The organism is Limnohabitans simekii (SeqCode) (genome assembly GCF_965234735.1).
GTDB lineage: Bacteria > Pseudomonadota > Gammaproteobacteria > Burkholderiales > Burkholderiaceae_C > Limnohabitans > Limnohabitans simekii.
The window spans coordinates 56,615-107,432 of the sequence record NZ_OZ248546.1; the positions used below are offsets into that span (position 1 = coordinate 56,615).

General features: G+C 54.4%; 53 protein-coding genes, 1 tRNA gene, 1 pseudogene and 1 riboswitch (1 of these 56 only partly in view). Of the genes and pseudogenes, 36 read left to right on the forward strand and 19 right to left on the reverse strand.

The window, feature by feature from the left end; genetic code table 11:
• Positions 1-2,348: the 5' portion of an ATP-dependent RNA helicase HrpA gene (gene hrpA, locus AC8GFP_RS13105; RefSeq protein ID WP_506614006.1), read on the reverse strand. It extends 1,951 nt beyond the left edge of the window; the window shows 2,348 of its 4,299 coding nt (coding positions 1-2,348); its start codon is at positions 2,346-2,348; its stop codon lies off the left edge, out of view.
• 134 nt (positions 2,349-2,482) lie between these two features.
• Here hrpA and argA point away from each other — a divergent pair, with 134 nt between their 5' ends.
• A complete protein-coding gene (gene argA / locus AC8GFP_RS13110; RefSeq protein ID WP_506613903.1) occupies positions 2,483-3,832 on the forward strand; it encodes an amino-acid N-acetyltransferase in 1,350 nt (449 codons plus the stop codon).
• 72 nt (positions 3,833-3,904) lie between these two features.
• Here argA and AC8GFP_RS13115 read toward each other — a convergent pair whose 3' ends face one another.
• Positions 3,905-4,438 carry a disulfide bond formation protein B gene (locus AC8GFP_RS13115; protein WP_506613905.1) on the reverse strand — a complete coding sequence of 178 codons (534 nt, stop codon included), beginning with the start codon at positions 4,436-4,438 and terminating at the stop codon, positions 3,905-3,907.
• A gap of 137 nt (positions 4,439-4,575) precedes the next feature.
• On the opposite strand from AC8GFP_RS13115, the gene AC8GFP_RS13120 reads away from it, so the two are divergent.
• Both AC8GFP_RS13120 and mnmC1 read left to right on the forward strand, forming a co-directional pair.
• On the forward strand, positions 4,576-4,848 hold the full coding sequence (locus AC8GFP_RS13120; protein WP_506613907.1) for an oxidative damage protection protein: 273 nt from the start codon (positions 4,576-4,578) through the stop codon (positions 4,846-4,848).
• Positions 4,849-4,857: 9 nt separating this feature from the next.
• Positions 4,858-6,042, forward strand: coding sequence for an FAD-dependent 5-carboxymethylaminomethyl-2-thiouridine(34) oxidoreductase MnmC1 (gene mnmC1 / locus AC8GFP_RS13125; protein WP_506613909.1), 1,185 nt, complete (start codon positions 4,858-4,860; stop codon positions 6,040-6,042).
• 6 nt (positions 6,043-6,048) lie between these two features.
• Here the strand turns inward: mnmC1 and AC8GFP_RS13130 are convergent, their stop codons facing one another.
• Positions 6,049-7,323 carry an O-acetylhomoserine aminocarboxypropyltransferase/cysteine synthase family protein gene (locus tag AC8GFP_RS13130; protein WP_506613911.1) on the reverse strand — a complete coding sequence of 425 codons (1,275 nt, stop codon included), beginning with the start codon at positions 7,321-7,323 and terminating at the stop codon, positions 6,049-6,051.
• Between the two features lie 169 nt (positions 7,324-7,492).
• Between AC8GFP_RS13130 and AC8GFP_RS13135 the strand changes: the two genes are divergently transcribed.
• The 9 genes from AC8GFP_RS13135 to AC8GFP_RS13175 all read left to right on the forward strand — a co-directional run bounded on the left by AC8GFP_RS13135 (position 7,493) and on the right by AC8GFP_RS13175 (position 16,506).
• A complete protein-coding gene (locus AC8GFP_RS13135; RefSeq protein WP_506613913.1) occupies positions 7,493-8,287 on the forward strand; it encodes a sulfite exporter TauE/SafE family protein in 795 nt (264 codons plus the stop codon).
• A 7-nt stretch (positions 8,288-8,294) separates the two neighbouring features.
• A complete protein-coding gene (locus AC8GFP_RS13140) occupies positions 8,295-10,097 on the forward strand; it encodes a nitrite/sulfite reductase (protein ID WP_506613915.1) in 1,803 nt (600 codons plus the stop codon).
• 9 nt (positions 10,098-10,106) lie between these two features.
• Positions 10,107-10,469 carry a DUF934 domain-containing protein gene (locus tag AC8GFP_RS13145; protein WP_506613917.1) on the forward strand — a complete coding sequence of 121 codons (363 nt, stop codon included), beginning with the start codon at positions 10,107-10,109 and terminating at the stop codon, positions 10,467-10,469.
• Positions 10,466-11,197: a phosphoadenylyl-sulfate reductase gene (locus AC8GFP_RS13150; RefSeq protein ID WP_506613919.1), complete on the forward strand. Its 732-nt coding sequence runs from the start codon at positions 10,466-10,468 to the stop codon at positions 11,195-11,197. The genes AC8GFP_RS13145 and AC8GFP_RS13150 overlap by 4 nt, the downstream gene beginning before the upstream one ends.
• Before the next feature lie 120 nt (positions 11,198-11,317).
• Positions 11,318-12,247, forward strand: coding sequence for a sulfate adenylyltransferase subunit CysD (cysD, locus tag AC8GFP_RS13155; protein ID WP_506613921.1), 930 nt, complete (start codon positions 11,318-11,320; stop codon positions 12,245-12,247).
• Positions 12,247-13,521, forward strand: a complete 1,275-nt coding sequence (locus AC8GFP_RS13160; RefSeq protein WP_506613922.1) for a sulfate adenylyltransferase subunit 1 — start codon at positions 12,247-12,249, stop codon at positions 13,519-13,521. Before cysD ends, AC8GFP_RS13160 begins: the two co-directional genes overlap by 1 nt.
• Positions 13,522-13,592: 71 nt before the next feature.
• Entirely contained in the window at positions 13,593-13,919 is a 327-nt protein-coding gene (fdxA, locus tag AC8GFP_RS13165; protein WP_506613924.1) for a ferredoxin FdxA, read from the forward strand.
• 27 nt (positions 13,920-13,946) lie between these two features.
• Positions 13,947-14,984 carry an NAD(P)/FAD-dependent oxidoreductase gene (locus AC8GFP_RS13170; RefSeq protein WP_506613926.1) on the forward strand — a complete coding sequence of 346 codons (1,038 nt, stop codon included), beginning with the start codon at positions 13,947-13,949 and terminating at the stop codon, positions 14,982-14,984.
• 101 nt (positions 14,985-15,085) lie between these two features.
• Positions 15,086-15,186, forward strand: a riboswitch (TPP riboswitch).
• A 57-nt stretch (positions 15,187-15,243) separates the two neighbouring features.
• Entirely contained in the window at positions 15,244-16,506 is a 1,263-nt protein-coding gene (locus AC8GFP_RS13175; RefSeq protein ID WP_506613928.1) for a purine-cytosine permease family protein, read from the forward strand.
• Here the strand turns inward: AC8GFP_RS13175 and thiD are convergent.
• Positions 16,469-17,326: a bifunctional hydroxymethylpyrimidine kinase/phosphomethylpyrimidine kinase gene (thiD, locus tag AC8GFP_RS13180; protein WP_506613930.1), complete on the reverse strand. Its 858-nt coding sequence runs from the start codon at positions 17,324-17,326 to the stop codon at positions 16,469-16,471. The genes AC8GFP_RS13175 and thiD overlap by 38 nt on opposite strands.
• 26 nt (positions 17,327-17,352) lie before the next feature.
• On the opposite strand from thiD, the gene AC8GFP_RS13185 reads away from it, so the two are divergent.
• Genes AC8GFP_RS13185 through AC8GFP_RS13200 form a run of 4 tightly spaced genes read left to right on the forward strand, consistent with a single transcriptional unit; the run spans position 17,353 to position 20,345 of the window.
• Positions 17,353-18,447 (forward strand): FAD-dependent oxidoreductase, encoded by a 1,095-nt coding sequence (locus tag AC8GFP_RS13185; RefSeq protein ID WP_506613932.1) that lies wholly within the window; start codon positions 17,353-17,355, stop codon positions 18,445-18,447.
• Positions 18,444-18,653: a sulfur carrier protein ThiS gene (gene thiS / locus AC8GFP_RS13190; RefSeq protein ID WP_506613934.1), complete on the forward strand. Its 210-nt coding sequence runs from the start codon at positions 18,444-18,446 to the stop codon at positions 18,651-18,653. Before AC8GFP_RS13185 ends, thiS begins: the two co-directional genes overlap by 4 nt.
• A gap of 4 nt (positions 18,654-18,657) precedes the next feature.
• Entirely contained in the window at positions 18,658-19,452 is a 795-nt protein-coding gene (locus AC8GFP_RS13195; protein ID WP_506613936.1) for a thiazole synthase, read from the forward strand.
• A complete protein-coding gene (locus AC8GFP_RS13200; RefSeq protein ID WP_506613938.1) occupies positions 19,449-20,345 on the forward strand; it encodes a thiamine phosphate synthase in 897 nt (298 codons plus the stop codon). Before AC8GFP_RS13195 ends, AC8GFP_RS13200 begins: the two co-directional genes overlap by 4 nt.
• Positions 20,346-20,391: 46 nt before the next feature.
• Here AC8GFP_RS13200 and AC8GFP_RS13205 read toward each other — a convergent pair whose 3' ends face one another.
• Positions 20,392-22,002 carry a long-chain-fatty-acid--CoA ligase gene (locus tag AC8GFP_RS13205; RefSeq protein ID WP_506613940.1) on the reverse strand — a complete coding sequence of 537 codons (1,611 nt, stop codon included), beginning with the start codon at positions 22,000-22,002 and terminating at the stop codon, positions 20,392-20,394.
• A 141-nt stretch (positions 22,003-22,143) separates the two neighbouring features.
• Here AC8GFP_RS13205 and mobA point away from each other — a divergent pair, with 141 nt between their 5' ends.
• Positions 22,144-22,761 (forward strand): molybdenum cofactor guanylyltransferase MobA, encoded by a 618-nt coding sequence (gene mobA, locus AC8GFP_RS13210; protein WP_506613942.1) that lies wholly within the window; start codon positions 22,144-22,146, stop codon positions 22,759-22,761.
• A 33-nt stretch (positions 22,762-22,794) separates the two neighbouring features.
• On the opposite strand, the gene arsH is transcribed toward mobA, so the two are convergent.
• Genes arsH through AC8GFP_RS13230 form a run of 4 tightly spaced genes read right to left on the reverse strand, consistent with a single transcriptional unit; the run spans position 22,795 to position 25,038 of the window.
• On the reverse strand, positions 22,795-23,511 hold the full coding sequence (arsH, locus tag AC8GFP_RS13215; RefSeq protein ID WP_506613944.1) for an arsenical resistance protein ArsH: 717 nt from the start codon (positions 23,509-23,511) through the stop codon (positions 22,795-22,797).
• Between the two features lie 22 nt (positions 23,512-23,533).
• Positions 23,534-24,196, reverse strand: a complete 663-nt coding sequence (locus AC8GFP_RS13220) for an aquaporin (RefSeq protein ID WP_506613946.1) — start codon at positions 24,194-24,196, stop codon at positions 23,534-23,536.
• Positions 24,193-24,696 carry an arsenate reductase ArsC gene (locus tag AC8GFP_RS13225; RefSeq protein ID WP_506613948.1) on the reverse strand — a complete coding sequence of 168 codons (504 nt, stop codon included), beginning with the start codon at positions 24,694-24,696 and terminating at the stop codon, positions 24,193-24,195. Before AC8GFP_RS13225 ends, AC8GFP_RS13220 begins: the two co-directional genes overlap by 4 nt.
• 15 nt (positions 24,697-24,711) lie before the next feature.
• Positions 24,712-25,038 (reverse strand): ArsR/SmtB family transcription factor, encoded by a 327-nt coding sequence (locus AC8GFP_RS13230; RefSeq protein ID WP_506613950.1) that lies wholly within the window; start codon positions 25,036-25,038, stop codon positions 24,712-24,714.
• Positions 25,039-25,217: 179 nt separating this feature from the next.
• On the opposite strand from AC8GFP_RS13230, the gene AC8GFP_RS13235 reads away from it, so the two are divergent.
• The 7 genes from AC8GFP_RS13235 to AC8GFP_RS13265 all read left to right on the forward strand — a co-directional run bounded on the left by AC8GFP_RS13235 (position 25,218) and on the right by AC8GFP_RS13265 (position 33,430).
• The gene (locus AC8GFP_RS13235; RefSeq protein WP_506613952.1) at positions 25,218-25,442 is read left to right on the forward strand and encodes a transporter suffix domain-containing protein; all 225 of its coding nucleotides are present in this window, start codon (positions 25,218-25,220) and stop codon (positions 25,440-25,442) included.
• Positions 25,443-26,308: 866 nt separating this feature from the next.
• A complete protein-coding gene (locus tag AC8GFP_RS13240; RefSeq protein WP_506613954.1) occupies positions 26,309-27,577 on the forward strand; it encodes a TolC family protein in 1,269 nt (422 codons plus the stop codon).
• Between the two features lie 32 nt (positions 27,578-27,609).
• Positions 27,610-28,146: a hypothetical protein gene (locus AC8GFP_RS13245; protein ID WP_506613956.1), complete on the forward strand. Its 537-nt coding sequence runs from the start codon at positions 27,610-27,612 to the stop codon at positions 28,144-28,146.
• 54 nt (positions 28,147-28,200) lie between these two features.
• Positions 28,201-29,289 carry an efflux RND transporter periplasmic adaptor subunit gene (locus tag AC8GFP_RS13250; protein ID WP_506613958.1) on the forward strand — a complete coding sequence of 363 codons (1,089 nt, stop codon included), beginning with the start codon at positions 28,201-28,203 and terminating at the stop codon, positions 29,287-29,289.
• A gap of 12 nt (positions 29,290-29,301) precedes the next feature.
• Complete coding sequence (locus AC8GFP_RS13255) at positions 29,302-32,421, forward strand: efflux RND transporter permease subunit (protein WP_506613960.1); 3,120 nt, start codon at positions 29,302-29,304, stop codon at positions 32,419-32,421.
• 49 nt (positions 32,422-32,470) lie between these two features.
• Entirely contained in the window at positions 32,471-32,845 is a 375-nt protein-coding gene (locus tag AC8GFP_RS13260; RefSeq protein ID WP_506613962.1) for a hypothetical protein, read from the forward strand.
• Positions 32,846-32,902: 57 nt separating this feature from the next.
• Positions 32,903-33,430: a hypothetical protein gene (locus tag AC8GFP_RS13265; RefSeq protein WP_506613964.1), complete on the forward strand. Its 528-nt coding sequence runs from the start codon at positions 32,903-32,905 to the stop codon at positions 33,428-33,430.
• A gap of 243 nt (positions 33,431-33,673) precedes the next feature.
• On the opposite strand, the gene AC8GFP_RS13270 is transcribed toward AC8GFP_RS13265, so the two are convergent.
• A complete protein-coding gene (locus tag AC8GFP_RS13270) occupies positions 33,674-34,012 on the reverse strand; it encodes a YnfA family protein (protein ID WP_506613965.1) in 339 nt (112 codons plus the stop codon).
• Positions 34,013-34,793: 781 nt separating this feature from the next.
• On the opposite strand from AC8GFP_RS13270, the gene AC8GFP_RS13275 reads away from it, so the two are divergent.
• The 5 genes from AC8GFP_RS13275 to AC8GFP_RS13295 all read left to right on the forward strand — a co-directional run bounded on the left by AC8GFP_RS13275 (position 34,794) and on the right by AC8GFP_RS13295 (position 38,877).
• Entirely contained in the window at positions 34,794-35,822 is a 1,029-nt protein-coding gene (locus tag AC8GFP_RS13275) for a tyrosine-type recombinase/integrase (protein ID WP_506613967.1), read from the forward strand.
• 261 nt (positions 35,823-36,083) lie between these two features.
• Positions 36,084-36,159: transfer RNA gene (locus AC8GFP_RS13280), tRNA-Asn, on the forward strand.
• A gap of 126 nt (positions 36,160-36,285) precedes the next feature.
• Positions 36,286-37,671: a tyrosine-type recombinase/integrase gene (locus tag AC8GFP_RS13285; RefSeq protein ID WP_506613969.1), complete on the forward strand. Its 1,386-nt coding sequence runs from the start codon at positions 36,286-36,288 to the stop codon at positions 37,669-37,671.
• A gap of 75 nt (positions 37,672-37,746) precedes the next feature.
• Positions 37,747-38,388, forward strand: a complete 642-nt coding sequence (locus AC8GFP_RS13290) for a hypothetical protein (RefSeq protein ID WP_506613971.1) — start codon at positions 37,747-37,749, stop codon at positions 38,386-38,388.
• A 9-nt stretch (positions 38,389-38,397) separates the two neighbouring features.
• Positions 38,398-38,877: a hypothetical protein gene (locus AC8GFP_RS13295; protein WP_506613973.1), complete on the forward strand. Its 480-nt coding sequence runs from the start codon at positions 38,398-38,400 to the stop codon at positions 38,875-38,877.
• On the opposite strand, the gene AC8GFP_RS13300 is transcribed toward AC8GFP_RS13295, so the two are convergent.
• The 3 genes from AC8GFP_RS13300 to AC8GFP_RS13310 all read right to left on the reverse strand — a co-directional run bounded on the left by AC8GFP_RS13300 (position 38,867) and on the right by AC8GFP_RS13310 (position 41,009).
• On the reverse strand, positions 38,867-39,325 hold the full coding sequence (locus AC8GFP_RS13300) for a hypothetical protein (RefSeq protein WP_506613975.1): 459 nt from the start codon (positions 39,323-39,325) through the stop codon (positions 38,867-38,869). The genes AC8GFP_RS13295 and AC8GFP_RS13300 overlap by 11 nt on opposite strands.
• 56 nt (positions 39,326-39,381) lie before the next feature.
• Positions 39,382-39,924, reverse strand: a complete 543-nt coding sequence (locus AC8GFP_RS13305; protein ID WP_506613977.1) for a hypothetical protein — start codon at positions 39,922-39,924, stop codon at positions 39,382-39,384.
• A 68-nt stretch (positions 39,925-39,992) separates the two neighbouring features.
• Positions 39,993-41,009, reverse strand: a complete 1,017-nt coding sequence (locus AC8GFP_RS13310; RefSeq protein WP_506613979.1) for a hypothetical protein — start codon at positions 41,007-41,009, stop codon at positions 39,993-39,995.
• Between the two features lie 160 nt (positions 41,010-41,169).
• Here AC8GFP_RS13310 and AC8GFP_RS13315 point away from each other — a divergent pair, with 160 nt between their 5' ends.
• The gene (locus AC8GFP_RS13315; RefSeq protein ID WP_506613981.1) at positions 41,170-42,138 is read left to right on the forward strand and encodes a hypothetical protein; all 969 of its coding nucleotides are present in this window, start codon (positions 41,170-41,172) and stop codon (positions 42,136-42,138) included.
• Between the two features lie 13 nt (positions 42,139-42,151).
• On the opposite strand, the gene AC8GFP_RS13320 is transcribed toward AC8GFP_RS13315, so the two are convergent.
• On the reverse strand, positions 42,152-42,475 hold the full coding sequence (locus AC8GFP_RS13320; RefSeq protein WP_506613983.1) for an integration host factor subunit alpha: 324 nt from the start codon (positions 42,473-42,475) through the stop codon (positions 42,152-42,154).
• A 797-nt stretch (positions 42,476-43,272) separates the two neighbouring features.
• On the opposite strand from AC8GFP_RS13320, the gene AC8GFP_RS13325 reads away from it, so the two are divergent.
• Both AC8GFP_RS13325 and AC8GFP_RS13330 read left to right on the forward strand, forming a co-directional pair.
• On the forward strand, positions 43,273-43,476 hold the full coding sequence (locus AC8GFP_RS13325) for a cysteine-rich CWC family protein (RefSeq protein ID WP_506613985.1): 204 nt from the start codon (positions 43,273-43,275) through the stop codon (positions 43,474-43,476).
• 120 nt (positions 43,477-43,596) lie between these two features.
• Positions 43,597-44,478: a DUF2306 domain-containing protein gene (locus tag AC8GFP_RS13330; RefSeq protein WP_506613986.1), complete on the forward strand. Its 882-nt coding sequence runs from the start codon at positions 43,597-43,599 to the stop codon at positions 44,476-44,478.
• Positions 44,479-44,529: 51 nt separating this feature from the next.
• On the opposite strand, the gene AC8GFP_RS13335 is transcribed toward AC8GFP_RS13330, so the two are convergent.
• Together AC8GFP_RS13335 and AC8GFP_RS13340 are read right to left on the reverse strand one after the other, a co-directional pair.
• Positions 44,530-45,021, reverse strand: coding sequence for a DUF6641 family protein (locus AC8GFP_RS13335; RefSeq protein ID WP_506613988.1), 492 nt, complete (start codon positions 45,019-45,021; stop codon positions 44,530-44,532).
• 130 nt (positions 45,022-45,151) lie between these two features.
• Positions 45,152-46,726 carry a hypothetical protein gene (locus AC8GFP_RS13340; RefSeq protein ID WP_506613990.1) on the reverse strand — a complete coding sequence of 525 codons (1,575 nt, stop codon included), beginning with the start codon at positions 46,724-46,726 and terminating at the stop codon, positions 45,152-45,154.
• A gap of 285 nt (positions 46,727-47,011) precedes the next feature.
• Between AC8GFP_RS13340 and AC8GFP_RS13345 the strand changes: the two genes are divergently transcribed.
• From AC8GFP_RS13345 to AC8GFP_RS13355, 3 genes are read left to right on the forward strand one after another with little or no spacing between them, the layout of a single operon-like run.
• On the forward strand, positions 47,012-47,527 hold the full coding sequence (locus AC8GFP_RS13345; protein ID WP_506614008.1) for an ATPase: 516 nt from the start codon (positions 47,012-47,014) through the stop codon (positions 47,525-47,527).
• The gene (locus tag AC8GFP_RS13350; RefSeq protein ID WP_506613992.1) at positions 47,524-47,724 is read left to right on the forward strand and encodes a hypothetical protein; all 201 of its coding nucleotides are present in this window, start codon (positions 47,524-47,526) and stop codon (positions 47,722-47,724) included. Before AC8GFP_RS13345 ends, AC8GFP_RS13350 begins: the two co-directional genes overlap by 4 nt.
• Positions 47,725-47,762: 38 nt before the next feature.
• Positions 47,763-48,209: a hypothetical protein gene (locus AC8GFP_RS13355; RefSeq protein ID WP_506613994.1), complete on the forward strand. Its 447-nt coding sequence runs from the start codon at positions 47,763-47,765 to the stop codon at positions 48,207-48,209.
• A 653-nt stretch (positions 48,210-48,862) separates the two neighbouring features.
• On the opposite strand, the gene AC8GFP_RS13360 is transcribed toward AC8GFP_RS13355, so the two are convergent.
• Together AC8GFP_RS13360 and AC8GFP_RS13365 are read right to left on the reverse strand one after the other, a co-directional pair.
• Entirely contained in the window at positions 48,863-49,090 is a 228-nt protein-coding gene (locus AC8GFP_RS13360; RefSeq protein WP_506613996.1) for a hypothetical protein, read from the reverse strand.
• 22 nt (positions 49,091-49,112) lie between these two features.
• Positions 49,113-49,493 (reverse strand): DUF6876 family protein, encoded by a 381-nt coding sequence (locus AC8GFP_RS13365; RefSeq protein WP_506613998.1) that lies wholly within the window; start codon positions 49,491-49,493, stop codon positions 49,113-49,115.
• 565 nt (positions 49,494-50,058) lie between these two features.
• On the opposite strand from AC8GFP_RS13365, the gene AC8GFP_RS13370 reads away from it, so the two are divergent.
• A complete protein-coding gene (locus tag AC8GFP_RS13370) occupies positions 50,059-50,670 on the forward strand; it encodes a tyrosine-type recombinase/integrase (protein WP_506614000.1) in 612 nt (203 codons plus the stop codon).
• 12 nt (positions 50,671-50,682) lie between these two features.
• Here the strand turns inward: AC8GFP_RS13370 and AC8GFP_RS13375 are convergent.
• Positions 50,683-50,818 (reverse strand): annotated as a pseudogene (locus AC8GFP_RS13375) (IS30 family transposase); the annotation flags it as partial.

A 50,818-nucleotide genomic window follows, 5' to 3' on the forward strand; every position in this document is an offset into this window, starting at 1 on the left:
TTGGCATAGGGCACGCGGCGCCCGCTGTACACCACCAGGCCATACAGGGTAGCGCGTTCAAAGGCCACCACGTCGCCGTGCCGCGCTTCCCAGTGCGGGTCCAGCAGTTGTTTTTTCAAGAGGTGCGCACCCACCTGCTCCAGCCATGTCGGCTCGATGTTGGCAATGCCCCGCCCAAACAAGCGCGTGGTTTCCACCAGCTCGGCGCACACCAACCACTTGCCGGGTTTCTTGCGCAAATGCACGCCGGGATGGCGGTGGAACTTGATGCCACGTGCGCCCAAGTAAATGTCTTCTTCGTCTTGCTTCCAACCGATGTTGCCCAGCAAGCCGCTCAACATGCTCAGGTGCAGTTGCTCGTAGCTGGCGGGCTTGTCGTTGAGGGTCCAGCGCTGCTCTTTCACCACCGTCAGCAGCTGGCTGTGCACATCACGCCACTCGCGCCAACGGCGGATGTTGATGAAGTTTTGGCGCAGCAGGTTGTCGTGTTGGCGGTTTGACAGTTTGTGCGTGGCACCGGTGGCGCTGGCAGGTGCCATGCCTTTTTTCGCTGGGCCTGCACCCGCTTCTGGCTGAGCCGCAGCACTCTCCCCGCCACGCGAACCTTGCAGCCAATCCCACAAACGCAAATAGCCGCTGAACTCGCTCTTGTCGTCCTTGAACTTGGCATGCGCTTGGTCGGCCTGGGTTTGCGCTTGCAAGGGGCGGTCGCGCACGTCTTGCACACTCAGCGCCGAGGCAATGATCAGCACCTCGTGCAGGCTTTGTTGCTCGCGGGCCGCCAAGATCATGCGCCCCACGCGCGGGTCCAGGGGCAGCTTGGACAGCTCATGGCCAATGGGCGTCAGGCTGTGGTCTTCGGTCACCGCGCCCAGCTCGTTGAGCAGTTGAAAACCATCCGAAATCGCTTTGGGCCGAGGCGCTTCCAAAAACGGAAAGTCGGCCACATCGCCCAAGCGCAAAGACATCATCCGCAAAATCACGCCGGCCAAAGAGCTGCGCAAAATTTCGGGCTCGGTGAAGCGCGGGCGGCCGTTGAAATCTTTCTCGTCGTAGAGGCGAATGCAGATGCCATCGGCCACCCGGCCACAGCGGCCAGCACGTTGGTTGGCGGCGGCTTGGCTGATCGGCTCCACCAACAGTTGCTCCACTTTGCTTCTGAAGCTGTAGCGCTTCACACGGGCCATGCCTGCATCCACCACATAGCGGATGCCGGGCACAGTGAGCGATGTTTCGGCCACGTTGGTGGCCAGCACGATGCGCGGTGCGCCGCCGGTTTCAAACACCCGCTCTTGTTCGGCCTGCGACAGCCGTGCAAACAGCGGCAGCACCTCAACATGACGGGTGTAGGCGTTGTGCGCCAAGTGGCCGCGCAGGTGGTCGGCGGCATCGCGAATCTCGCGCTCGCCCGGCAAAAACACCAAAATGTCGCCACGTGGTGCGCCGGTCCACAGCTCGTCCACCGCGTCTGCAATGGCATTGCCCAGATCGTGCTCGCGGCTTTCTTCCCAGGGGCGGTAGCGCATCTCCACCGGGAAGGTGCGGCCCGACACCATCAGCACAGGCGCGGGGCCTTTGGCCGAGGCGAAGTGCTGGGCAAATCGGTCGGCGTCGATGGTGGCCGAGGTGACGATGATTTTCAGATCGGGGCGGCGCGGCAAGATTTGGCGCAAATAGCCCAGCAAAAAATCGATGTTCAAACTGCGCTCGTGCGCCTCGTCAATGATGAGCGTGTCGTAGGCCAGCAGCAGCGGATCGGTTTGCGTCTCGGCCAACAAAATACCGTCGGTCATCAGCTTCACCGAGGCGTCGCGCGACAGCTTGTCTTGAAAGCGCACCTTGTAGCCCACCACCTCACCCAGCGGGGTTTTCAGCTCGTCGGCAATCCGCTTGGCCACCGAGGTGGCGGCAATCCGGCGAGGCTGCGTGTGGCCAATGATTTGGCGACGTTTTGGTTTGCCGGCGTCGGGGGCAGCGCCTTTGCTTTGACGGGCAACGAAATCGGGGGCAGCGCCTTTGCTTTGACGGGCACCGATATCGGGGTCAGAGCCCGAGTTTTGCTCCGCAAAATCGGTGTCTGACCCCGATTTCGAGTCGGTACTTTTGAGATCAGCGTCCGATGAGCATTTGGGGTCGGATCCCGATTTTGCGGAGCAAAACTCGGGCTCTGACCCCAATTGAGATGGCGAGTTGGCTGAAGTTAAATGGGGGTCTGACCCCCATTGTTTTGGCCCGTTGACCCAACTGCCTCGCCCAAGCGCCAAGGCCATTTTGGGCAGCTGCGTGGTTTTGCCCGAGCCGGTTTCACCACAGACGATGATGACCTGGTGCGCCTGCATGGCGGCCATGATGTCTTCACGCCGCTCGCTGACGGGCAGGTTCTCGGGGAAGTCAATCTTCAATTCAGGCTTGAGGTTCAAAACGAAAGGTACTTGAGTGACAATGGGCCGCACTGGCTCACAACCCCCGATTATCTGCGCCCATGTCCACTGTCTTCAATTTCACCTTCGTCCCTTGGTTCCGTTCGGTGGCGCCCTACATCCACATGCACCGTGGCAAAACCTTTGTCGTGGCCATTTCGGGCGAAGCCATTGCGGCGGGCAAGTTGCCCAGCTTGGTGCAAGACCTGGCCATGATCCAAAGCATGGGCGTCAAAGTGGTGTTGGTGCACGGCTTTCGCCCGCAGGTGAACGAACAACTCGCGGCCAAAGGTCATGTGCCGCAGTACTCGCACGGCATGCGCATCACCGACAGCGTGGCCCTGGATTGCGCCCAAGAAGCCGCAGGCCAACTGCGCTATGAAATTGAAGCAGCCTTCAGTCAAGGCCTGCCCAACACGCCGATGGCTGGTGCCACGGTGCGCGTCATCTCGGGCAATTTCATCACCGCCAAACCGGTGGGCATCGTCGATGGCGTGGACTTCCAACACTCGGGCATGGTGCGCAAAGTCGACGTGTCCGGCATCAGCCAAATTCTGAACCTCGACGCCATGGTGTTGATCTCGCCGTTTGGCTTCTCACCCACGGGCGAAGCTTTCAACCTGACCATGGAAGAAGTGGCCACCTCGGTGGCCATCGCCTTGCACGCCGACAAACTCATCTTTGTCGCCGAAGTGCCCGGCATTCGTGTGCGTCCCCACGAGCCCGAGAGCGAAGACAACCCCATCGACACGGAAATGCCCTTGGATGTGGCCGAGGCCTTGCTGGCCAAAGAGCCCTCGGCCACGCAACCCACCGACATTGGTTTTTATTTGCAGCATTGCGTGAAAGCCTGCAAAGCGGGTGTGGAACGCAGCCACATCCTGCCGTTCGCGGTGGACGGCGTGTTGCTGCTGGAAATTTATGTGCACGACGGCATTGGCACCATGGTGGTGGACGAGCGTTTGGAAAGCCTGCGTGAAGCCACCTCGGACGACTTGGGCGGCGTGTTGCAACTCATCGAACCGTTCGAGCAAGACGGCACCTTGGTGCGGCGCGAACGCACCGAGATGGAACGCGACATTGGCAACTACAGCGTCATCGAGCACGATGGCGTCATCTTCGGTTGCGCCGCGCTCTATGCCTACCCCGAAAAGCGCACCGGTGAAATGGCGGCCCTCACGGTGTCACCGTCTTCGCAAGGCCAAGGCGACGGCGAAAAAATCTTGCGCCGCATCGAGCAACGCGCCCGTGCCCAAGGCTTGGACAGTATTTTTGTATTGACCACGCGCACCATGCACTGGTTTTTGAAGCGCGGATTTGTGCAGTCGCCTATCGAATGGTTGCCCGAAGCGCGGCAACGCAAATACAACGTGGACCGCAAGAGCGTGGTGTTGGTGAAAAAACTGGTCTAAGGCGATTGGCGCTTTGAGGCTTACCAGCTGGGGGGTTTGTGGCTAGCTGGAACACAGCTCACACCAAAAAGCTCAATGCGCGTCATCATTCGCCACATTCACCGTGCGCAGTTTGGTCAATAAAACCAAAAGCATCCAGACTGCCATGGCGACAAAGGCCACGAAACTCCAGTTGGCAATCGAGCCGCCTAAAAACGTCCAATCCACTTTGCTGCAATCGCCACTGCCCCGAAAGATGAGCGGGATGGCACGTTGCAAGGGGAAGGATTCGATCATCCCGTAGAAGTCGCGCCCGCAGCTGGCCACCTCGGGCGGGTACCACTGCAACCAGGTTTGTCGTGCCGCCACGAATGCACCACCAGCCGCCAGCAACACGGCCAGCAGGGCCAACACGCGGCCACCCAAGACAGAGCGCCACACCAAACCCAGCAAGGCCACCACACCAATGAGCGTCATCGCGTAGCGTTGCACGATGCACATGGGGCAAGGCTCCAGGCCCACCACATGCTGCAAATACATGCCAAACCCCAGCAAGCCTGTGCAGCCCAGGGCCAACAAGGCGAAGGCTTGGGTGATGCTCAGGGTGTTCCAAAGTTGCTTGATCATGTCGACAAAAGTATGAAGTGATGACCGAGTTTAGCGGCCACATGCTGCCCTTGGTTGGGGACAGGTCATGCGCTGATGAAAAAGTCTTTTCAAAGCTTGCTACAGTCACGCCTCGTCTATAGCGCACAAGGAAATTCATGGCACGCACTGTCCACTGCATCAAGCTTGAAAAAGAGGCCGAAGGCCTGGACTTCCCACCCTACCCCGGTGACCTGGGCAAACGCATTTGGGAAAACGTCAGCAAGGACGCATGGGCTGCTTGGTTGAAACACCAAACCATGTTGGTGAATGAGAACCGCCTGAACCTGGCCGACTTGCGTGCCCGTCAATATTTGGCGCGTCAAATGGAAAACCATTTCTTTGGCGATGGTGCCGATGCCGCGCAAGGCTATGTGCCGCCTGCAGCCTGATTCGGCTGTATGAACCCTGAGCACAAACAAGCCATCGTCGTTGGCGCGGGCTTGGCGGGTGCCGCCGCTGCCCGGGCGTTGGCCGAACGCGGCTGGCAGATCAATGTCTTGGAAATGGCCGAAGCGCCAGGCCACGGCGGTTCGGGTGTGCCGGTCGGCGTGATGTCGTGTCATGTGTCGGTGGACGACAACCCCTTGTCGCAACTCACCCGCCAAGGCATGCAACGGACCCGCCGCTTTGCCCAAGCGCATTTGGAAGAAGGTGTGGATTGGTTGGGCAGCGGCGTTTTAGAGCGTCGCTTGTCACCCGATGGCGCTGACAAAAAACCTTGGCAAGAACCAGCATCTGACAATGTGTGGGATGGCCATGTGCAACTGGCCACCGATGAACAGATAGCGCAAGCAGGTTTGACCGCTTTAACCACGCAAGCCCTGTGGCAAGCGCAAGGCGCTTGGATCAAACCGCAAGCCTTGGTGCAAGCCCTGTTGAAGCACGACAACATCTTGGTGGTGACGCGAGCCGAGGTGGAAAGCATGCAGCGCCACGCATCAGGCGAATGGCACTTGCGTGTGAAAAACCACATCAGCATTCCCAACATGGGCAGCTCACACACCTACAGCACCGAAACTGCACCGCATGTGGTGTTGGCCTTGGGTGCGCACACGCCTGATTTTTTGAACCAAGTGCTGTACCTGGACCACATGGGTTTGCACCCGATTGCAGGCATGGTGTCTTGGGGCTTGCAACAAGATGTCACGCCTTTGCCACCGTTTGCGGTGAACGGCCATGGCAGTTTTGTGAGCGGCGTGCCCACGCCAGATGGCCCTGCTTGGTACACCGGGGCCACCTTCGAGCGCAACGCCATGAAAGCGGCCAGCGATGAAGCCGCGCACAACGACAACCAACAACGCTTGGCTGAACTCTTGCCTGTGGTTGAAGCCCAATTGCAAACGCAGTTTGCAGATGCTGCACATTTGAAAAGCTGGGGCGGAGTGCGCTGCGCCTCGGTCAACCGCATGCCCAAAGTCGGGCCCCTGGACGAAGCGCAATTCCCCGGCTTGCACCTGCTCACCGCCATGGGCTCCAGAGGCCTCACGCTGTCACTGCTGTGCGCCGATGTGTTGGCCGCGCAAATGGAAAAGAGCAAGCCCCCGGTGTCGGAGAGCTTGCTCAAAGCGATGCGCTGTGACTGATGCTGCTTAAACAGCGGCCAAGGACTGGTCCAGGTCTGCACGCAAGTCATCGATGTGCTCGATGCCCACGCACAAGCGCACGGTGTCCTCTGTCACGCCCGACTTGGCCAACTCTTCGGGGTTGAGTTGGCGGTGCGTGGTGGATGCAGGGTGCGTGGCCAAAGAGCGCACATCCCCAATGTTGACCAAGCGGGTGAAGAGTTGCAGCGCATCGAGGAAACGCGCCCCACCTTCGCGGCCACCGTCCACGCCAAAGGTGAGCAGGCCCGAGGCTTTGCCATCGCGCAAATACTTTTTCACCAAAGCATGGTCGGGGTGGTCTGGCAGACCCGCGTAGTTGACCCATTTCACCTTGGGGTGTTTCTTCAAATGCTGCGCCACAGCCAATGCGTTGTCGCTGATGCGGTCCATGCGCAGTGCCAGGGTTTCAATGCCTTGCAGGATGAGGAAGGCATTGAACGGTGAAATGGCCGCACCGGTGTTGCGCAAGGGCACGACACGAGCACGGCCAATGAAAGCGGCTGGCCCCAAGGCTTCGGTGTAGACCACACCGTGGTAGCTCACATCGGGTTCGTTCAAGCGTTTGAAGCGTGCTTTGTGCTCGGCCCAAGGGAACTTGCCCGAGTCGATGATGGCGCCACCAATGCTGTTGCCGTGTCCACCCAAATACTTGGTGAGCGACTGCACCACGATGTCCGCACCGTGCTCGATGGGACGCCACAGATAGGGGCTGGGCACGGTGTTGTCCACGATGAGCGGCACACCATGCTTGTGGGCCACGGCGGCAATGGCCGCGATGTCGGTGATATTGCCTTGCGGGTTGCCCAAAGATTCCACATAGATGGCTTTGGTTTTGGCATCAATCAGCGGCTCGAAGCTGGCGGGGTTTTTATAGTCGGCAAAACGGGTTTCTATGCCGAACTGCGGAAAGGTGTGGGCAAACAGGTTGTAAGTGCCACCATACAAAGCGCTGGACGACACGATGTTGTCACCGGCTTCTGCAATGGTTTGAATTGCATAGGTGATGGCCGCTTGGCCCGAGGCCAAGGCCAGTGCAGCGATGCCGCCTTCAAGCGCTGCCACCCGCTCTTCCAACACCGATTGCGTGGGGTTCATGATGCGGGTGTAAATGTTGCCCGCCACTTTCAGGTCGAACAAATCAGCACCGTGCTGTGCACTGTCAAACGCATAAGCCACGGTTTGGTAAATGGGCGGCACCACCGCCTTGGTGACGGGGTCGGGTTTGTAGCCTGCATGCACGGCAATGGTTTCGATCTTCATAAAGTCTCCTTTTTACAAATAGTGAAGTGATTGTTCATCAGGCTTGATCAGTCTCCAACAACTTATTCGTTCTATACACATAACGAATCCGTCTTATACATTTATGGCATATGCGTACAACTTAAAAATAGTTGGTAACCCTGATACCCAACTCTATAGTCGCGCCCTTATGGAAAATTTAGCATTCATTTTGGCGGGTTTGGTGGTGGGCTTCATCGTGGGCCTGACTGGTGTTGGCGGCGGCTCCCTCATGACGCCCTTGTTGATATTTGGCTTTGGCATCAAGCCTGCCCTGGCCGTGGGCACCGATTTGCTCTTTGCAGCGGGCACCAAGTTTGGTGGCATGTTGAACTTTGCACGACAGCGCATCATTCCTTGGCGGGTGGTGTTCAGCCTGAGCCTGGGCAGTGTGCCTGCTGCCTTGCTCACGCTTTGGGTCTTGCACGACTTGGGCACGTCCAATCCCGAAGTTCAACACGCGATCACCTTCACCCTGGGTATCGCCCTCATGCTCACCGCCGCAGCCACCTTGTACAAAGCGATCCGCGGTCCTCGTCGTTTGGAAATGACAGATCCATCAGATGCTTCACTTGCGCCCGATCAAACCAAACACCTCTTTTGGGCCGTGTTGTTTGGCGCCCTCATTGGCGTGATGGTCACGCTCACCTCGGTGGGTGCGGGTGCCATTGGCGTCACCGTATTGATGCTGCTTTACCCGCAGTTGCCGCTGTACCGCATCGTTGCTGCGGACATTGCTTACGCCGTGCCGCTCACCTTGGTGGCCGGTTTGGGCCATGCCTCCTTGGGCACGGTGGACTGGGAACTGCTGGGCCTGTTGCTGTGCGGTTCTTTGCCAGGCATTTGGCTGGGCTCGCACTTTGTCACCCGCGTGTCCGAGCGCGTCATCCGTTCCGCCCTGTCCGTGTTGCTGGCTTGGGCTGGCAGCAAACTCGTTTTCATCTGAGCGTTATATGTACCAATACACCGACTTTGACCGCCGCTTTGTGCAAGAGCGTGCCGCCCAATACCGCGACCAACTGACCCGCCGTCTGAATGGCCAACTCAGCGAGGAAGAATTCCGCCCGCTGCGTTTGCAAAACGGCTGGTATCTGCAGCGCTATGCGCCCATGCTGCGCGTGGCTGTGCCGTATGGCGAACTCAACAGCGCCCAACTGCGTGTCTTGGCCCGCATTGCCCGTGAATTTGACCGTCCGGATGAAGCCCTGTTTAAAGCAGCACAAACCAAACAAGACGCGATTGGCGGCATTCCCGCACCAGCGCTGAGCTATGGCTATGCCCACTTCACCACGCGGCAAAACCTGCAATACAACTGGATCCCGCTGGAGAAAAGCGCGGATGTGATGGACCTGTTGGCCTCGGTGAACATGCACGGCATTCAAACCAGTGGCAATTGCATCCGCAACATCACCGCCGATGAACGCGCGGGTGTGGCGGTGGATGAAATCGTCGATCCGCGTGCCTTTGCTGAAATCTTGCGTCAGTGGAGCACCTTGCACCCCGAGTTCGCTTTCCTGCCGCGCAAATTCAAAATCGCCATCAGCGGCGCTGAAGAAGACCGCGCCGCCACGGCCTGGCACGACGTGGGTTTGCAAGTGCACCGCAACGCTGCGGGCGACGTGGGCTTTCGCGTCATGGTGGGCGGCGGCATGGGCCGCACACCCATCATCGGCACCGTCATCCGTGAGTTTTTGCCTTGGGATCAAATCCTGAATTTTTTGGAAGCCGTGATTCGGGTCTACAACCTGTTTGGTCGCCGTGACAACAAGTACAAAGCCCGTATCAAAATTTTGGTGAAGGCCGAAGGTCAAAACTACATTGACCAAGTCGAAGCCGAGTACCAGCGCATCGTCACGCAAGACGGTGCGCCGCACACCATCACCCAGGCCGAGTTGAACCGCGTGACTGCGAGTTTTGTGCCACCCAGTTTGGCGGACAAAACCCATTTGTCCGCCGAGGAGGTGTTGACGCAACTGAACCAAGCCGCGGACGCCGATAAAAACTTTGCACGTTGGTTGCAACAAAACGTGGCACCCCACCGCAACCCGCATTTACGCGTGGTCACCTTGTCCTTCAAGCGCTTGGGACAAGCGCCTGGCGACGCCACAGCCGATCAACTTGACGCATCGGCGCAATTGGCAGACCAGTTTTCAGCCGGTGAAGCCCGTGTCAGCCACGATCAAAATTTGGTGTTGCCTTGGGTGGCGGCCGACCAATTGCCAGCGCTCTACCAAGCCGCGAAAGCCTTGGGCTTGGCCAAACCCAATATCCGCATGTTGACCGACATGATCGCCTGCCCCGGTGGCGACTATTGCGATTTGGCGAATGCGCGTTCCTTGCCCCTGGCCGCTGCCATCACCGAGCGCTACCAAGACCTCGACGAATTGTTCGACCTGGGCGAAATAGATTTGCACATCAGCGGCTGCATCAACTCGTGCGGCCACCACCACAGCGGCCACATCGGCATCTTGGGCGTGGATAAAGACGGCAAAGAGTGGTACCAGGTGACCTTGGGTGGCTCGGATGGTTCTGCCTTGAGTGGCACACCCAAGCCCGGGAAAGTGGTGGGGCCGTCGTTCTCGTCGGCTGAAGTGGTGGATGTGATTGATGCGGTGTTGCAGGTGTATTCCGAGCAGCGCCAGCATGGCGAGACTTTCATTGACGCGGTACAGCGCTTGGGGTTTGACACCTTCAAAACCGCAGCCAATGCGGCACGCCATCCGTCGGACGACGAAGCCTTGAGCCCTGCCGCCTGAAAGAACACCATGCAATTGCTTTCTCACACAGACCAACTTCAGGCTGCCGATTTGCAACTGGGCAATGACGCGGATGCCTTGTCGCAAAACCTGCAAGGCGTGCAAATCATTGAGCTGCACTTCCCCAGCTTCACCGATGGCCGCGCTTTCAGCCAAGCCCTGATGCTGCGCCGCCGCTGCGGCTTCAAAGGCGATATTCGCGCCACCGGCGATGTGCTGGTAGACCAATTGCAGCAAATGCAACGCTGCGGCTTTTCAAGCGCCGTGCTTCGCGCCGACCAGAGCCTGGCCAAGGGGCGAGAATTGCTGTCCCACTTCAGCGCTTTCTACCAAGGCGATGTGGCCCAACCCCAACCTCTGTTTGCACGATGAAACCCCTCACCCCCGCCACACAACTGCACGCCAAACCCAGCGCCCAATTCGCAGAGAAGCTGGCCGCCACACAAGCGCAATTGAAAAGCGCAGCCGCTGAACTGCAGCCTTTGAAACAGGCCTCCAGCTTGGGCGCTGAAGACGTGGTCATCACCCATATTCTGAACAGTTTGCAACTCGACATTCCCGTGTTTGTGCTGGAAACCGGCGCTCTGCATGCAGATACCTTGGCATTGTTGGAGCGCTTGCAAGCCCATTCACGCGCACCCATTCAGGTGTTCAAGCCCCAGCACGAAGCCGTGTTGGCTTTTGTGAAGAGTCCTGGTCAACAAGGCATTTTCGACAGCATCGCCAACCGCAAAGCCTGCTGTGGTGTGCGCAAACTCGAACCCTTGGGCCGTGCCTTGCAAGGTCAAAAAGCCTGGATCACCGGTTTGCGCCGTGAACAATCTCAAGCCCGCGCCGAAGTGGCCGCCCAAGAGGCCGATGTCACCAACGGTGTGCCCATCCTCAAGCTCAACCCACTGGTGGACTGGACCTGGGGCGACGTGTGGCACTACATCGCCACGCACCAGGTGGACTACAACCCGCTGCACGACCAGTTTTTTCCCAGCATCGGCTGCGCCCCGTGCACCCGCGCCATCAGCTTGGGCGAGGATTTCCGCGCTGGCCGCTGGTGGTGGGAGGACGAGAACGCCAAGGAGTGCGGTTTGCATGTCAAGGCTTGATGGCCTGTGCGTTGTGTGTTGCGACAGGTTCCTCATGAGCCGCTTCGCGCCACAAATCGTCACCTGCCGCAACCCACAATGCACTGAAACGAATCTGTACAACATTTGAACGAGAAGAACATGAACGCCATCACCCACACCGAGTTGCCTCACCTCAGCAACGCCCACCTGGATGCACTGGAAGAAGAAACCATCTTCATCCTGCGCGAAGTGGCGGCTGCGTTCGAGCGCCCCACCCTGCTGTTTTCAGGCGGCAAAGATTCTTTGGTCATGCTCAAGTGCGCAGAAAAAGCTTTTGGTGCTGGCCGCATCCCCTATCCCCTCTTGATGATCGACACCGGCCACAACTTCCCCGAAGTGACCGACTTCCGCGATTTCCGCGCCAAAGAATTGGGTGCTGAACTCATCGTGCGCAGTGTCGAAGACTCGATGAAACGCGGCACCGTGCGTTTGGCGCACCCGGGCGAAAGCCGCAATGTGCACCAGTCGGTCACCTTGCTTGAAGCCATTGAAGAATTTCGCTTTGACGCCTTGATTGGCGGGGCACGCCGCGACGAAGAAAAAGCCCGCGCCAAAGAACGCATCTTCAGCCACCGTGACAGCTTTGGCCAGTGGCAACCCAAGTCGCAACGCCCCGAGTTGTGGAACCTGTTCAACACCCGCTTGCACCCGGGCGAGCATTTCCGTGTTTTCCCCATCTCGAATTGGACCGAGCTCGATGTGTGGCAATACATCTCGCGGGAACACATCGCGCTGCCCTCGCTGTATTACAGCCACACCCGCGATGTGATCGAACGCCGGGGACTGTTGGTGCCGGTCACCCACATGACACCACCGAAAGACGGCGAAACTGTGCAGCAACGCCAAGTGCGTTTTCGCACCGTGGGCGACATCACTTGCACCTGCCCAGTGGAAAGCACCGCGGCCAACCCCGAAGCCATCGTGCTTGAAACCCTGGCCGCCGACGTGAGTGAACGCGGCGCCACCCGCATGGACGACCAAACCTCGGACGCCTCCATGGAAAAACGCAAAAAAGAAGGCTATTTCTGATGACGACCAACCTCGCCACCCGCCCTGCCCTGAAGTTCATCACCTGCGGTTCTGTGGATGACGGCAAGTCCACGCTCATTGGTCGTTTGCTGGTTGATTCCAAATCCGTGTTGCAAGACCACTTGGCCGGTGTGCAACGCCAAGGTGAAACCGATCTGGCGCTGCTGACCGATGGTTTATCGGCCGAGCGCGAGCAAGGCATCACCATTGACGTGGCCTACCGCTACTTCAGCACCGAAACCCGCAAGTTCATCATTGGCGACGCCCCCGGCCACGAGCAGTACACCCGCAACATGGTGACCGCCGCTTCCAGCGCCGACGCCGCCGTGGTGTTGGTGGACGCCACCAAGGTGGACTGGGCCCAGCCCGGCTTGAGCCTGCTGCCACAAACCCGCCGCCACAGCCTGTTGCTCAAACTGCTGCGCGTGCCCTCGGTCATCTTCGCCATCAACAAGCTCGACGCCGTGGCCGACGCCAGCAGCGCGTTCGTCAACATCGCCCAAGCCTTGCAACAGTTCGCGGACGACGCTGGTATGGACGTGAACGCCATCGTGCCCATCTCGGCTTTGAAAGGCTGGAACGTGGTGAGCGCCCAAGCCGATTGGTGCAACTACAGCGGCCCCAGCCTGCTCGAACTGCTCGAGCGGCTGCCGGTGACCCCGGCTGACGAAGAAGGTGCCTTGGCCTTTGCGGTGCAATGGGTCGAAAAATTCCATGACAGCGCCGACACCTCCAAAGGCCGCCGGGTCTATTGGGGCCGGGTCGGCAACGGTGTGGCCCGTGTGGGCGACAGCGTCAAGGTGTTCCCCAGCGGTCAAAGCGCGGTGATCAAGGAAGTGTTGTCAGCCGTTCGGCAAACCGGTGACGTGGCGGCCGGGCACAGCGCCGGTGTGGTGCTGGACCATGAAGTCGACGTGTCGCGTGGCGACTGGCTGCTGGCCGAGGGCAGCTCGGTCCAAGCCGAAACCCAGCTGAATGTCACCTTGGCTTGGCTGGACGATGAGCCGCTGGTGGCCGGTCGGGTTTACTGGGCGCTGCATGGCCACCGCTGGGTCAAGGCCAAAGTCAGCCGCATCCTGCACCGCTTGGACATCAACACCTTGCAAGAGCACGACGCCACCGAACTGCCCTCCAACGCCATTGGCCATGTGCAACTGGCGTTTCAGCAGCCCTTGGTCAGCCTGCCTTTCGAGCAGTCGCGCATCCTGGGTTCTTTGGTCTTGGTGGACACCGCCAGCCACAAAACCTCGGCGGCAGCGCTGGTTCAAGCCTGATTTTTGAGCCGCTTTGGCCCTGCCCCTAAAATCCACCCTTTTGTTGATTTCCCTCGTTTGAAGATCCCACCATGACCCACGTTGTCACCGAAGCCTGTATCCGCTGCAAATACACCGACTGTGTGGACGTTTGTCCCGTCGATTGCTTTCGCGAAGGCCCGAATTTCCTGACCATCGACCCTGATGAGTGCATCGATTGCGCGGTTTGCATCCCCGAGTGCCCGGTCAACGCCATCTACGCCGAAGAGGATGTGCCCTCTGATCAGCAGCACATGACCGCCATGAACGCCGAGTTGTCGCGCATCGGCTGGCCCAGCATCACCAAGCGCAAAACGCCCTTGCCAGACGCCGATGACTGGAAAGACAAAACCGGCAAGCTGTCTGAACTGCAACGCTAAAGCCTGCTGGGCTTGGCCAAACTGCCCATGACTGCCCACACCCCCCCCATCCGCACCGACGCCTTGGTCATAGGCGCTGGGCCGGTGGGTTTGTTTCAGGTGTTTCAACTCGGCCTGCAAGACATCCACGCCCAGGTGGTGGATGCCCTCCCCATGGTGGGCGGCCAGTGCATGGCGCTCTACCCCGACAAACCCATTTACGACATCCCTGGCCTGCCGGTTTGCACAGGCCGCGAACTGGTGGATCGCTTGCAGCAGCAAGCCGTACCCTTCAAACCACAATTCCATTTGAACCAGCAAGTCTCAGCTTTGTCCGCACACCCAGATGGCGGCTGGTTGCTCAGCACCTCGGCGGGTCAGCAGTTCATCAGCCGCATGGTGTTCATTGCGGCGGGTGTTGGGGCCTTCTTACCGCGCAAATTAGCGCTGCCAGAACTGCAGGCCTTTGAAGGCACGCAGGTGTTTCACCACATGCCCGACAACTTGGCACTGCAAGGCCAACACCTGGTGGTGGTGGGCAGTGACGATGCAGCGGTGCAAGCCGTGTTGGACAGCCAAAACCACGGCCCCGCCAGCGTCACCTTGGTGCACCGCCGCGCCAGCTTGGATGCTTCAGCGCACTTGCAAACCGCCTTCAAACAAGCCTGCGACAGCAGCCAAGTGCGGCTGCAAGTGGGCCAGGTGCAAGGTCTTGATGCCTCAGCCGGTCGTTTGTCTTCGCTGCACATCGCTACGCCCGAAGGCGCCAGCCTGCCACTGCCCTGTGATCAACTTTGGGTGCTGCTGGGCTTGACACCCCAGTTGGGGCCCTTGGCTGATTGGGGCTTGGAAATGGCGAAAAAACAGCTGAACGTGAACACGGAAAACTTTGCCACCAGCGCACCAGGCATTTTTGCGGTGGGCGACATCAACCACTACCCGGGCAAACGCAAGCTCATCCTGAGCGGTTTTCACGAAGCCACCTTGGCCGCCTTTGGCGCAGCGGCCTACCTCAACCCCGGCCAAAAAATCCCGCTCGAATACACCACGGCCTCGCCCAGACTGCACAAGCTCCTGGGCGTTTGAACCTTAAAGGGCTTGGGGCAGCTGCACTTTGAATCGGATGGCGCAGTGACCAAGCTCCCTCCAACGCTGGCCTACAATGACCCAGTCACCCAAGCTTGGGGGACATCCGCTAGGGGTGCTGAGGTTGAACAACCAAGGCTGAGAAAGTCCCTTTGAACCTGATTGAGGTAATCCTCGCGCAGGGAAGCATGGCCTCCATTGCTGCTCTCTTCAGCCTTTGCAGGCCTCGCCGAACTGCCATTCTTTTTGAAAGAACAAGATGGCAAACACATCACACAACGAATCCTTGGCGCCCGTCGGTGCCGATCAACGCGTCTTCGGCTGGTACAGCCACGCCTCCCTTTGGTTCTCCTTGGGCGTGGGCTTGCTGGTGATTCAACTGGGCGCTTACCTGGTGCCCGCCGTCGGCACCCAAGATGCTTTGCTGGCCATCGTGCTCGGCTCGGTGCTGGGCGCAGGCTTGCTGGGTTGGGTGGCCAAGATCGCCTGCGACACCGGTTTGTCCAGCGCGGGATTGATGCACCAGGTGTATGGCAGCTCCTTCGCCCGCTTGCCAGTGCTGCTCAACATCCTGCAATTGGTGGGTTGGACCACGTTTGAATTGGTGGTGATGCGCGACGGCACCCTGGCCATGTTTGGCGACAGTTGGTGGGGCGCAGCACTGACCGCCACCCTGCTGTGGGGCACCGTGCTCACCCTGCTGACCACCGGCTCCATGCTGGGCTTGGTGCGCAGTTTTGTCAGCCGCTTCGGCTTGCCCTTGGTGGTGTTGTCGCTGCTGTGGCTGAGCTACCAGTTTGTCGGCTTGTTGCAGGCCCAAGGCTGGGCGGCGTTTTGGAACCGCCCCGGCACCGGCGAGAAAAGCATGTTGTCGGCCATGGACTTGGTGATCGCCATGCCCGTGTCTTGGTTGCCGCTGATTGCCGACTATGCACGCCACGGCAACAACAGCAAAACCGCCTTGAGCGGCAGCTGGATCGGCTACGCCATCGCCAACATGTGGTGCTACGCCTTGGGTGTGATGGTCATCAGCGTGTCGGCCCCCGACGCGAATTTGGTCAACACCTTGTTGCTGGCGCAAGCCGGTTTGTTGGCGCTGGGTTTGATCTTGCTCGACGAGTTGGACAACGCGTATGGCGATGTCTACTCGGCTTCGGTGAACAGCCACAGCCTGTGGTCGCGCCTGAGTGTGAAGCATTGGGGTTTGGCCATCGCCGTGCTTTGCACCGGTTTGGCGGTGGTGTTGCCAATGCACGACCTGGAGCCGTTTTTGCTGCTGCTCAGTTCGGTGTTCGTACCGCTCTACGGCGTCATCTTGGGCCGCTTGGGCACAGGCACCGTGGCCTCGGACAAGGTACCAGTGAAATGGGGTGCGGCGCTGATTTGGCTCGCTGGTATCTGCGTCTATCATGCCGCCGCCAACTGGGCACCGCAATACGGCGCGGCTTTGCCCACCTTGGCCTTCAGCTTCGCGCTGGCTTGGTTCAGCCGCCCGGTGTCGTCTGCGGTTTCACATGCATGACCACGGGTTTGAAGCCATGGTTCAAAGGTCCATGACCGTGACCGGTGCGCACTTGGGCACCGGTGGCGATGGCTTGCAAGATGTACTGCCGCGCATGCGCCACCGCCGAAGACAGGGTGTGCCCCAGCGCCAAGTGCGCGGCGATGGCCGACGACAAACTGCAACCGGTGCCGTGCACATTCGGGCTGTGAATCCGCGCCGAGGTGAACACCTCGGGCGCATGGCCGGTTTGATGCAGCACATCCACCACCTCGTTGCCCTCCAAGTGACCGCCTTTGAGCAACACAGCTGTCGCACCCAAAGCCTGCAAATCGCTGGCGGCTGCTTGCAATTGCGGCACTTGGCGCAAGGGGCGTCCCAGCAGCAAGGCAGCCTCGTCCAAATTCGGTGTCAACAGTTGCACCCGAGGAAACAATTCACGCACCAAGACCGAAACGGTTTCCTCGGCAATCAGGCGGTCGCCACTGGTGGCCACCATCACCGGGTCCAGCACCACTTGTTTCAGTTGGTAGTGGTCGATGGCCCAGGCCACCACCTCCACCATGTCGGGGGTGTGCAGCATGCCAATCTTCACCGCGTCCACACCGATGTCGTCCAGCACCGATTGCAGCTGCGCCTTCAAAAACGAAGCTGGAATGCCTTGAATGGCTTGCACGCCCTGGGTGTTTTGCGCGGTCAGCGCGGTCAAGGCGGTCATGCCGTAGCAGCCCAGCGCAGAGAAGGTTTTCAAATCGGCTTGGATGCCTGCGCCGCCGCCGCTGTCCGAACCGGCAATCGTCAGCACGCGAAGGTACTGGCCGGTGAATTCATGTGTGTTCATGGCCCTGATTATGTCGGGGTGGCCGCATGAGCCCCCAGCATTGCGTGGTGTTAGGAGCCGGACTCATGGGCCGCTTGCTGGCCTGGGGTTTGGTGCAAGCAGGTCATCGGGTGCAGGTGTTTGAAGCCCAGGGACCAGATGCGCAAGGCGCGGCAGCGCTGGTGGCGGCGTCCATGTTGGCCCCATTGGCTGAATCGGCCATCACCGAACTGCCGGTGGTGCGCATGGGCCAATACAGCTTGCAACGCTGGCCACAGCTCTTGGCCAGCCTGCCCGCGCCGGTGTTTTTTCAGCGCGAAGGCACGGTCATTGTGTGGCACCGCCAAGATGCCTCGGACGCCAAACGCTTTGCCGACAAACTGCAGCACACGCGCCAGCAACTGCCTGATTTGCCCGCTCCGCAAACCCTGCAAGCTGCCGAATTGGCTGATTTGGAACCGGCATTGGCCGAGAAATTTCAACAAGGCTTGTGGCTGCCGCAAGAAGGTCAACTCGACAACCGCCAACTGCTGGACGCCTTGTTGCTGGGCCTGCAACACAGCAGCGCCGAGTTGCATTGGCACAGCCCGCATGTTCCTGAAGATTTTCCCCAGGCTGATGCGCTGTTTGACTGCCGGGGCTTGGGTGCCAAGCCCCAGTGGCGCAGCTTGCGGGGTGTGCGCGGCGAGGTGCTGCGGCTGCATGCGCCCGAGGTGCACATCAGCCGCCCTGTTCGGCTCATCCACCCACGCTACCCGCTGTACATCGCGCCCAAAGAAAACGGCGTTTTTGTGGTGGGCGCCACCGAGATTGAAACCGACGATGTCTCTGCCGCCAGCGTGAGATCAACCTTGGAACTGCTGAGTGCGGCCTACAGTGTGCACAGCGGTTTTGCCGAAGCGCGTATTTTGGAAATCAACACCCAAGCCCGCCCCACCTTGCCCAACAACCTGCCAGCCATCCAAGCTTTGGGGCCACGGGTGTGGCAAATCAACGGCCTGTACCGCCATGGCTTTTTGATCGCGACGGCGATGCTGGACGCGGCGCTGGCCCTGCTGCAAGGCGATGCCACTTTGGCCCAGCAGTTTGGCCTGTTGCACAGGGCAGCGCCCCCGCAGGCGGCCATCGGAGGTGATGCATGAGCGACAACATCACTGTTTTGATCAATCAAATGGCCTACCAACTGCCCGCACCAGCCTGTTTGCAAGACGCCATCACAGCGGCTGGTGTGACGCCGCCATTTGCCGCAGCCGTGAATTTGCAGTTTGTGCCACGCAGCCAGTACGCCACCCACCTGCTTTCGGCCAACGACCAGGTGGAATTGATCGCACCCATCACCGGAGGATGAACTCATGACCCCCCTACACGACCCCTTGGTGCTGTACGGCGAAAGCTTCGCCAGCCGCCTGCTGCTGGGCACCTCGCGCTACCCCTCGCCGCAGGTGCTGGCCGATGCGGTGCGTTTGGCGCAACCGGCCATGCTGACCGCCTCGCTGCGGCGGCAAACCGCCCATGCCAAAGCCTCGCCCGAGTTTTTCAACTTGCTCAAAGAACTGAAAGTGCCGGTGCTGCCCAACACCGCGGGCTGTCACAGTGTGCAAGAGGTGCTGACCACCGCCGAGATGGCGCGTGAGGTGTTTGAAACCGATTGGTTGAAGCTGGAGCTGATGGGCGACGACTACACCTTGCAACCCGACACCTTGAAGCTGCCCGAGACCGCCGAACGCCTGATCAAAGCCGGGTTCAAGGTGCTGCCCTATTGCACCGAAGACCTGGTGCTGTGCCAGCGCCTGGTGGATGTGGGCTGCCAAGCCGTCATGCCCTGGGCTGCACCGATTGGCACCGGCAAGGGCCCGATCAACCCCTACGCCATGCAACTGCTGCGTGAACGCCTGAAGGTGCCGCTGATCGTGGACGCGGGCTTGGGCCTGCCCTCACATGCTTGCCAGGTGATGGAATGGGGCTATGACGCGGTGCTCTTGAACACCGCCGTGGCCTTGGCCACCCATCCTGCCGCCATGGCCGAAGCCTTTGCCAACGCGGTGAAAGCCGGACGCGCCGCCTACCTGTCGGGTGCGATGCAGCCCCAAGAAACCGCCCAAGCCAGCACCCCCGTGTTGGGCACTCCTTTTTGGCACCACGCATGAACAGCCTCGAACAAGCGCAACACATGGCGCAGCTGCACAGCAGCTTGCAAATTGGCAATCCACCCGACTTGGCGGATGTTCAGCGAGGTGTGCAAACTAAAGACAGCTTTGCCGCCAGCCTGATGGCCGCTCGGCTGTTGGGTTTTTTGGAACACGATGCCCAGTGCGTGGCCCAGGCTTGGACCGCGCAAACCCAGCGCACCGGCAGCTTCGACCCTGCGGCTTGGCCCGAAGAACCCGCTGACTTTGGTTTGTCCACCGAGCCCAGCGCCAAGGCTTTTGCACGCTGCCCGCAAGCTCTGGGCTTGTACGCCGTGCTGCCGGATGCGGCATGGGTGGCTCGCATGGTGGATCTGGGTGTGCCCACGGTGCAACTGCGTTTCAAGTCAGATGACGCTGCTGCTGTGCAGCGCGAGGTGCAAGCTGCGGTGAAAGCCGTTCAAGGCAGCCAGAGTTTGTTGTTCATCAACGACCACTGGGAAGCAGCCATCGAGGCAGGTGCATATGGCGTGCACTTGGGCCAAGAGGACATGCAAGACGCGCCGCTGGAACGCATCCGCGCCAGTGGTTTGCGGCTGGGATTGAGCAGCCACGGCTATGTGGAAATGCTGCGTGCCGCACAACACGAACCCAGCTACATCGCCTTAGGTGCGGTGTTTCCCACCACCTTGAAACGCATGGAAACCGCGCCGCAAGGCTTGGGGCGTTTGAACAAATACGCGCGTTTGATGCGGCATCGCTCATTGGTGGCGATTGGCGGCATCGACTTGGCCGCCATGCCCAGCGTTTTGCAAAGTGGTGTGGGTTCGGTGGCCGTGGTGCGGGCCATCACCGGGGCCGAGGACGTGGCCGCCAGTGTCAGGCAGCTGCAGGCCTGTATGCAAGGCAAGTGAAAGGGGTCTGAACCCCGATGGTGACCCTGCCGTTTTTTAAACGCCCTTATCGGTAAGCCTTGCGCAATTCGGATTTTTGAATCTTGCCAGTGCCGCCCAAGGGCAGTGCATCGAGGAAAACCACCCGCTCGGGCACCCACCACTTGGCCACTTTGCTGGCCAAGAAATCCAAAATGTCGGCGCTCTCCAGCGTGGCCGAGGGCTTGCGCACGATGAACAGCAAAGGCCGCTCGCCCCACTTCGGGTCTTCCACGCCAATCACTGCGGCCATGGCCACTGCCGGGTGTTCCAGCGCCACGTTTTCCAGGTCGATCGAGCTGATCCATTCGCCACCGGTTTTGATGACGTCTTTGACGCGGTCACGGATTTGCATCACACCATCGGCGTCGATGGTGGCGATGTCGCCGGTGGGAAACCAGCCATTCACCAAAGGTGATTTTTCGCCCTTGAAGTAGGACGACAAAATCCAGTGGCCGCGCACCATCAACTCGCCCTGGGTCTGACCATCGCGGGGAATGTCCTGGCCGTTTTCATCCAACAGTTTGATGCTCACGCCATGAACGGTTTTGCCTTGCTTGGCCAAGTGGTCGTATTGCACCGAAGCCGCTTGTTGCGTGAGGGCGGGTGTCAACGTGCCCATGGTGGCCACCGCCGTGGTTTCGGTCATGCCCCAACCGTGGCGCACCTCCACCTGATACACCGCCATGAATTTGGCAATCAAAGCCTTGGGCATGGCCGAGCCGCCCACCGCGGTGCGGCGCATGCTGGTGAAGCGCAAATTGTGTTGCTCGACATGCGCCAACAAGGCTTGCCAAATCGTAGGCACCCCCGCGCTGATGGTCACGCCCTCGGACTCAATCAATTCATAAAGGGACGCACCATCCAACTTCGGGCCGGGCAGCACCAGCTTGGCGCCGCCCACAAACGCCGCGTAGGGGATGCACCAGGCGTTGATGTGGAACATGGGCACCACCGGCAAGATGGTTTCTTGCGGAGACAAACACAGCAAACTGGGCATGCAACAAGTGATGGCACTGAGCACGATGGCGCGGTGCGAATACATGACGCCCTTGGGGTTGCCCGTGGTGCCCGAGGTGTAGCAAAGCGCTGCGGCGGTGTGCTCGTCAAACTGCGGCCACTCGAATTTGTCTGAGGCCTGGTCCACCAGGGTGTCATAGGCATGCAAATGCGGGATGCCTTCCAGGGCCGCCGTGCTGGCCGCGTCCCCCAAGCAGACCCAGGCCACCACCTGCGGGCAATGGGCGGCAATCGTTTTCACCAAAGGCGCAAAGGTGGTGTCAAACAACACCACTTTGTCTTCGGCGTGGTTGATGATGTAGATGAGTTGATCCGGGTGCAGGCGCGGGTTGCAGGTGTGCATCACCATGCCACTGCCCGAGACCGCGTAATAGGACTCCAAATGCCGGTGGTTGTTCCACGCGATGGATCCCACCACATCGCCTGCTTGCAAACCCAAACCGGCCAGCGCATTGGCCAACTGACGTGCCCGCTTGGCGCAATCGGCATAGGTGTAGCGAAACAGCGGCCCGTGGGTTTCGCGGGACACCACATCCACCTGGCCGTTTTGCGCCTCGGCGTGCTGCAGCACCCCTGAGAGCAGCAAAGGCAGTTCCATCATCAGTCCAGCTTGGGGCATATCCAAATCCTTGAGAGTCCATGGTGAAGAGATATCACCGAGAGCGAATTACACCAGCATGTGCCCTAGGACTAACCCGTAGTGGCTCAGGCGCGAAGCGCTCGCCAAGATAATGGCGATCTGTTACCAAGCAAAACCACAATGAATGAAGACATGAAACTGGGCGGGGTGGTGTTGGCCGGTGGTCAAGGTTCACGCATGAACGGCGTGGACAAAGGCTTGCAACTGCTGCAAGGGCAAAGCTTGGTGATGCATGCGGTCAAGCGCTTGCAAGCGCAAAGTTTGGCCGTGGCATCCGTTGCAATCAATGCCAATCGGCATTTGGCCGACTACCAAGCTTTGGGTTTTGAGGTGTGGCCCGATGCGCAAGCCGACTTTGCAGGGCCCTTGGCGGGCTTCTTGGTGGGCATGACGCACTGCCCCCATCCCTACCTGCTGACTGTGCCGTGTGACACGCCTTTTTTTCCTTTGAATTTAGCAGAGCGTTTGGTACTTGCCTTGCAAAACCAAGGGGCAGATATTGCAATGGCCGCTGCCCCGGAAGAAGATGGCGTGCTGCGCCGACAACCGGTGTTTTGTGTGTTGAAGGTGACGCTGAAGGACAGCTTGCAAAGCTTCTTGGCAGAGGGCGGAAGAAAAATAGGCGCTTGGACCGCGCTGCATCACACCGTGGAAGTGCCGTTTGAAGACCCCTTGGCGTTTCGCAATCTCAACACGGTTGAAGATGTTCAACGCCTTGAAAATCTCTTTCGCACTTGATTCAAGACACCGCTTGTCAGGGTTGCGCCCTGCTCAAATGGTCTTCTGATTGATCCGCTTAGAAAGCGCTTCAGCAGACTCTTTGCGTTCGCTGTAACGGTCCACCAAATAAGGCGCCACGTCGCGCGTGAGCAGAGTGAACTTCACCAACTCTTCCATCACATCCACCACCCGGTCGAAGTAGGCTGAAGGCTTCATGCGGCCGTTTTCTTCAAACTCCAAAAACGCCTTGGCCACCGAGCTTTGATTCGGGATGGTCAACATGCGCATCCAGCGGCCCAAGATGCGCATTTGGTTCACCGCATTGAACGACTGCGAACCCCCGCTCACCTCCATCACCGCCAAGGTTTTGCCTTGTGTGGGACGCACTGCGCCCACCGACAGGGGAATCCAATCGATTTGGCTTTTCATGATGCCGGTCATGGCACCGTGCCGCTCGGGCGAGCACCAAACCATACCCTCGGACCATGTCGCCAAGTTGCGCAGCTCTTGCACCTTGGGATGGCTGTCGGGTGCGGCATCGGGCTGCGGCAGACCCAAAGGATCGAACACTTTCACCTCAGCGCCCATGCGTTCCAACAAACGCGCGGCTTCTAAGGTGAGCAGTTTGCTGTAAGAACGTTCGCGCAGCGAGCCATACAACATCAAAATGCGCGGCGCATGGCTTGAGGCGTTTTCACTGCGCAGCATCTGCAGTTGGGGTGTTTGGAAACTGTCTGCGTCCAACTGGGGCAAGGATTGGTCGGTCATGGGGCCTGTGGTGGTGAAAGCGTCAGTGATGGTGTTGATCGTGTTTGGACAAAAGCAAACGGTGCAAGCCCCAGCCCAAGAGGCCACCAACCAACTCAGCCAACATGAATGCAGGCACATCGGCTGGTGAAATGCCCGCAAAGGTATTGGAGAACATGCGCCCGAAGGCAGCAGCAGGGTTGGCAAACGAGGTGCTGGCTGTGAACCAATATGCCGCGCCAATATAACAAGCCACCATTGCCGAGGCTTTGCCAGCGGGTGCACGCAAGACCACGAACAACAAACCGGCAGTGGCCACGGCTTCAGCCAACCATTGTGCGGGGCCGGTTCGCACCTTCACTGACCATTGCAGTATTTCAAGCTCGAACATCGCATGGGCCAACCACGCCCCCAAAGCCGCACCCATGAGTTGCGCCAACACATAGCCCAGCAAATGATGACGCGCCAAGTCTTTGCGCCAAGCCATCACCAAAGACACCACGGGATTGAAATGTGCGCCACTGACCGGGCCCAAGGTTTCAATCAGCACATACAAGGCAAACACAGTGGCAAAGGTGTTGGCCAACAAGGCCACGGCCATGTTGCCGCCAGCCAGTTGCTCGGCCATGATGCCCGAGCCAATCACCGCGCACAGCAGTGCAGCCGTACCGATCAATTCAGCGAAGTAGCGTTGCCAATGGATCATTGTTTTGCCAGGTCGCGTGCTGTTTTTTCCAAAGCCATTTTGTTCAAACTGGTCATCGGCAGGCTGGTGAAGATGTCCAATCGGCGCTTGATCAGATGCAAGGTTTGTTTGAACGCTTCCATTTTTTCGTCGTCACTGCCCTCGCCTGCGGAAGGGTCGGCATAGCCCCAGTGCGCGGTGGCCGGTTGACCGGGCCAATAGGGACAGACCTCGCCTGCGGCGTTGTCGCACACGGTGATGACCAGGTCCATGTGCGGCGCGTTCGGTTCTGCAAACACGTCCCAGCTTTTACTGCTCAAGCCTTCGATTGAAATGTTGGCTTTTTGCAAGGTGGCCAGGGCCATGGGGTTGGGTTGCTGGTTGTCTTTCGGACTGCTGCCTGCCGAAAACGCTTTGAATTTGCCGCGCCCGATGTGGTTCAACAAGGCCTCGGCCAAGATGCTGCGGGCTGAATTGTGGGTGCATAAAAAAAGCACGTTCAGTGGTGGGGTATCGGTCATGCGGGTTCCTTTAAATCAACAGGTTTTGCAAATGTCGTCGGGGCTGACTTCACAGACCTCGCCCTGACAACAGTTTTGCGTTAAGTAAGCCAGCACCGCATTCATGTGGTCGTATTGGGCGCGGTAAATCAGGTTGCGGCCACTGCGTTCTTGGGAAATCAAATCGGCGTTCATCAACTCTTTGAGGTGAAACGACAGTGTGTTTGCAGGAATCCCCAAGCTGTCTGCCAGCAAGGCAGGCGTCAGGCCGTCGGGGCCTGTGACCACCAGTGAACGGAATATTTGCAGCCGGTTTGGCTGGGCCAGTGCGGCCAGTGCTTTGATCACGATTTTATCTTCCATATTTCAATGATATTGGAACTATGTGACAAAACCATGACCAAAAATCCAGGCATGGCACGCGAGAGGGGGAACTCTATTTGCAAAACTGTCTACAAAGCGTCATCGATGTGATGAAGGATCAGAAAGCATGAGTAAAGTTCGAATCACAAATGGTCGTGTCCAAATCCAATCTGAAGCAGATGAAAAAAACAATCGGCTACTTTCTCCTCGTTTTGTCATTCGTGGCATGGGGCGCTATTGCTGTACTTGCATGGACAGATTTATCAATCGCCATGATGGCTGCTTGGACGACAGGATTGGTGATTGCTGGCGAAGTGGCTTTTTTTTTAAGCTTGATTTTTCTAGGCAAAGATTTTTTAAGGCACGTCAAAGCATTCGTTGCCAAGCTCATCAAGCGTGACTAGCCCCTGCCACCCACAATAGCCATGTCAACCCCTTCATTCATCGAAGCTTCAAGGGAAAAGGCACCAGGAACAATTTGGCTTTTGTCGCTGAAAAGGCGGCAAATTGAGAGCCACAAAATAATTTTGCTACAATCTTTTTTGTAAATTCCTCGATAGCTCAGTCGGAAGAGCGCCGGACTGTTAATCAGGGGTTCTGTGGGCTCTTAACTAAGTTAAATGAAATTTCGTTCTTCAAGTTGATTCATGCTCGACTGATATGCAATCAATAAAATTCAACATTTGAATTTTTTGTAATAAACCGGAGCATCCATGAGGGCAATTGAACAAACCTTCACGATGAAGGACTAAATCTTTAAAATAAAATCAATGAGAAAGTTCTTAGCAATCTTCCTGCTAGTTCTGTTGCCCTTGCAATACAGCTGGGCAGCAATGGCAAGCTATTGCGAGCACGAAACCAGTGTGAATGCCACGCACCCTGGTCACCACACCCATGACCATGCGTCAGTTGACCAGCAAGAGTCCAGCAAAAACTCACCCCAATCGGCGGGCGTGGACCATGACTGTGCCACTTGCCATATGGGTTGTGCAGCTGCTCTGGTCAACTACCTGAACACGATCTCAGCAGCGGTCTCTGACGATCATCCACTTCACCCTCAGGTGATTGTTTCTCAGCTTTCAAGAGAACGCCCTGAGCGGCCTAATTGGCCTGTGCTTGCCTGATCGGCGAGTCTCGGGTTTCTCCACCTCTTTTCGAATCCCCTGTGCGCGAGTGAGCATGACGCTTTTTGCGTTTTGCCTCATCGCCTAGCGACGTGTTGTCGCTGCTCGCTGATCTCCTTGGATGTTTTCACCATTGGAGATGAGCTATGAGTTTGTACAAAAAAAGATCGATATCGATTCGAATCGCGCTGTCGGTCATGACCCTGAGTGGCTTGGTGCTGACGGCCCAAGCACAAGGCACATCCGCCGCCGCGTTGAGTGGCTCGGTGTCCTTGAAAAATGTTTTCGATACGGCGTGGCAAAGGCAGCCCGAGGCGCACGCGCTTCAATCGCGTCGCGATGCAGCCCAGGCCCAGGCTAAAGCCGCATTGATGCTGTCTCCCGAGCCACCATCGCTGGATATCAGTCAGCGATCGGACCAGATGACTGGCAACAACGGTTCGCGTGAAACCGAGGTGGGAATTGCCATTCCCATTTGGCTACCCGGGCAACGCACGGCCAGTGCCGATCTGGCGCAGGCTGAAATCTCGTTGGTTGAGCGCAAGCTGCTCGCCTCACAACTGCGGCTCGCCGCTTCCGTCAGGGATGCTTGGTGGGGCTGGTTGCGAGCTCGCATCGATGCTGAACTGGCGAGCGAACAACTGGCCAATTCGCAACGCCTCGCCGCTGATGTTGCTAAACGTACCAGCGCGGGTGATCTGGCCAAGTCGGACCGGCATCAAGCCGAAGGCGCTCTAGCTGCGGCCCAGGCGCATGCCGCCCAAGCTCAAGCGGCCTCTGCCGCAGCCTTGGCACAAGTGATGTCGCTGACAGGCAGAACGGCTCAGGCTGACTTGACAGTCAACGCTGCAGCTGAACCGACCCCCAGTTCGGTTATATCGGTTGGTCATCCCTTGTTGGCTGAACTGGAGGACCGCATCACGATGGCCGAGCGGACGGCTCAGCTGATCAGCACCCAGAAGCGATCCAACCCGGAACTCACGGTGGCCACAACGCGCGGTCGTGGGGCATTTGGAGACCGCTATGGCCAGACTGTGCTCATCGGCATTCGAGTGCCGTTTGGTTCAGGGCCCAGGTATGACGCTCGTATCGCGACGGCACAGGCAGAGGCTATTGAAGTGCAGTCAAAGCTGATCCTTGAGAGGGACCAAATTCAAGCTGATCAAAGAGGCGCTGCTTCTCGCCTAGAGGCTGTGAAAACCCAACTCGTCGCCGCGCAACGACGAGCAATGCTGGCCAACGAGTCCCGAGGTTTTTTCGACAAGTCGTTCAGGCTGGGCGAGACAGATCTGCCCACACGCTTGCGCATTGAGGCCGAGGCTGCAGAGGCCGCGCGACAAGCCGCTCGAAGCCGAATTGACCTAGCCTCCGCCATTTCGGCATTGCGGCAGTCCTTGGGCTTGCTGCCCGAGTGATGCTGACACCCCTCAAAATTTCAAGGAACACCATGAATTTAATTCATTCAGCAGCCGCCACTCTCTTGGCGCTAATTTTCACACTGCTTAGTCCCATGGCCATTGCCGGTGCGGGTCACGACCATGGAGAAGCTGCTCCACAAGCACAGGGCACAGCACTGCCGCGTTTCGTCGCGGTTTCAGAGGATCTGGAAATGGTTGGCATCGTCAATGGCAAGCAGCTGACGATTTACCTGGACCGTTTTAAAGACAACAGTCCCGTCAATGACGCTCAAATTGACATTGACATCGAAGGCAGCAAATACAAAGCTGAAAAACATGGCGTAGGTGAATACGAAGTCATCCTTAAGGACACGCTCAAACCTGGCGTCATTGCCATCACTGCAACCATTCAGGCCGGTGATCTGAATGACCTGTTGGCTACCGAGCTCGATTTGCATGAGAACAAAGATGTACTTAGCCATCGCTCTTCCTGGAAAAGTATCGCCCTGTGGATCGGCGCGGGTTTATTCGCACTGATGGCGCTGGGCGCGATCGTTCGCTTTCGTCAACAAGCTCGTACGGCTTAAGGAGCCACCAGCATGAAAAAAATCAATACTTTTAAACCACACCACTTGACGGCAATGGCTGCAGCTTTGACCCTTGCAGGTGCTGCGCTGCCTACGTACGCGGGCGAAGGCCATGACCACGGGGCTGCGCCTACGATGGCCAATACCAATGGTCCACAGCGCATGGCCGATGGCAGCGTTTTTTTGCCTAAGCCAGCCCAACGCCAACTGAATGTGCGCACTCTTGTGGTGGAAACCACCGAGCTGCCACGCGCCTTTGAACTCAATGGTCGGGTGCTGATGGACCCCAACGCAGGGGGGAAAGTCCAGCCCATCAACGCCGGACGCATAGAACCCGGCCCTAATGGCCTGCCCAACGCAGGGCAAACCGTGAATAAAGGACAGGTATTGGCCTACGTCGTCCCTGCGTTCGCCCCCCTAGAGCGTGCAGGTCAGTTGACTCAATTGGCCGAATTTCGCGCGGCTAAAGCGCTTGCTGAAAAGCGTTTGGCACGTTTGCGCGAGTTATCGGACACGGTGCCGCGCAAGGAAGTGGAAGCCGCAGAGAGCGACGTGCTCAGCCTGACCGAACGCATGTCGGCCGTCGGTGGCGGCCTGAACAGCAAGGAAGCACTGGTCGCGCCAGTTTCTGGCGTGATTGCCTCGGCGCATGTCGTGGCAGGTCAAGTGGTGGACACGCGTGAATTAATTTTCGAAATTGTCGACCCTAGGCGACTGCGCATCGAAGCCTTGGCTTTTGATAGCGCACTGACCAACAACATCGGCAGTGCCTCACTGGCTGTCGGCGACCAGCGCACGCCACTGGTTTTCATGGGTGCAGCGCGCAGTTTGCGCGAGCAAGCGCTCCCGCTTAACTTCCAAGTGCAAAGCCCGGAACTACTAGGTCTGGCCGTTGGACAGCCTGTCAAAGTCTATGTGCAGTCCAAGCAAAAGACACAGGGTATTGCGGTCCCCCAGTCGGCACTGATGAAAAACGCTGCCAATCAGAACGTGGTGTGGGTCAAGTCTGCAGCTGAGCAGTTTGAACCCCGCACGGTGACGTTCGAGCCCCTTGATGGCGCGCGTGTCACGGTGATCTCGGGCTTGAAGTCTGGCGATCGTGTGGCGACCCAAGGTGCCACGCTCATCAATCAAGTCCGGTAAAGGGGTCACGATATGTTCAAGTGGCTTCTCGAAAATAGCTTGACCAACCGGCTTCTGGTGTTGATAGCGGGTGCCGTATTGATGGCTTACGGGGCATTCACATTGTCTCGAACGCCAGTCGATGTCTTTCCCGATCTCAACAAACCTACTGTGACGATCATGACCGAGGCGGGTGGCATGGCGCCTGAAGAGGTCGAGCAACTGATTACCTTTCCTCTGGAGACGGCCATGAATGGCTTGCCTGGGGTCGAATCGGTTCGTTCGACCTCTTCTGCTGGCCTGTCCTTTTTGTATGTCACCTTCAACTGGGACACGGAGATTTTTCGGGCACGCCAACTGGTGTCTGAACGCCTCTCGTCCATGGAAGAAGGTTTGGCTGCCGGGGTAATACCACGGATGGGGCCGATCAGCTCCATCATGGGTGAGATCATGCAGATCGCTATTCCTGTCGATCCGCAGAAGATCTCCCCTATGGCCGTGCGTGAGTACGCCGACTGGGTGCTCCGGCCTCGACTCCTGGCCATCCCCGGCGTCGCACAGATCATCCCCATTGGCGGCGAAGTGCGCCAGTTTCAGGTGCAGCCCAACACAGCGCGCCTGTCGGACTTGGGTATCTCCTTGGACCAGTTGGAGTCGGCGTTGCGCGGGTTTTCGGCCAACACCTCAGGGGGATTTCTGGAGCTCAACGGGCGCGAGTACCTGATTCGAAATCTTGGTCGCACTTCCCGCCTGGAGGACTTGCGCAATCTGGCCATTACCGCCAAGAACGGTCAGCCCATCTTGTTGCGCCAGATCGCTGAGGTCACTTTTGCCGCAGCCATCAAACGTGGGGATGCAGGCTTTGAAGGCAAGCCAGCCGTGATTCTGGGCGTTCAAAAGCAGCCAACCGCTGACACGACGCGTTTGACACAGTCGATTGAAGAAGCGATTGGGGATCTCAAGGCATCCCTTCCTGCGGGTATGGAGGCACCCCGTGTGACCTTCCGACAAGCCAGCTTCATTGAGGCTTCTATCTCGACGCTGCAAGGCAAGTTGATCGGTGCGTCGCTGTTTGTGGCCGCGATCCTTTTCTTCTTCTTGGGTACGGTTCGCCCCACCATCATCGCGCTCACCGCCATCCCAGTGTCCATCTTCATCACGGCACTGGTGTTCAAGTATTTTGGCTTGTCGATCAACACCATGACGCTTGGAGGGCTGGCGATTGCCATTGGCGGACTGGTGGACGATGCCGTGGTGGATGTGGAAAACATCTTGCGGCGCATGAAAGAAGACCGCGCCAAAGACCCAAGCCAGCGCCTGTCGCTGCTCGCGCTCGTGGCCAAGGCGTCCATGGAAGTCCGCTCGGCGATCCTCTATGCGACGGTGATCATCGTGCTGGTCTTCCTTCCGCTTTTCGCTTTGCCGGGCCTGGAAGGCAAGTTATTTGTTCCGCTGGGCATTGCCTTCATCATCTCGACACTGGCCTCTTTGCTGGTGTCGGTAACGATGACGCCGGTGCTGAGCTACTACCTCTTGCCGGGCATGAAAAACCTGGACCATGGCGACACCAAAGTGCTGGCATGGCTCAAGCAAGGCTACAAAGGAAGTTTGCAAAAAGTGCTGGACAAGCCACGCATGGCGATAACCAGTGCATGTGTGGCGGTAGTGTTTGCAGCGGCGGCTGTTCCGTTTTTTCCGACCACCTTCTTGCCACCATTCAATGAAGGCACCTTGCTGGTGGGCATACGACTGAACCCGGGCGTCACATTGACAGAGTCATCTGACCTGGCACGCCAGGCCGAAGTGCTGGTCAAGCAGGTGCCCGAAGTTCTGCATGTGGGCAGGCGCAGCGGACGTGCTGAACTCGATGAGCATGCCGAAGGCGTTCATGTCAGCGAATTGGACGTGGGCATCAAACCCTCAGGCGAGTTGAGGCGCTCAATGGATGAGGTCCGTGCCGACATCCGTGCACGCTTGGTCAACCTGCCTGCTTCGATTGAGGTGGGGCAACCGATCTCACACCGCATCGACCACATGCTGTCTGGGGTGCGCTCACAAATCGCCATCAAGATCTTTGGCGAAGACCTGGACGTGCTGCGCGGTCAAGCCGATGCGCTGCGCTCACGGCTGTCAGGCATCGAGGGTATGGCCGACCTGCAAATCGAAAAACAAGTTCTTGCGCCACAGATCAAGGTTCGGTTGGACTATGCCGCAGCAGCGCAATACGGACTGTCTGGCGCGCAAGTACTTTCTACACTGCAGACCCTGGTGGAAGGTGAACGTGTCACGCAAATCATGGAGGGAGGTCGCCGCTTTGCGCTGGTCGTGCGCTTACCAGAATCCGCACGATCGCTGGAAGGCTTGGGCCAGGTGTTGATCGAAACACCCTCGGGCAGAATTCCACTGTCCAAAATCGCAACGATTGAGGACGCCGATGGTCCCAACCAAATCAGTCGGGACAATGGCAAGCGGCGTATCGTGATTTCTGCCAACGCTTCGGGCCGCCCATTGTCAGAAGTTGTGGCCGACATACGCAAAGTGACGGCGGATTCTCGATTGCCAGAGGGCTACTTCATCACCCTTGGAGGACAGTTTCAGGCGCAAGAAGAAGCCTCACGCCTGATCTCTTTGCTCTCGGTGGTCTCTGTGGTGTTGATGTTTGTGGTGCTTTACAGCCGCTACAAGTCCACCGTTTTGTCTGCCTTGATCATGGTGAACATTCCCTTGGCGCTTGTGGGTGCTGTGTTGGGTCTGTGGTTGTCAGGTCAGCCCTTGTCGGTGGCCGCCTTGGTCGGGTTCATCACGTTAGCTGGCATTTCGGTGCGAAACGGCATTTTGAAAGTCAGCCATTACATCAACCTCATGCGCTTTGAAGGAGAGTCCTTCACCAAGTCCATGATCTTGCGCGGTTCGATGGAACGTTTGAGCCCGGTGTTGATGACAGCCTTGGTGACCGCCTTCGCATTGGCACCCTTGCTCTTCGAGGCCGAACGCCCCGGCACCGAAATTTTGCACCCGGTCGCCGTGGTGATTTTCTCGGGCTTGATCAGCTCGACGCTGCTCGACACCTTTCTGACGCCTGCCATGTTTTGGCTCTTTGGCCGCAAACCTGCCGAGGCGCTTTTGCAAGACAAAGATGCTGAAGCATTCTGACCATTCATTCGTTTCTTCAACCTCAACCAAAACCTCAAAAGGACATCTCATGAAATTCCATACGCTCTTGATCACATCGTCACTTTTCCTCAGCGGACTCGCATGGGCAGGGCCACACGATACAGATCACAAACCCATGCAAGGGGGTGTTTTGACCACCGTCAAGGATGTTGACTACGAACTGGTCGCCAAACCTGATGTGCTGCAGTTGTTCGTGCGTGACCATGGCAAACCCGTTGACGTGAGTAAAACGACGGCAAAAGTCACACTGCTTTCTGGCGCTGACAAGCAAGAAGTTGAGTTGAAACCAACAGGCGACAAGCTTGAAGCCAAAGGTAGCTTCAAGGTAGCTCCTGGGACAAAGGTTGTTGCTCAATTAAGTACAGCTGGGAAAACTACTTCTGCACGTTTTGTACTGAAATGAGGCGTTTACAACTTAATTTTTTTGCCACAAATGGTGGATCAATTTTGAGAAAATATCATGAAAATTTGGACTATTAAAATAAACGTCGTCTCAGCTTGCGTACTTGGCATCGCAGGTTGCGCTACACCCGTTGATCGAATGGCTGAGAAGCCATATTGCCATACGCATTCAGGAAGAAATGCTTACTGCACAAAAGATCCTGCACCCAGCATTGCCAAAGATGATGAAGCAAAGTCGTTTGCCTCAGTGCCAGAAGCTCTAACGGTTTACGTCTTGCGTTATAGGGACGACGGACATCATCCGTTGGACATTTCTGTGGATGGTGGCGCAGCGATGGAGACTGTTCCAAACTCCATGATTCGCCTGCGATTAAAAGAGGGGACTCATCAAATCACTTTCAATGTTGGAGGTAAAACGTTTGACCGAACAATTTCAGGTACGAAGGGAGAAGTTCGGTTGTTGGGAATTACGGGTACTGATTATTTTTGGGGCAAATCTTCGCATCAGTGGACGAATGACTCAGTGGATCAACTCAAACAGCGCGCACTGCGTTCTCGTTTGATCAAAGACATCACTTTGCTTTGATGCTCTGAGGCCATCCGCCGTGACTGATTGTCATTGGCGGGATTGCTTCAACCTGTCTGGACAAGTACCATCTTTACTCCGCAAGACTTTGGATGGTCTTTGTAGCACTTGTTGCTCTGATGTTCTGGAAGCACCTGCCATGCCAAGCTGTCATTGGGAATGGTTCGTTTGGAGAGTTTTGAGCATGACTCTGAGAAGCGGGGGCAGCGCTTATCGCCTAGACACTCGAAAGCACATACTGAGTCAAAGCGACACGTTGCGCGGTGCAAAATAAATCACAGCCACTCCGGCAAGCACGAGTGATGCGCCTACCAAGTCCCAACGATCAGGCAACACGCCATCAACTAACCATAGCCACAAGACTGAAACAGCGATGTACACCCCACCGTAGGCGGCATACACACGTCCAGCGGGATGAGGATGCAGCGTCAGCAGCCAAACGAACAAAGACAAACTTGCTGCGGCAACGATCAACCACCATGGAGACGCACTTTTCTTAAGCCATAAATACGGCAAGTAGCAACCAAGAATCTCTGCGCAAGCGGTAAGAGCATAAAGGCAAAATGTTTGGATCAGTGTCATGAATGCGAATGCCTTTGGTGAACGTCAGGGTGTCCGTCTTCAAATGGTTTGCGATAGATAGTCGCCTACCAGCCTACGAACTGCAAACCAATCGCACGACTTATGACACGGTTTTCACTTCCGATGCTGTTCAAATCATCAAGTTCGAGCCCCGCGTGTAGATCCCAACTTTTACTCTAACTGGTCGGAGCCCCAAGCCTAGCGTCTAACTTTCACTTGTAAAATGACAGCGCTGAACGCAAATTTGCATGTTTTGGCTGGAAAGTTACATTATGTAACTTTTGGGGTTATTACACGAAATATTACACGTTTAATAAAAACGCATGTAAGTCATTGATTTATAATGGTTTTTGACGAGCCTGGATTTCTGTTAACTCCGCAGAAACAGTTTCTTACTAAAAAACACCCCCTAAAAACCCATACAAATCAACGATTTATATCCAATAATTAACCTAAAGAATCAATTACACGGTTATTACACGAATTCTTTGTAGGCTTCTCACATTATGGGAAGTTGCATATTGCAACTGAAGATTTGAAAACCTGTTTTCTGCGGATGGCACCCTCCTCTTAACGACCCAAAACAAAGTCGGCTTTCATTGCCCAAAACTTTGATTTGAGTACTTATTGAATTTCTGTTTTTCCAAGCAGCTTGAGAATCCGTCCAATGCTTCGGGACACTCACCGAAGCGGTTTCCCAAACCGTGGTGCTGAAGCTAAATTCATGTGAAGTCCACTGAACTGCTGCATTTGCTTAGGCTGTGCACCTTTTAAGAATCACATGACAAATGAAATTCAAATTGCACCACGAACTTATCTCAACACCCAGATCACAAGGCGCATCAACGTCAGCGGTATCGATGTTGATGAGGACTTGATCAAGGAGTTGCTGATCAAACACCTTCAAGATTTCAACAGCAAGCAACGCCCCAAGTTGTCGGATGCGTTTGAAATCTACATGACTGAGAACACCTCAGCCCACAGACGCAAATTCAAACTCAATGCCAATCAGTACTTCAAACGCTTTGTGGCGCAGTTTGGCGACATGTACTTGGATGAACTAAGACATTGGCACATCACCCAGTACCGAGATCACCGTTTGGCTGAAGGCCTTCATCCCAACAGCGTTCGAAAGCACAACAACATCCTCAACGCCATGATCAACATGGCATTCAAGCATTTGGATATTGACAGGCTCAGCCCATTCAGAGGTCTGCAGATTCGAGGAGAAGGTGAAAACACCAGACCTATCCCAAACATCACCAAGGAACTGATGCATGAGGTCAAGGCATTTCTGATTGCCCACCCCACTCCAGCCAGTATGGTGGGGCTGATTCAACTCAATACAGGATTTCGAATCTCTGAGCCCACGCTTGCAAGACTGGAGGATTTGGTTTTGGACCATGACATTCCGCACCTGTGGATCAGAAAGAACGAGTTATCTGACCGCAAGACCAGAGCAAGCATCCGGGCTGTACCCCTCTTGGGTATATCACTTGAAGCCGCCAAAGAGTTGCACAGCCGCGCACAGCGCAAAAACTCACCCTGGCTGTTGCCTCAGTACGCCAAGGAGTTTGGTGGTTGCTCATGCTCAGCCATTCTGAACAAGAACCTGAAGCCACTCAACTTCAGAAGCCACATGTTCAGGCATGCATTCATTGACCGGCTTAAAGCTTGCAATGACATTCCACTGCCCTTGGCTGAAAGCATCACTGGACATGGGCGCGGTCAATCTGACTTTGCTGTGTATGGAACAGTTGGTTATTCATTGGAACAAAAGCTTGAGGTGATTCGCAAGGTTCTGATCTAAGAACCCTGGAAATAGCCCCGACGAGACCTATTGGGGCTATTCCAAAAATTGGATACTGGACTCGGAGTCGAACCCTTTATCCATCGAAGATTGCACAGGAAATTAGGTCAAAATTGATGTTGCTTTTTGAACTGAAAACTCAGCAAATTCAAGGTTCCATAAATTATTTGCTACAATGTTTCATCAACGAAATATGCGGGAGTCAACCCATACAGGTGACACCCCTCAAGCATGTTTCTTGCTAGAAAAAACCGAATACATTCCTCGATAGCTCAGTCGGTAGAGCGCCGGACTGTTAATCCGTAGGTCCCTGGTTCGAGCCCAGGTCGAGGAGCCAAAACCCCTTTAAAATCAAGCACTTACAACTTGATTTTAATCTAAAGTATTAATTACACGGTTATTACACGAATTCATTGCCCTGCCGCTGGTTGCACTACTTGTTTTTTGATATTAAAGTGTGTTCATGCGCACACCCGGCAACGAAACAATCGTAGTCAAGCCTGAGCTAATTAGGCTGGTGCGCCGTGACGACAGTAAAAAGTGGCAAGCACACTACAAGCTGGAGAATTTAAAAACTTGGTTCCGCCGCAGCACTGATACAGCCAACGTCAAGGAAGCTGCCAAGATTGCCGAGCGTATGTGGATGAAAGCCACTTTCGATCTTGAGGAGGGTCGCCCAGTCATCAGCAGGAAGTTCAAGCCTGTGGCTGAGGTTGTCTTGCATCGCCTTGAAGCAGAGATTGCTGCCGGTACTGCCAAGCCCAGCGCCCGTGACTATGTGTCTGCCATCAAGCTGTACCTCATCCCCTTCTACGGTGCCTACAACGTGGACGGCATCAAACCCTCTGTGATCTCAGAATTCCATGTGTGGCGGCGTGACAAGGTAGGACGCGAACTCTCAGGCAGTGCTCAGAACAACCACAACGCTGCGCTGAACCTTATCTTTGATGAAGCTGTTGAACGTGGGTACATGACAGCCTATGAACGCCCACTGACCAAGAACACTGGTGCTGAGAGTGACCGTCGTGCGGAGTTCAGCCACGAAGAGCTGGAAACCATGATGAAGTACGCCGCCAAGTTCATTGCAGATGGGCGGACTGCTCGCACCAAAGTCATCCGTGAGCTGCTGGCTATCTATGTACCCTTCATGGCTGCAACTGGCATGCGCCCAGGCACTGAAGCTGAATACCTTGAGTGGCGACACATTGATGTAGAAGTTCGCGATGGGCAGCCCATCCTGCATTTCCGTCTACAGCGCGGCAAACGCGGCGCACGTAACTTTGTAGCCCACAACAGTTGTTGGCTGCTGCTAGAGCGCCTACGTCAGCTCAGTCCGGACTTGAACCACATGACGCTTGAGGAAGTTTTAAAGAAAAAAGTCCCCAAGCTGCTGTTCCGCCTATCGGATGGCTCTGTGCCAGATAACTGGAACAAACCCTTTCGCCAGTGGCTTGAGGAATCTGAATTACTCAATTGCCCTGTGACTGGCAAAGAGCGGAGCCTGTACAGCCTGCGGCACTACTACGCCACCCAGCGTTTGCTTGAAGGAATTCCCATTCACGACTTAGCTGAGCAGATGGGCACATCAGTACTGATGATCACCAAGCACTACAGCCACTTGACTCCACTGATGAAAGCCAAGCAGTTCGCTGGCGTTGTGGACCCCAATGCCACCAGTGGTGAAGCTGCACAGATTAGAGCCATCATGAGTGCACAGATGGCTAACAACAACATCCTGAACTTGGTGCAGATGGGTACAGGTCTTGTCATGCCCCTGATTGCACAAAGCCCTGAATTGACCGATGACTTTGAGAACCGGCTCAAAGCTCAGCGTCGAAAGTCAGCCTAAACCCCTTTTGAACAATTAACTAACCCGACCTGCCCTCACGACTGAAGAATCGTCCTACAAACAACAGCCATGCCAATGAAATCTGTACCCAAGTCCACCATACCCATCAATGCTTTGCATGCTGATGTACGGCGCTTACTTACAAAATATAAATGTAAGTATGAATTACACGAAGTCAGAGCTCAGTTCATGGGAGCTATTGCAAGTCCCATTGATCAGGTCAATCCCATGCAAGAACTCAAATCACTGTGGAATGGCGCACTGCCACCAGTCAAAAACATAGAAGCAGTCAATGAACTCATGCAGGTATTTGCAATGGGACTATGGAATCAGTTGTCTGCTCATTGTGATCCTGAGCAGCCCTTTTTGCTCACTGAATTTGTGGGCAAGTACAACCACAAAGAAATCAATCGCTTTGCTCAGGTCAAGCATCAAGAAATTGATCATTTCATCGCCGGGTTCTTTCAAGGTCAGGACAAAATGCGCTTGCCGCCTGAGATAAACACTGGCTTGGATGATCTAGAGGACTTGGCTGCTATGTTTGCGGGAGTGGTTGATATTCCATCAAATCCTAACGATACAGAATTGATCATGCGCGAATTGATGCATAAATTGACTCAAATTGCCGATATTGCCCAAAAGGAAATCAACTCCATCATCACTAGAACTGCCGATGACAGGCGCAATGGTGGCAGCACCACAAACACCTTGCATTGAAAATACAAAATGTCTGAACTCCTAACCCAGTATTTTGAGCGCTATGCAGAGAACGCTATCACCAAGATGAAGGCTTCTTTGATTGCGGTTGACTACTATGAACGAATCAGACTGAGGTTGGTGCAGAAAGAAGACTTGAGTGGCGAACTAGCCATCATTGCCAAAGTTGGGGCTGCTGGCACCATGACCGTGGTCAAGGAAGCCATCGCAGACTACAAAGCCCAAGTTGCAGGAGCCTGGGAGTTAAACCAGCGCCTGCAAGACATTGGCAAACACAAGATCAGTTTGGTTGTTAATGAACGGGAACATCTACCACGGGCAGATGTCGCCTACCAATTTAAAAGCAAAGCTGGCACGGTGAAAGTTCATATCACCACTGCTGGTGAAAATTACACCGTATCCATCAATGCAGGCAAGAACCCCATGGCAGCTCAAATGGCCTGCATTGAACTTGAGAAGCAACTAACTTTTATCGGCCTTACTGGCTAACGCCACCCTGCTGGCGCGGATTAATTGGTCTAGAGGCCTGCCTGAGCTTGTGTGGTGTGAAGTCATAGGCTTTGTCCAAAAATGCACAGGCAATATCAATATCGTATTTCTCGATATCAATGATCTGCACATTCTTGTTCAATGCAAGGTATTCACCAAAGTTATTGGGCTTGGCATCGTGTGGAATTGCTTTGTAAGTTGGGAAAACAAACCGCCACTCCAAATTATTCATGTCGTGGTTTAAGTGGTAGCAAGACTGCAGTGTCATGGGTGCAAGGCGCATGGAAAGATACAGATCGTAGGTTTCGGTTTGTTCGTCCAAGGCCTGCCAAAGATCCTCTAATTGAACAGCATGGATGATGTGACGTGTTCTTGCCGCGATGTCCAATTTGTATAAGGCTTTTTCAATTGGTTCATCTGAATCAATAAACAGATTGATCTCATCCATGCTCATGTCATAGAGCCGCTTGAAGAGTTGAGCTTGTTCCATATCCTCTTGTCCCTTTAAGCATGTTGAGTCTGAATATGTTTGAATTTGTACATGTCACGCAGGGCACGATCGAAAGAACTCTCAACCTCACTGACCCCCAAGTCATCCAGCACTCCGTAGACGCTGATGTCATCACTGGGCACATAGCCATCAAAGGCATCACTGCTGCCATAGGCCTCATCCAAATCCTCAAGCGCACTTTCGAGTAAGGATTCGGCTCGGTTCTTGGCAGCATCAAGGCCTCTCAAAGCGCTACGGATATGGCCCACATCCCTGCGCCAAGTGTTCAAGGTCTGCTGCGTGACTTCCAAGGAACACAGGGCTTGGTTTTTAAGTGCGCTAAAAGTGGAAATAGCAGAAGTCTCGGCCACAGCCATGAGCGAATCAGCGGGCCAGGGGCTGCGCATCAACGTTGTGGCTATCTCGCAAACCGTCTCCTCATCACTGCCACTGGCGCTGATCACAGGGGAATCCGTGCTTCTTTCAATCACAATGTATTTGGTCATTTGTTTGTCTCCTGTTGAATAACTGTTGCAGTAGCTACAAAGATCAGCCAAGACCCACGCTCATTGAATCGCCATCTCATGTTCAATTTATTGGGCCTTGACTGGTTGACGGACTGAAATTAGTAAGGAGCTTCGTCAGTGTCATCCATCTCAATGACTTCAGTCTGCTTGTACTTCATCGGGATTGCCAATTGGCGTTCCATCTCCTTGCGCAGACTCTCTGGCTGAGTGGGATCCAAGGAAATACTGCGCTTGTAATTACGGACACCACGCTCAAGCAAATACAGGTTGCTGGGCATTTTTTTGCCCAAATATTTGACTAAGTTGTCTTCCCATGATTTGCCTAGATCGTTGGCAGAGATCATCTTGTACTGGTCCCCAGTCACATGGTGCGCCACAAACACGCAAAAGCTAGATGAATCTGTTTCGTTTTCTTTGGGCTCGGTGTGGACATTGACTTCACCGCTGAACTGAAAACTTGTCTTGGATGTCATACCTGTGAGTTGAAAAAATTCCCGGATCAAAGCAGTACGCTCTTTGGTGCTCTTATCTCCCGCTTTCTTGGACAAGGCCACTGATTCCAATTCTTGTGCCTGACTGATACCACCGCGACGAGTGATGTAGGCAGGCAAATCCAACACCGATTGGTTTTCATCTCTGGCCACTGTCAAAACCTTGGTGTAGCGAGTTGCATTGGTTTTGTCAGTGCGAACCACAAACCTAACCATGGCCGCAATAGGTGTGCTGTTGGCTTGAATGTTTATTTGGTGGTTATTTTTGAGATCGGTGCGAATGGCTTCCACAATCTTTTCCTTATGTGGGCTTTCCTCAATCCGCAGCGAAAGACTGTAGATTGATGCCAAGAGTTCATACAAGGCCTGGTGTCCACGCTCCACGACTTCGACTTCAAACTTCTCACCCAGTTTGAACAACTCCTCGCTTTCTTTCATGAAGTTTTGAACTTCAGGCGACAACACTGCCTTGTCAGTGGATTTGTCTTTGGTAATTCCTGTTGACACAAAAGCACTCAAATCAAATGTCTCGAGATCCACGCCCTCGAGTTCTTGTGTAGCAAGTTGGTTCATCAGGGCGGGTGGTGGTGCGATGGTTTTGATAGCGCCGTTTGAAAGTTGCATGGCATTTCTCCTAGGAAATTCGGGACTTCGCAGGCGACATGCACTGCGAAAACCGAGATTAGGAGAGAAATGCGTTACAGAACTGCCTAAGGATTCTTCTGTAACAGTTTTTTGATGAATTTGATAATTTGAGAGGCCATTAACTAAACCGGAGACCGTCATGGATACCCCGAATATGGCCTTGCGTACCTCACAGTTAATTTCTTCAAGCCTGCACTTTTGGTGGGTGGCGTTTCTTAGATGCAGCAAAGACTATTGGTGGATCTGCCAACAAAAAGGCAATTGCTTGGACAGTCGCTTGGTCAAGGTCTGGCAGGACTTTGGCGACGTCTTTGAATACAACTCGCTGATGCATTGGTGGCAAGACCGAGGCTCTGGGTTATTCGATTCACCCCAAGTTGAGATGGATTTTGTGGAATATCTAGCCAGTGGAATGTTGGTGTTGAAACGCAAAGATCTAGTTCATCCGCATAAAGGCAAGATCTGCATCGCAATTCCCTTGGATCTTGATAGAAAGAAAATGCTGGCAGCTGTTGAGGCGGTTTTCAAGATCGCCAATGTTCGAGGCGCACACTATGACCAAGATGCCAAGTACCAGTTGATTTACACAGACCCAAGAACTTTGCGCAAACTAATTCCAGCCTACTGCACCTGGGCGTTGAAACTCTGTGTTGAGCAAAGCCAAAGTAGCAATCCAATACATAAGTGGAAGAGCTACGAAATGGGCAAGCAACTCAAAGCTACCCCAGAACATGTAACAACCATTTACGATTCACCCAAAACTGCAAAAGCCAAGCGCAGCAGCATGCGAACTGATCAAAGCCGCAACAATGCTTCTGCATTGAGTCTAATTTCCAATGTGGAAATTGGAAAGTTTCCATCTAAAGCCAAAGTCACTGCAAAACCTAGATGGACTGAATCGCAGCAAGCAGGACTTGATCAAGCAGTCTCAACAGGTCAATGGCCGCCCAAGGACTGGTTGGACCTAGAACACACGTTCATGCTGCCTGATCAAGGGTTAGATCTCTTCAACGATCAGGGAGCGCCCATTGTTCGAGAGCTAGCCATCTTGGCAGCTATGAACAACATGGAGAAATCGTTTCTTTCCTCTAGGCATGCTGCTGGATAGCAGAACCAGACCCTCATTGCTCAATGCCAGAGTTGATCTGGTCTTTGAGCATTGCGCTGGCCTTGAAAGTAACAACTCGTTTAGGTGGGATTGGTACAGGCTCGCCAGTACGTGGATTACGCCCTGGTCGTCCAGCCTTGGAACGAATCTCAAAGTTGCCAAAGCCTGAAATCTTGACATCCTGCCCTTCAACCAGTTCAGCAGCGATAACCTCAAAGAAGGCCTCAATATAGTCCTTGGCCTCTCGCTTATTCAAGCCCAACTGCTCGTGCAGCATTTCTGAAAGATGGGCCTTGGTCAGGGCTGGTGTATCCAGCGAGTCGAAAGAAATTTCCATTCAGAAATTATTACCGCCAATGGGAGACCATTTGCGCTATGCCTGTCATGACCGCGATTACGGTTCAAAAAAGCACTATGTTTTCTGCCTAAAAACCACGCTTTTGACCCTTTAGAAGGGATTTTGTGGGGTGAAACTTTGTGGCGCTGCCTGCATTCCCTGCTGCAACCCATGAAGATCTGCCTGGCTAAAACTACTGCTGTGCGTGGGTCTCAGCACTGGTTGTGAGCTGGGTAGTGGTGGGGGCCGACTGGGGGTCACTGCTCTAGCCTGCTGAGGCACCGGACTTTTAGGTGGGGGTGGCTTGGGGGTTGGTGGTTTTGGCTTTGGGGGTTGAGCTGGCTTGGGTGGGGCCTTCTTAGGCTTGATTTTCTTTATCTTTGGGGTTGCAGCAGCTTGGGCTTTTTGTCTGGCTAACTCCTTTGCCTGTGCAGCAACAGCAGACCAACCGTTGTCAGATATCAAACGCCAAAGTGCCAGTTGATCTTCTGGATCGGCTATCTCTGTAAATCTCATCTCTGGTCTCCTTTTCATACATTTATTTAGCAAAATTCGGGCATATGCAGTCCCTTCTTTTGATTGGGTCATAAATAGAAATATGCGAATCTTTGAATTGATCAAACCCAAAACACCCGGTCAACTGAGAATTGATCAACTCAGCGCCGCCAGTAAAAGAGCCAAGGACGCTGTCAAGCAAGAACGCTTGCGACAAAAGACACAACGAACACAGCAAGCTTTGCAACGTCTGCGAAATCCTGGATTGAAAGCACCCGTCTAAGCTGATAGGCTTAGGACTTATGAACACCATTGACCCAACCCGCTGCCCTATCTGTCAAGAGCCTAATGTTTGCGCCATGGAAAAGGCCAAAGCTACTGGCACAAAGCCTGAGCGCTGCTGGTGCATGGACGCCGTGTTTACACCTGCAGTGATGGATCAAGTGCCCGCTGCAGCCAAAGGAAAAGCCTGCATATGCGCCAAATGTGCGGAAACACTCAATTAAGTTTCAATTTGTCAGGGCCTAGCTAACTATTTACCCGATTGACATATTTGCATTGGCTCTCATAGGATGATCCTGCTCGATATTTCAAACGTCGGTTTATACAAGCGAGAGGGCTATTGAATGAACATGCCATTTGGTCTAACTATTTTTTTCGGTTCATTAACTCTCTGGGCAGGATTATTGATTTGGGGCCTAACCCATAAAAAATTCACTCCCTTCATTATTTTCGGAATTGCATTTCTACTGTTCATGAATGTCCGCTACTTGATTGAGGGCGCTCCAGCAGCCATTGCTTTCTTTATTGGAATTTACGATGTTCTCGACAACATCGGCTTGCAGTCCGGTCAAACAGCAGCAGCACTGGCAACTTGTCCAGATAACGCCTGTACTGTTTGGGGCTCGACTTATGAATTGCATCCTTCATGGGGCACAGCTTTTCACGATCGATTTATAAATGGCACAGAATTTAGAACAAACCTTCTCTACGCACACTTAGCTTTCAATTCCATCGTCTTTGTTTTGATGCACATTCAGCTATGGCGCCCTGGCTCTGGCGCAAACGCTACCTTGCACGCGTATCTTGGAAGAGTTTCCTTTGCTTGTTTGACCATAGGAACGGTCTGTGCCATTTGGCTTGCAGCCTCTCACGGCTCCGTTGATGAATACGGCGGAAACCTCTCCATGTATGGGTTTTGGTCCATGTCGTTCTTTGTTTATGGCTGTGCTGTGATGGGTGTTTTAGCGATACGAAGAGGGGATGTCACCAGCCACAGAATCTGGATGATCAGATTTGCTGGATCAATGTGGGGGGCGTTTTGGATTTTTAGAGTCATACTGTTTGTGATGGGACCCATTCTGCGCGATTACCCATCGGCAAACATTTTGTTATGTATTTGGGTGTCAGCGCCCTTAGGTATTCTTATTGCTGAAGTTGTCAGAAGAAAAATATTAGACAAGCAATCAAATGGCACAAAACAAAGAAGTGACCTGGCTTATGACTAAATTACCGGAGTTTTTAAAACTGATGTCAGCCTCTTTGTTTGGAAAACCAGATTAATTTGACTTACTAGGTAGCTTCAAAGTTGGACGCTTAGGTCCTTGTGACTCTTTGTCAAAACCCGATTTCACCAAGCCACTGATGGCCTCTATCCGGGCATCTAACTCCCCAGCGTCAACTGCAGAGCGTAAGACCTCAAGTGTGGTCACAACACCTGCAATGCTGTCAGTCTCGATGGCGTTTTTGCCTTCGATGACTTCTAGCGTACGTGCTCCGTAACGAACAGTGATGCATAACTTGCCATTGTCACTGGGCCACCACCAAGGTTTGATCCTCTTGGGGATTTCAACCTTACGGGACTCACCCGTGACAGCGTCTTTAACTGTGCGAAGTTTGGTAGGCTGGTACTGGGTGCCCGCTTGCTCAGCCTTGGCCAATTGGATCTGCTCATGCAATTTGCTACTGAGTTTTTGACGCCGGGCATGCTTGGGGCTTGTGCCCTGGGTCTGCTTGGCCTGTACTAATTTCAATGCGCTTAAACCTGACATGTACTACTCCTTATGTGTGTTGCAGGAATAGCAAATTTATTGTCAGACCATGGCTCTGGACAACCGAAATCGCTGGTAACCCGATGACTTGGCGGGACTCAGGCTAAGGTTGACAGATTCAAAATCAGACTCAATCAACAGACAAGTTTGCGTAATGCTCGCGAGCGCGAATAGTCTCAACGCGAATACGCTCCTCGTGGGCTTCTTGTTCTTTTTTTAAATCCAAATAACGCGGTTCATATCGCTCTAATTGCTTGTGGCTCAAGCGCCAATAAGGATTTTTGCTGTGCTCTTGCATGCAAAGCTCCATCTCATGGCGCAAATCTACACTTAGCTTACGCTTGAAGAATATGGCGTCATGCACTCGGGCAATGGGCGCACGGTCGTATTTTTCGGCAACGGCGCAGACCACGTTCATGACCTCGGTCTCATCGTGCTGGTACAGGTACGCCAAGATCTTGGATTTACTGGGTCTGCCACTAGGTGTTTGCAGGAACGGCTTGCTCAGCAAATCCCGGCGCTGGGCTTTGACACGCTCGTACAGGTGTGCATCCAAGATGCCCTGCTCTTTGATAAATGCCTGAACTGTCAAGTCATTAAGAAACCTATCCCTGTCTGCGCTGTTCCTGATGATGTCTACCAATGCAGGGTTTGACCAACCACCCGATTCGTTTTGCCAACCGTGTGTGGTGACCCTTGCGCCGAAGCTGATTGCAGTAAAAGCTTGCTTAAGCAACTTTGGCTGAAGGTCCAGGGGCACTGGACTGCTCTCATCAAAGGTGAAGTGGCGCACAGTAGCCATGAAGTCATTCTTGTCCTCCAAGAATCCCAGAGTGGCGCTGAATACCTTTCGCAGATCCGCGCCCTGGCCTCGACTGCCTATGTACTGCTTGGCCCAACCCATCTTCCAAGCCACAACACTGCTGCGGATGTCATATTCCCAGCAGTCACCAAGCACTGCTCGGCGCAGTTCCTTGTTGATGTTTTGCACGCTCACGCCCTCGTAATACAAGCGGCCAAAGTCACTGGGCTTTTTGCGCTGTAGGTAGTAACCATTCATCACGCTGGCTATGGCCAAAATAATCCGGGCTTGGCGCAGGGCTTGATTCTTCTTTTGTAAAGTGATGAGTTCAGCTTCTGTACTCAGCCACACGATGTAACTCTTGACGCTTTCCACGTCCACAGGCAGCACATCAAATATATCGTCCAGTTCCGCGTCACTTGCTCGGCGTTTGATTTCTGGGTAAAGCAGGTTGACCAATTGATAACAGCTGAATTCATCTCCCCCTAGGTACTGATCTAACTCTCGGTCATTGCTGATAGATGTCAATATTGTTTCCTCAATAGCCAAGGTGTCCACCATGGTCACAAGATCCGTCAAGCGGCATTGACTAACACCACCAGTCAAGTTGGATCCAAGTACCACTGGTTCCACGAGGCTAAGCTTGTTCTCACGCAACCAACGATGCAAGACCATCTTTTGTGCGCCAATTTGTCCGCCCTCATTTGCAAGTTCTTTAAGGGAAATGGTGAATAGATCTAACTTTTGCTGCAGGGGTGTGGCTGCAAAGTGCAAGCTTTTGAACAGCTTGTTCTCAAGTACCCGGATGTATTTAGCCAAGGCTCTGTGAGCAGAGTTGGCAGGTTTAGGAAAAGCCAGACTCAGGGCTTCGTAAACCTTTGCGTCAATGGTGATTTTGATCAAGCGCTGCCCCCTTGCAGTCAGGACTTGAGAAATCCTGAAATTCACAGGTATTTAGCTGGAATATACAGATTACCTGGCAAATACAAAAAAGTCATGCGCTTATAGTAATTTGTTGCCACTTCCCATATGCCCCAATAGCCCAATTACCTGGTTCATTGACCTGATTGATCCCAATTCAAGCAAGTCCTTGTTTTTGTTAATCGAGGCATAGGTCTGAGGTCGTGGCCCACGACCTGCGGTTGGCAAGCGGCACTGCAGGGGATAAAATCTAGAAAACACAGTTAAATTTTGAAGAAAATCATCATCATTGCAGGACCCAACGGCGCTGGCAAAACCACTTTTGCCCGTGACTTTTTGCCTGCTGAAGCCCAAACGCTGCGTTTTATCAACGCCGACTTGATCGCTGCGGGCTTGGCTCCATTCAATCCAGATACTGCTGCATTCAAGGCTGGCCGCTTGATGCTGGAAGAAATTGATGAGTGTGTGGATGCTGGGCACAGCTTTGCTTTTGAAACCACGCTGTCTGGCATGGTCTATTTGAAAAAGATAGCCTTGTGGCAGGCCCACGGCTACCAAGTCAAACTGTGGTTCCTGTCATTGCCCAATGAAGACATTGCCGTGTCCAGGGTGGCGCATCGTGTTCAACAGGGTGGGCACAATATCCCTGAGCATGTCATACGCAGACGCTTTAAAGCAGGCTTGGCTAACTTTCATGAGCGTTACAGCAAGATAGTTAATTCATGGGCCTTTTATGACAGTTCTGGCATGCACCCTAAGCTCATTGACTGGAGTAACAAATGAACACCAAAGACATTCGCACCTCCACTGATCCAGATTTAGCAGGCTCCTTCGCGGCCATGGAACGAGCAGCACGTGCAGCCCAAGATCTAGCCATCAAAACTAACACGGGTATCGTTGTTGCAGTTGACGGCAAGAACATTGAATTGACAGCAGCTGATTTGATCAAGTTGCGTGATCAACAAGAGCATCACTCATAGCATTAAGTAAATCACTTTGATGCAAGAAGAGTCCTACCGTGGATGACTTTCACCAAATCAAACTTGCACTGAAAGAGATCAATCAGACTCTTCTAACGCAGTCGATGGAAATTGCTGAACTTCGCAGACAAGTCCAAGTCTTAGTTCAAGCCACTACACAACCCTCAAAGTACGCAGAGATTGAACCTGACTGTGGATACGAATGGATGTGGGTTCGCATAAAGATTGATGCTGCAACTTGGTCCAGAATTAAATCTGGAGAACATGTATCAATCAAGGGCAATGGATGGATTCCTGATGCGTCTAAAAAACCCAATCCAAACGATCAGGATTTTCACTGGGACACATGGGAGTTTTATGGCGGAATCAATAAACCCATGAAAGTCTTCATGGACAGCCCCGTGGATGAGGCAACAGATCCTGAGGATCGAATCGCATATGAGGGGCCATTACTCAAAGAATTCATCATGGAGTTTGATGCATAACCGCTTCAATATTGATCATGAAATCATCAAAATCTGATACGGACAGAGCTGCTCGTGAAAATGCTGTATCAAATATGCTGGCCAACCTGCGGATAGAGCAACTAAAGCCAAGCGAAAGCCTTTCTATAAACATTCAGACTATATTGCCGGAACAAAATCAATAGACGATCTTCTTCTAGAAGCAAGAATCAAATACGGCTTGAAATCAAGCAAGTAATCTCAAATTTTTCATTTCAACTAAACAACGTCTTTTGTGTCCTGAGTTGGGTTGTTTAGCGAAAGTTGATTTCACATTAAAAAGTCATGCGCTTATAGTAATTGTTGCCACTTCCCATATACCCAAATAGCCCAATTACCTGGGTCATTGACCTGATTGATCCCAATTCAAGCAAGTCCTTGTTTTTCCACTGGGACTGATTCCGGAATTGATCGGGATATGGATTTGCTACTTGTAGGGGCTAAATACTGGATGCATACCTACCAAGCATCCGTCAAGGTCAGAGCCAACAATGGTCGTAGCCAAGTAGTACGCACTGAAGTTCGGGCACCAAGCAGTCAAGACGCTCGTTGGTTGCTTTGGGCGCAGTATGGATTTCACAGCATTCAAGCTGGGCCATTAAAAGTCAACAGCTGAATTAGTCGCAGCCTTTGGCTCAGCCAACTTCAATAACTCTAGCTACAGCAGCGTCGCAGTTACTGCACTGCCCAACCAGAACTAGATCTCCAGTGTCTACACGGCCATTGAAATTCTTGATCCGAACAACGCCGCCACAGCCAGTACACAACGTATTGGATAAAAAGAACTTTCTATCTTGAGCTGAAATTTCTGACCATAACTTTGCGGCTTCTGGTGTGAATTGCGGAATTTTTTCGATACTCATCCGCCTAGTCTATCCATACCGATCAATACTCGCTGGGCAACATGATCACCCAGTTCTCTTGATCCCAGCAGGCGTAAAGCGTGATGGAGTCCAGGGGAAAGTCTGTATATGGAATCTCCTGTCTGGCGTGTTCCTTGTCATTGCCATCCTCGTAGATCATCACCGCCCTGCCCTCAGTGACCTTCACGTGAACCACTACAAACCAGTCCTCAGTACCAATCTCGCACAAGTGACTGGCAATGGCATCCATCATCCAAAAGCAAGCCGCCTTTTCTGCCAAATGCTTGGTGCCATCGGTCAACAGATGCCTGCGACTGATTCTGTAATAGGCTGTTGTGCCTGTGAATCGAGACATGGTGAAACTGTCCAGTCCCAACTGTTGAAGTTCTCGGTGTGTTTTCATCTCTGTGTTCCTGTTCGTAGACATGACCACAGTTTTGTTTCAGACACGCAGATGGGCAACCGACATTTGGTAACCCGATGATTTGGCGGGACATCGGTCTAAATTCACCAAGCACGAAGTTCAAGCACTGGTCCTAAAAAATCCGCAGCGCAGAAATTTAGACCTGCGGGACCCATTTGAGCAGCGAGCTAGGTCGTGGCAAAAATCTCACGGATTTGCTGCATAACTGCTGTCAACAAGTAAGTGTCTACAAAAACCCACCGTTTAAAACGAGCTACAGCGCATCAAATTCCCAGCCCGAATACTTTGAGTGCTGAGGACCCAGATCAGCGCTTGTAGGGCTTGCTCGCCAATCTGCTCTGGTTATCCACAGAGCGCGTGAGTTATCCAAGAAAAATCACGAAAAATGTTAGTTTTCATAGATTTCAAGGTTTGATCGTTGAAATCATTAAAGAAAAAAACCACTAAAAAGTTATCCACAGTCAGTTCATTTCACCCTACTCCAAGCTAGAAACCCATCACTTTGGCAGGACTCAGGTTGTCCAGATAAATATATGAAAACACAATGCAATTAACGCAAACACATGATTTAGGAGATAACACCATGGCACAAGCAAAGACACTGACAACTGCTGAAATTGAGCGCTTGTTAACGCATATCAATACACGCAAGTACGCAGCCCGTAACAGATCAATGATGATGCTCACACACTGGGCAGGTTTAAGGATCGGCGAAGTAGCCTGCTTGCGCTGGAGCGATGTCACAACCACAAATGGCGAAATCAAAGATGAGATCCGTTTGCTGCCCGACATGACCAAAGGTCGTCATGCTCGTACAGTGTTTGTCAGCGCCAAGCTGAAAGCAGAATTACAGGCCTACGCTGAACAAGCCAAATGCGTGGATCGCAGCTACCCATTCTTTGCAAGCCAAAAAAGCATCAAATCTGGTTTCGGCGCAAACAGCTTGGCGCAAACGTTTGCTCTGCTTTACGAAGGCGCTGGCCTTGAAGGCGCAAGCAGTCACAGCGGACGCAGAACGTTTTTAACAACACTGGCCAACAAAGGCACTGCCATCCATATCTTGAAAACGCTTGCTGGTCACCGCAGCATCAGCACTACTGCTGCATACCTGTACACCAGCCCAACCCAGTTAAAAGCAGCTGTGGAATTGGTTTAATCATTGGCGGATTCAAGTTCGAAGCGCAACGCGCTTGAGCGATTGATGAAACACCTCTGAGGGTGTTTTGAATCCCAATCTTTTTCTTGGTCTGTTATTCAATCTGTTTTGAATCATTCTAATTTCCTCATCGCTGACTGTGGACATG

What these genes read in the sequence shown, in the direction of transcription:
- argA (WP_506613903.1), top strand. Translation starts at nt 2,483, where the DNA reads ATGTCCACTGTCTTCAATTTCACCTTCGTCCCTTGGTTCCGTTCGGTG.
- AC8GFP_RS13115 (WP_506613905.1), bottom strand. Translation starts at nt 4,438, where the DNA reads ATGATCAAGCAACTTTGGAACACCCTGAGCATCACCCAAGCCTTCGCC.
- AC8GFP_RS13120 (WP_506613907.1), top strand. Translation starts at nt 4,576, where the DNA reads ATGGCACGCACTGTCCACTGCATCAAGCTTGAAAAAGAGGCCGAAGGC.
- mnmC1 (WP_506613909.1), top strand. Translation starts at nt 4,858, where the DNA reads ATGAACCCTGAGCACAAACAAGCCATCGTCGTTGGCGCGGGCTTGGCG.
- AC8GFP_RS13130 (WP_506613911.1), bottom strand. Translation starts at nt 7,323, where the DNA reads ATGAAGATCGAAACCATTGCCGTGCATGCAGGCTACAAACCCGACCCC.
- AC8GFP_RS13135 (WP_506613913.1), top strand. Translation starts at nt 7,493, where the DNA reads ATGGAAAATTTAGCATTCATTTTGGCGGGTTTGGTGGTGGGCTTCATC.
- AC8GFP_RS13140 (WP_506613915.1), top strand. Translation starts at nt 8,295, where the DNA reads ATGTACCAATACACCGACTTTGACCGCCGCTTTGTGCAAGAGCGTGCC.
- AC8GFP_RS13145 (WP_506613917.1), top strand. Translation starts at nt 10,107, where the DNA reads ATGCAATTGCTTTCTCACACAGACCAACTTCAGGCTGCCGATTTGCAA.
- AC8GFP_RS13150 (WP_506613919.1), top strand. Translation starts at nt 10,466, where the DNA reads ATGAAACCCCTCACCCCCGCCACACAACTGCACGCCAAACCCAGCGCC.
- cysD (WP_506613921.1), top strand. Translation starts at nt 11,318, where the DNA reads ATGAACGCCATCACCCACACCGAGTTGCCTCACCTCAGCAACGCCCAC.
- AC8GFP_RS13160 (WP_506613922.1), top strand. Translation starts at nt 12,247, where the DNA reads ATGACGACCAACCTCGCCACCCGCCCTGCCCTGAAGTTCATCACCTGC.
- fdxA (WP_506613924.1), top strand. Translation starts at nt 13,593, where the DNA reads ATGACCCACGTTGTCACCGAAGCCTGTATCCGCTGCAAATACACCGAC.
- AC8GFP_RS13170 (WP_506613926.1), top strand. Translation starts at nt 13,947, where the DNA reads ATGACTGCCCACACCCCCCCCATCCGCACCGACGCCTTGGTCATAGGC.
- AC8GFP_RS13175 (WP_506613928.1), top strand. Translation starts at nt 15,244, where the DNA reads ATGGCAAACACATCACACAACGAATCCTTGGCGCCCGTCGGTGCCGAT.
- thiD (WP_506613930.1), bottom strand. Translation starts at nt 17,326, where the DNA reads ATGAACACACATGAATTCACCGGCCAGTACCTTCGCGTGCTGACGATT.
- AC8GFP_RS13185 (WP_506613932.1), top strand. Translation starts at nt 17,353, where the DNA reads ATGAGCCCCCAGCATTGCGTGGTGTTAGGAGCCGGACTCATGGGCCGC.
- thiS (WP_506613934.1), top strand. Translation starts at nt 18,444, where the DNA reads ATGAGCGACAACATCACTGTTTTGATCAATCAAATGGCCTACCAACTG.
- AC8GFP_RS13195 (WP_506613936.1), top strand. Translation starts at nt 18,658, where the DNA reads ATGACCCCCCTACACGACCCCTTGGTGCTGTACGGCGAAAGCTTCGCC.
- AC8GFP_RS13200 (WP_506613938.1), top strand. Translation starts at nt 19,449, where the DNA reads ATGAACAGCCTCGAACAAGCGCAACACATGGCGCAGCTGCACAGCAGC.
- AC8GFP_RS13205 (WP_506613940.1), bottom strand. Translation starts at nt 22,002, where the DNA reads ATGCCCCAAGCTGGACTGATGATGGAACTGCCTTTGCTGCTCTCAGGG.
- mobA (WP_506613942.1), top strand. Translation starts at nt 22,144, where the DNA reads ATGAATGAAGACATGAAACTGGGCGGGGTGGTGTTGGCCGGTGGTCAA.
- arsH (WP_506613944.1), bottom strand. Translation starts at nt 23,511, where the DNA reads ATGACCGACCAATCCTTGCCCCAGTTGGACGCAGACAGTTTCCAAACA.
- AC8GFP_RS13220 (WP_506613946.1), bottom strand. Translation starts at nt 24,196, where the DNA reads ATGATCCATTGGCAACGCTACTTCGCTGAATTGATCGGTACGGCTGCA.
- AC8GFP_RS13225 (WP_506613948.1), bottom strand. Translation starts at nt 24,696, where the DNA reads ATGACCGATACCCCACCACTGAACGTGCTTTTTTTATGCACCCACAAT.
- AC8GFP_RS13230 (WP_506613950.1), bottom strand. Translation starts at nt 25,038, where the DNA reads ATGGAAGATAAAATCGTGATCAAAGCACTGGCCGCACTGGCCCAGCCA.
- AC8GFP_RS13235 (WP_506613952.1), top strand. Translation starts at nt 25,218, where the DNA reads ATGAAAAAAACAATCGGCTACTTTCTCCTCGTTTTGTCATTCGTGGCA.
- AC8GFP_RS13240 (WP_506613954.1), top strand. Translation starts at nt 26,309, where the DNA reads ATGAGTTTGTACAAAAAAAGATCGATATCGATTCGAATCGCGCTGTCG.
- AC8GFP_RS13245 (WP_506613956.1), top strand. Translation starts at nt 27,610, where the DNA reads ATGAATTTAATTCATTCAGCAGCCGCCACTCTCTTGGCGCTAATTTTC.
- AC8GFP_RS13250 (WP_506613958.1), top strand. Translation starts at nt 28,201, where the DNA reads ATGGCTGCAGCTTTGACCCTTGCAGGTGCTGCGCTGCCTACGTACGCG.
- AC8GFP_RS13255 (WP_506613960.1), top strand. Translation starts at nt 29,302, where the DNA reads ATGTTCAAGTGGCTTCTCGAAAATAGCTTGACCAACCGGCTTCTGGTG.
- AC8GFP_RS13260 (WP_506613962.1), top strand. Translation starts at nt 32,471, where the DNA reads ATGAAATTCCATACGCTCTTGATCACATCGTCACTTTTCCTCAGCGGA.
- AC8GFP_RS13265 (WP_506613964.1), top strand. Translation starts at nt 32,903, where the DNA reads ATGAAAATTTGGACTATTAAAATAAACGTCGTCTCAGCTTGCGTACTT.
- AC8GFP_RS13270 (WP_506613965.1), bottom strand. Translation starts at nt 34,012, where the DNA reads ATGACACTGATCCAAACATTTTGCCTTTATGCTCTTACCGCTTGCGCA.
- AC8GFP_RS13275 (WP_506613967.1), top strand. Translation starts at nt 34,794, where the DNA reads ATGACAAATGAAATTCAAATTGCACCACGAACTTATCTCAACACCCAG.
- AC8GFP_RS13285 (WP_506613969.1), top strand. Translation starts at nt 36,286, where the DNA reads ATGCGCACACCCGGCAACGAAACAATCGTAGTCAAGCCTGAGCTAATT.
- AC8GFP_RS13290 (WP_506613971.1), top strand. Translation starts at nt 37,747, where the DNA reads ATGAAATCTGTACCCAAGTCCACCATACCCATCAATGCTTTGCATGCT.
- AC8GFP_RS13295 (WP_506613973.1), top strand. Translation starts at nt 38,398, where the DNA reads ATGTCTGAACTCCTAACCCAGTATTTTGAGCGCTATGCAGAGAACGCT.
- AC8GFP_RS13300 (WP_506613975.1), bottom strand. Translation starts at nt 39,325, where the DNA reads ATGGATGAGATCAATCTGTTTATTGATTCAGATGAACCAATTGAAAAA.
- AC8GFP_RS13310 (WP_506613979.1), bottom strand. Translation starts at nt 41,009, where the DNA reads ATGCAACTTTCAAACGGCGCTATCAAAACCATCGCACCACCACCCGCC.
- AC8GFP_RS13315 (WP_506613981.1), top strand. Translation starts at nt 41,170, where the DNA reads ATGGATACCCCGAATATGGCCTTGCGTACCTCACAGTTAATTTCTTCA.
- AC8GFP_RS13320 (WP_506613983.1), bottom strand. Translation starts at nt 42,475, where the DNA reads ATGGAAATTTCTTTCGACTCGCTGGATACACCAGCCCTGACCAAGGCC.
- AC8GFP_RS13325 (WP_506613985.1), top strand. Translation starts at nt 43,273, where the DNA reads ATGAACACCATTGACCCAACCCGCTGCCCTATCTGTCAAGAGCCTAAT.
- AC8GFP_RS13330 (WP_506613986.1), top strand. Translation starts at nt 43,597, where the DNA reads ATGAACATGCCATTTGGTCTAACTATTTTTTTCGGTTCATTAACTCTC.
- AC8GFP_RS13335 (WP_506613988.1), bottom strand. Translation starts at nt 45,021, where the DNA reads ATGTCAGGTTTAAGCGCATTGAAATTAGTACAGGCCAAGCAGACCCAG.
- AC8GFP_RS13350 (WP_506613992.1), top strand. Translation starts at nt 47,524, where the DNA reads ATGAACACCAAAGACATTCGCACCTCCACTGATCCAGATTTAGCAGGC.
- AC8GFP_RS13360 (WP_506613996.1), bottom strand. Translation starts at nt 49,090, where the DNA reads ATGAGTATCGAAAAAATTCCGCAATTCACACCAGAAGCCGCAAAGTTA.
- AC8GFP_RS13365 (WP_506613998.1), bottom strand. Translation starts at nt 49,493, where the DNA reads ATGAAAACACACCGAGAACTTCAACAGTTGGGACTGGACAGTTTCACC.
- AC8GFP_RS13370 (WP_506614000.1), top strand. Translation starts at nt 50,059, where the DNA reads ATGCAATTAACGCAAACACATGATTTAGGAGATAACACCATGGCACAA.